This window comes from Methylorubrum salsuginis (genome assembly GCF_900114375.1).
Classification (GTDB): Bacteria; Pseudomonadota; Alphaproteobacteria; order Rhizobiales; family Beijerinckiaceae; genus Methylobacterium; species Methylobacterium salsuginis.
Genome location: NZ_FOSV01000002.1, coordinates 168,267 through 223,368 on the forward strand (window position 1 = coordinate 168,267; position 55,102 = coordinate 223,368).

At 69.6% G+C, this 55,102-nt stretch carries 54 protein-coding genes (2 of these 54 only partly in view); 30 read left to right on the forward strand and 24 right to left on the reverse strand.

Going from position 1 to position 55,102, the window contains the following annotated elements:
• The 10 genes from BM140_RS03510 to dnaE all read left to right on the forward strand — a co-directional run.
• A protein-coding gene (locus BM140_RS03510) for a biotin--[acetyl-CoA-carboxylase] ligase (RefSeq protein WP_091942034.1) crosses the window boundary here: on the forward strand, positions 1-301 show its 3' portion. The gene continues 557 nt to the left of window position 1, outside the view; 301 of the gene's 858 nt are visible here — the last part of the coding sequence; its start codon lies beyond the left edge, outside the window; its stop codon occupies positions 299-301.
• 18 nt (positions 302-319) lie between these two features.
• Complete coding sequence (locus BM140_RS03515; RefSeq protein WP_091942036.1) at positions 320-1,993, forward strand: ribonuclease J; 1,674 nt, start codon at positions 320-322, stop codon at positions 1,991-1,993.
• Between the two features lie 156 nt (positions 1,994-2,149).
• Positions 2,150-2,554, forward strand: a complete 405-nt coding sequence (mce, locus tag BM140_RS03520; RefSeq protein WP_091942038.1) for a methylmalonyl-CoA epimerase — start codon at positions 2,150-2,152, stop codon at positions 2,552-2,554.
• A gap of 79 nt (positions 2,555-2,633) precedes the next feature.
• Positions 2,634-2,966, forward strand: a complete 333-nt coding sequence (locus BM140_RS03525; protein WP_091942041.1) for a DUF1467 family protein — start codon at positions 2,634-2,636, stop codon at positions 2,964-2,966.
• A gap of 120 nt (positions 2,967-3,086) precedes the next feature.
• Positions 3,087-4,388 (forward strand): sugar MFS transporter, encoded by a 1,302-nt coding sequence (locus BM140_RS03530; RefSeq protein ID WP_207549423.1) that lies wholly within the window; start codon positions 3,087-3,089, stop codon positions 4,386-4,388.
• Between the two features lie 591 nt (positions 4,389-4,979).
• On the forward strand, positions 4,980-6,305 hold the full coding sequence (gene proS / locus BM140_RS03535; protein ID WP_091942044.1) for a proline--tRNA ligase: 1,326 nt from the start codon (positions 4,980-4,982) through the stop codon (positions 6,303-6,305).
• A gap of 10 nt (positions 6,306-6,315) precedes the next feature.
• Entirely contained in the window at positions 6,316-7,647 is a 1,332-nt protein-coding gene (locus BM140_RS03540) for a lipoprotein-releasing ABC transporter permease subunit (protein ID WP_091942046.1), read from the forward strand.
• A gap of 10 nt (positions 7,648-7,657) precedes the next feature.
• Positions 7,658-8,368, forward strand: a complete 711-nt coding sequence (locus BM140_RS03545) for an ABC transporter ATP-binding protein (protein ID WP_091942048.1) — start codon at positions 7,658-7,660, stop codon at positions 8,366-8,368.
• A gap of 343 nt (positions 8,369-8,711) precedes the next feature.
• Positions 8,712-9,413, forward strand: a complete 702-nt coding sequence (locus BM140_RS03550; RefSeq protein WP_165616384.1) for a sulfotransferase family 2 domain-containing protein — start codon at positions 8,712-8,714, stop codon at positions 9,411-9,413.
• A 196-nt stretch (positions 9,414-9,609) separates the two neighbouring features.
• Entirely contained in the window at positions 9,610-13,131 is a 3,522-nt protein-coding gene (gene dnaE / locus BM140_RS03555) for a DNA polymerase III subunit alpha (RefSeq protein ID WP_091942051.1), read from the forward strand.
• A 125-nt stretch (positions 13,132-13,256) separates the two neighbouring features.
• Here the strand turns inward: dnaE and hmpA are convergent, their stop codons facing one another.
• Complete coding sequence (gene hmpA / locus BM140_RS03560) at positions 13,257-14,495, reverse strand: NO-inducible flavohemoprotein (RefSeq protein WP_091942053.1); 1,239 nt, start codon at positions 14,493-14,495, stop codon at positions 13,257-13,259.
• Positions 14,496-14,591: 96 nt separating this feature from the next.
• On the opposite strand from hmpA, the gene BM140_RS03565 reads away from it, so the two are divergent.
• Together BM140_RS03565 and BM140_RS03570 are read left to right on the forward strand one after the other, a co-directional pair.
• On the forward strand, positions 14,592-15,053 hold the full coding sequence (locus tag BM140_RS03565; protein WP_091942055.1) for an Rrf2 family transcriptional regulator: 462 nt from the start codon (positions 14,592-14,594) through the stop codon (positions 15,051-15,053).
• Positions 15,054-15,269: 216 nt separating this feature from the next.
• On the forward strand, positions 15,270-16,055 hold the full coding sequence (locus BM140_RS03570) for a lytic murein transglycosylase (RefSeq protein WP_091942057.1): 786 nt from the start codon (positions 15,270-15,272) through the stop codon (positions 16,053-16,055).
• A gap of 1 nt (position 16,056) precedes the next feature.
• On the opposite strand, the gene BM140_RS03575 is transcribed toward BM140_RS03570, so the two are convergent.
• Together BM140_RS03575 and BM140_RS03585 are read right to left on the reverse strand one after the other, a co-directional pair.
• Positions 16,057-16,746, reverse strand: a complete 690-nt coding sequence (locus BM140_RS03575) for a gamma-glutamylcyclotransferase (protein ID WP_244535269.1) — start codon at positions 16,744-16,746, stop codon at positions 16,057-16,059.
• Positions 16,747-16,995: 249 nt separating this feature from the next.
• Complete coding sequence (locus BM140_RS03585; RefSeq protein ID WP_091942061.1) at positions 16,996-17,409, reverse strand: hypothetical protein; 414 nt, start codon at positions 17,407-17,409, stop codon at positions 16,996-16,998.
• Between the two features lie 160 nt (positions 17,410-17,569).
• On the opposite strand from BM140_RS03585, the gene recO reads away from it, so the two are divergent.
• Together recO and parC are read left to right on the forward strand one after the other, a co-directional pair.
• On the forward strand, positions 17,570-18,310 hold the full coding sequence (gene recO / locus BM140_RS03590; protein WP_091942063.1) for a DNA repair protein RecO: 741 nt from the start codon (positions 17,570-17,572) through the stop codon (positions 18,308-18,310).
• Between the two features lie 121 nt (positions 18,311-18,431).
• Positions 18,432-20,678 carry a DNA topoisomerase IV subunit A gene (gene parC, locus BM140_RS03595; RefSeq protein WP_091942065.1) on the forward strand — a complete coding sequence of 749 codons (2,247 nt, stop codon included), beginning with the start codon at positions 18,432-18,434 and terminating at the stop codon, positions 20,676-20,678.
• A gap of 13 nt (positions 20,679-20,691) precedes the next feature.
• On the opposite strand, the gene BM140_RS03600 is transcribed toward parC, so the two are convergent.
• The 4 genes from BM140_RS03600 to BM140_RS03615 are packed head-to-tail and all read right to left on the reverse strand — an operon-like array spanning position 20,692 to position 23,324.
• Complete coding sequence (locus tag BM140_RS03600) at positions 20,692-21,285, reverse strand: nucleotidyltransferase family protein (protein WP_091942067.1); 594 nt, start codon at positions 21,283-21,285, stop codon at positions 20,692-20,694.
• Positions 21,278-22,285 carry a molybdopterin-binding protein gene (locus BM140_RS03605; protein ID WP_091942069.1) on the reverse strand — a complete coding sequence of 336 codons (1,008 nt, stop codon included), beginning with the start codon at positions 22,283-22,285 and terminating at the stop codon, positions 21,278-21,280. Before BM140_RS03605 ends, BM140_RS03600 begins: the two co-directional genes overlap by 8 nt.
• A gap of 3 nt (positions 22,286-22,288) precedes the next feature.
• The gene (locus tag BM140_RS03610; RefSeq protein WP_091942071.1) at positions 22,289-22,993 is read right to left on the reverse strand and encodes an XdhC family protein; all 705 of its coding nucleotides are present in this window, start codon (positions 22,991-22,993) and stop codon (positions 22,289-22,291) included.
• Positions 22,994-23,000: 7 nt separating this feature from the next.
• Positions 23,001-23,324 (reverse strand): XdhC family protein, encoded by a 324-nt coding sequence (locus tag BM140_RS03615; protein ID WP_091942073.1) that lies wholly within the window; start codon positions 23,322-23,324, stop codon positions 23,001-23,003.
• 128 nt (positions 23,325-23,452) lie between these two features.
• On the opposite strand from BM140_RS03615, the gene BM140_RS03620 reads away from it, so the two are divergent.
• Positions 23,453-24,604, forward strand: a complete 1,152-nt coding sequence (locus tag BM140_RS03620; RefSeq protein ID WP_091942075.1) for a branched-chain amino acid ABC transporter substrate-binding protein — start codon at positions 23,453-23,455, stop codon at positions 24,602-24,604.
• 322 nt (positions 24,605-24,926) lie between these two features.
• On the forward strand, positions 24,927-25,208 hold the full coding sequence (gene infA / locus BM140_RS03625; protein WP_056239380.1) for a translation initiation factor IF-1: 282 nt from the start codon (positions 24,927-24,929) through the stop codon (positions 25,206-25,208).
• Positions 25,209-25,246: 38 nt separating this feature from the next.
• Here infA and BM140_RS03630 read toward each other — a convergent pair whose 3' ends face one another.
• Positions 25,247-25,420: a DUF2256 domain-containing protein gene (locus BM140_RS03630; protein WP_207549424.1), complete on the reverse strand. Its 174-nt coding sequence runs from the start codon at positions 25,418-25,420 to the stop codon at positions 25,247-25,249.
• A 360-nt stretch (positions 25,421-25,780) separates the two neighbouring features.
• Between BM140_RS03630 and BM140_RS03635 the strand changes: the two genes are divergently transcribed.
• Positions 25,781-26,767, forward strand: a complete 987-nt coding sequence (locus BM140_RS03635) for a catalase family peroxidase (RefSeq protein ID WP_425287039.1) — start codon at positions 25,781-25,783, stop codon at positions 26,765-26,767.
• 219 nt (positions 26,768-26,986) lie between these two features.
• Here BM140_RS03635 and BM140_RS03640 read toward each other — a convergent pair whose 3' ends face one another.
• Complete coding sequence (locus BM140_RS03640) at positions 26,987-28,003, reverse strand: D-cysteine desulfhydrase family protein (RefSeq protein ID WP_091942079.1); 1,017 nt, start codon at positions 28,001-28,003, stop codon at positions 26,987-26,989.
• 6 nt (positions 28,004-28,009) lie between these two features.
• Positions 28,010-29,857, reverse strand: coding sequence for an ABC transporter transmembrane domain-containing protein (locus BM140_RS03645; RefSeq protein WP_091942081.1), 1,848 nt, complete (start codon positions 29,855-29,857; stop codon positions 28,010-28,012).
• A gap of 283 nt (positions 29,858-30,140) precedes the next feature.
• Here BM140_RS03645 and rpmE point away from each other — a divergent pair, with 283 nt between their 5' ends.
• Positions 30,141-30,395, forward strand: coding sequence for a 50S ribosomal protein L31 (gene rpmE, locus BM140_RS03650; RefSeq protein ID WP_091942084.1), 255 nt, complete (start codon positions 30,141-30,143; stop codon positions 30,393-30,395).
• A 140-nt stretch (positions 30,396-30,535) separates the two neighbouring features.
• Here the strand turns inward: rpmE and rcdA are convergent, their stop codons facing one another.
• Positions 30,536-31,069: a protease adaptor protein RcdA gene (rcdA, locus tag BM140_RS03655; RefSeq protein ID WP_091942086.1), complete on the reverse strand. Its 534-nt coding sequence runs from the start codon at positions 31,067-31,069 to the stop codon at positions 30,536-30,538.
• A 797-nt stretch (positions 31,070-31,866) separates the two neighbouring features.
• Here rcdA and rpmH point away from each other — a divergent pair.
• The 5 genes from rpmH to BM140_RS03680 all read left to right on the forward strand — a co-directional run bounded on the left by rpmH (position 31,867) and on the right by BM140_RS03680 (position 35,578).
• A complete protein-coding gene (gene rpmH, locus BM140_RS03660; RefSeq protein ID WP_012253788.1) occupies positions 31,867-32,001 on the forward strand; it encodes a 50S ribosomal protein L34 in 135 nt (44 codons plus the stop codon).
• Positions 32,002-32,075: 74 nt separating this feature from the next.
• Positions 32,076-32,579 (forward strand): ribonuclease P protein component, encoded by a 504-nt coding sequence (gene rnpA, locus BM140_RS03665; protein WP_091942088.1) that lies wholly within the window; start codon positions 32,076-32,078, stop codon positions 32,577-32,579.
• On the forward strand, positions 32,572-34,413 hold the full coding sequence (yidC, locus tag BM140_RS03670; RefSeq protein ID WP_091942090.1) for a membrane protein insertase YidC: 1,842 nt from the start codon (positions 32,572-32,574) through the stop codon (positions 34,411-34,413). Before rnpA ends, yidC begins: the two co-directional genes overlap by 8 nt.
• A 137-nt stretch (positions 34,414-34,550) precedes the next feature.
• Entirely contained in the window at positions 34,551-35,210 is a 660-nt protein-coding gene (gene yihA, locus BM140_RS03675; RefSeq protein ID WP_091942092.1) for a ribosome biogenesis GTP-binding protein YihA/YsxC, read from the forward strand.
• Positions 35,207-35,578, forward strand: coding sequence for a DUF423 domain-containing protein (locus tag BM140_RS03680; RefSeq protein WP_091942094.1), 372 nt, complete (start codon positions 35,207-35,209; stop codon positions 35,576-35,578). The genes yihA and BM140_RS03680 overlap by 4 nt, the downstream gene beginning before the upstream one ends.
• A gap of 7 nt (positions 35,579-35,585) precedes the next feature.
• On the opposite strand, the gene BM140_RS03685 is transcribed toward BM140_RS03680, so the two are convergent.
• The 3 genes from BM140_RS03685 to BM140_RS03695 form a co-directional block, all read right to left on the reverse strand.
• On the reverse strand, positions 35,586-36,203 hold the full coding sequence (locus BM140_RS03685) for a carboxymuconolactone decarboxylase family protein (RefSeq protein ID WP_091942096.1): 618 nt from the start codon (positions 36,201-36,203) through the stop codon (positions 35,586-35,588).
• A 10-nt stretch (positions 36,204-36,213) separates the two neighbouring features.
• Entirely contained in the window at positions 36,214-37,644 is a 1,431-nt protein-coding gene (locus tag BM140_RS03690; protein ID WP_091942098.1) for a short-chain fatty acid transporter, read from the reverse strand.
• Positions 37,645-37,732: 88 nt separating this feature from the next.
• Positions 37,733-38,407 carry a metallophosphoesterase family protein gene (locus BM140_RS03695; RefSeq protein ID WP_091942100.1) on the reverse strand — a complete coding sequence of 225 codons (675 nt, stop codon included), beginning with the start codon at positions 38,405-38,407 and terminating at the stop codon, positions 37,733-37,735.
• A gap of 210 nt (positions 38,408-38,617) precedes the next feature.
• On the opposite strand from BM140_RS03695, the gene BM140_RS03700 reads away from it, so the two are divergent.
• Positions 38,618-39,022, forward strand: coding sequence for a hypothetical protein (locus BM140_RS03700; protein ID WP_091942102.1), 405 nt, complete (start codon positions 38,618-38,620; stop codon positions 39,020-39,022).
• Positions 39,023-39,073: 51 nt separating this feature from the next.
• Here the strand turns inward: BM140_RS03700 and BM140_RS03705 are convergent, their stop codons facing one another.
• From BM140_RS03705 to clpB, 3 genes are all read right to left on the reverse strand, one after another.
• Positions 39,074-39,616 carry a GNAT family N-acetyltransferase gene (locus tag BM140_RS03705; protein ID WP_091942104.1) on the reverse strand — a complete coding sequence of 181 codons (543 nt, stop codon included), beginning with the start codon at positions 39,614-39,616 and terminating at the stop codon, positions 39,074-39,076.
• Positions 39,604-39,927, reverse strand: coding sequence for a type II toxin-antitoxin system TacA family antitoxin (locus BM140_RS03710; RefSeq protein ID WP_091942106.1), 324 nt, complete (start codon positions 39,925-39,927; stop codon positions 39,604-39,606). Before BM140_RS03710 ends, BM140_RS03705 begins: the two co-directional genes overlap by 13 nt.
• A gap of 107 nt (positions 39,928-40,034) precedes the next feature.
• Complete coding sequence (clpB, locus tag BM140_RS03715; protein ID WP_091942108.1) at positions 40,035-42,659, reverse strand: ATP-dependent chaperone ClpB; 2,625 nt, start codon at positions 42,657-42,659, stop codon at positions 40,035-40,037.
• 213 nt (positions 42,660-42,872) lie between these two features.
• Here clpB and BM140_RS03720 point away from each other — a divergent pair, with 213 nt between their 5' ends.
• Complete coding sequence (locus BM140_RS03720) at positions 42,873-43,652, forward strand: MOSC domain-containing protein (protein WP_091942110.1); 780 nt, start codon at positions 42,873-42,875, stop codon at positions 43,650-43,652.
• Positions 43,653-43,656: 4 nt separating this feature from the next.
• Here BM140_RS03720 and BM140_RS03725 read toward each other — a convergent pair whose 3' ends face one another.
• Positions 43,657-43,884, reverse strand: a complete 228-nt coding sequence (locus BM140_RS03725; RefSeq protein ID WP_091942112.1) for a hypothetical protein — start codon at positions 43,882-43,884, stop codon at positions 43,657-43,659.
• 228 nt (positions 43,885-44,112) lie between these two features.
• On the opposite strand from BM140_RS03725, the gene argB reads away from it, so the two are divergent.
• From argB to BM140_RS03740, 3 genes are all read left to right on the forward strand, one after another.
• A complete protein-coding gene (gene argB, locus BM140_RS03730; RefSeq protein ID WP_091942114.1) occupies positions 44,113-45,009 on the forward strand; it encodes an acetylglutamate kinase in 897 nt (298 codons plus the stop codon).
• A gap of 98 nt (positions 45,010-45,107) precedes the next feature.
• Positions 45,108-45,848 carry a pyrimidine 5'-nucleotidase gene (locus BM140_RS03735; RefSeq protein WP_091942686.1) on the forward strand — a complete coding sequence of 247 codons (741 nt, stop codon included), beginning with the start codon at positions 45,108-45,110 and terminating at the stop codon, positions 45,846-45,848.
• Entirely contained in the window at positions 45,845-46,285 is a 441-nt protein-coding gene (locus BM140_RS03740) for a metallopeptidase family protein (RefSeq protein WP_091942116.1), read from the forward strand. The genes BM140_RS03735 and BM140_RS03740 overlap by 4 nt, the downstream gene beginning before the upstream one ends.
• 85 nt (positions 46,286-46,370) lie before the next feature.
• Here BM140_RS03740 and BM140_RS03745 read toward each other — a convergent pair whose 3' ends face one another.
• From BM140_RS03745 to BM140_RS03760, 4 genes are all read right to left on the reverse strand, one after another.
• The gene (locus BM140_RS03745) at positions 46,371-46,589 is read right to left on the reverse strand and encodes a hypothetical protein (RefSeq protein WP_091942118.1); all 219 of its coding nucleotides are present in this window, start codon (positions 46,587-46,589) and stop codon (positions 46,371-46,373) included.
• Positions 46,590-47,055: 466 nt separating this feature from the next.
• Complete coding sequence (gene recA / locus BM140_RS03750) at positions 47,056-48,135, reverse strand: recombinase RecA (protein ID WP_425287041.1); 1,080 nt, start codon at positions 48,133-48,135, stop codon at positions 47,056-47,058.
• Between the two features lie 317 nt (positions 48,136-48,452).
• Positions 48,453-51,131: an alanine--tRNA ligase gene (alaS, locus tag BM140_RS03755; RefSeq protein WP_091942122.1), complete on the reverse strand. Its 2,679-nt coding sequence runs from the start codon at positions 51,129-51,131 to the stop codon at positions 48,453-48,455.
• 90 nt (positions 51,132-51,221) lie between these two features.
• Positions 51,222-51,956, reverse strand: coding sequence for a helix-turn-helix transcriptional regulator (locus BM140_RS03760; RefSeq protein ID WP_091942123.1), 735 nt, complete (start codon positions 51,954-51,956; stop codon positions 51,222-51,224).
• Positions 51,957-52,031: 75 nt separating this feature from the next.
• Between BM140_RS03760 and BM140_RS03765 the strand changes: the two genes are divergently transcribed.
• The gene (locus tag BM140_RS03765) at positions 52,032-52,631 is read left to right on the forward strand and encodes a glutathione S-transferase family protein (protein WP_091942125.1); all 600 of its coding nucleotides are present in this window, start codon (positions 52,032-52,034) and stop codon (positions 52,629-52,631) included.
• 62 nt (positions 52,632-52,693) lie between these two features.
• On the opposite strand, the gene BM140_RS03770 is transcribed toward BM140_RS03765, so the two are convergent.
• Positions 52,694-54,220 carry a porin gene (locus tag BM140_RS03770; protein WP_091942127.1) on the reverse strand — a complete coding sequence of 509 codons (1,527 nt, stop codon included), beginning with the start codon at positions 54,218-54,220 and terminating at the stop codon, positions 52,694-52,696.
• Positions 54,221-54,521: 301 nt separating this feature from the next.
• On the opposite strand from BM140_RS03770, the gene BM140_RS03775 reads away from it, so the two are divergent.
• Positions 54,522-54,863: a DUF1491 family protein gene (locus BM140_RS03775; protein ID WP_091942688.1), complete on the forward strand. Its 342-nt coding sequence runs from the start codon at positions 54,522-54,524 to the stop codon at positions 54,861-54,863.
• 127 nt (positions 54,864-54,990) lie between these two features.
• Here BM140_RS03775 and BM140_RS03780 read toward each other — a convergent pair whose 3' ends face one another.
• Positions 54,991-55,102, reverse strand: partial view of a hypothetical protein gene (locus BM140_RS03780; RefSeq protein WP_091942128.1) — the end only. The gene runs 875 nt beyond the window's last position; 112 of the gene's 987 nt are visible here — the last part of the coding sequence; the start codon falls outside the window, past its right edge — the gene reads right to left on this strand; it ends in the stop codon at positions 54,991-54,993.

Below are 55,102 nucleotides of genomic sequence, written 5' to 3' on the forward strand. Positions count from 1 at the left end.
CCTTCGCCCCGCGCATGCGGTCGATGCGCCCATTCTGCTCGAATCCCTGACGGAACGATTTGTCGAAGCGGCCCGGATCTGGAACAAGGGGCGCGGATTCCAAAACATCCGGCAGCTCTGGCTGGAGCGCGCGGCGGGGGTCGGGGCCCCCGTGTCGGTGCGAACCGCGGAGACGGTGCTGTCGGGCACGTTTGACACGATCGACGAGGGGGGGCGGCTCGTGATCCTCGCCCCGGACGGAACACGACGAACCGTGACGGCGGGCGAGGTGCATTTCGGACGTGCCGCGACGGCGGCTTGAAACTGGATAGACGACAAGATGACGACACGGCAGGACGAGCTCGTCTTCGTGCCGCTCGGCGGCGTGGGCGAGATCGGCATGAATGCGGGCCTCTACGGGATCGGTCCCGAGAAGCAGCGCAAATGGATCATGGTCGATTGCGGCATGGGCTTCGCCGGTGAGGAGGGGCTGCCGGGCATCGACCTGATGTTCCCGGATCTCGCCTTCATCGAGGAGCGCAAGAAGGATCTCCTCGGAATCTTCATCACCCACGCGCACGAGGACCATATCGGCGCGATCTCCGAGCTGTGGCCGCGCCTCAAGGCGCCGGTCTACGCCACGCGCTTCGCCAAGCAGCTTTTGGAGACGCGCCGCCTCTCGGAGCCCGGCGCCCCGAAGGTGGACCTGCGCGAGATCAAGCCGGGCAAGCGGGTGACCGTCGGCCCGTTCGAGATCGAGTTCGTGCCGGTGGCCCACTCGATCCCGGAATCGAACGCGGTGGCGATCCGCACCGCGTTCGGCCTCGTGGTCCATACCGGCGACTGGAAGCTCGACGACACGCCGGTGGCCGGCGACACCACCTCGCCGGAAGCCTTCACGGCGCTCGGCGACGAGGGCATCCTGGCGCTGGTCTGCGACTCGACCAACGTGCTCCGCGAGGGCCGTAGCCCGAGCGAGTCCGAGGTGTCGGCGACCCTCCGACGCATCATCCAGGAATCGCCCCACCGCGTCGCGGTGACGACCTTCGCCTCGAACGTCGCCCGCATCCGCGCCGTGGCCGAGGCCGCCCAGGCCTGCGGCCGCGAGGTGATCGCGGTCGGCCGCGCCATGGACCGGGTCATCGATGTCGCCCGCGAATGCGGCTACCTCGACGGCCTGCCAGACTTCCGCGGCGCCGAATCCTTCGGCCACATCCCGCGGGACAAGCTGGTCTGCCTGCTCACCGGCTCCCAGGGCGAGCCGCGGGCGGCCATGTCGCGGGTCTCGCGCGACGACCATCCGGCGATCTCGCTCACCGCGGGCGACCGGGTGATCTTCTCGTCGCGCGCGATTCCGGGCAACGAGCGCGATGTCGGCGCCATCATCAACGACCTGATCGAGTCCGGCATCGAGGTCATCACCGACCGCACCGAACTCGTCCACGTCTCCGGCCATCCCCGCCGCGAGGAGATGGTGGCGATGTATGGCTGGACCCGGCCGAAGGCCGTCGTGCCGGTCCACGGCGAGGCGCTGCATCTCGACGAGCATGCCCGCTTCGCCCGGAGCCAGGGCGTCGAGACCGTGGTGAAGGCCCGCAACGGCGCCGTGGTGCGCCTCGCACCGGGCAAGCCCGAGGTGGTCGAGCATGTGCGCGCCGGCCGGCTCTACAAGGACGGCAACGTCCTGATCGACCACAAGGATCGGGCGATCCCCGAGCGGCGCAAGCTGTCCCAGACCGGCATCGTCTCGGTCGCCATCGCCATCGACGAGCGCGGCATGGTGGTCGGCGAGCCGGCGGTGGACATCATGGGCCTGCCCAATCGCGGGCGCAGCGGCGAGCCCCTGCTCGACACCGTGGTGGACATCGTCCACCGCACGCTGGGCAACCTGCCGCGCGGCAAGATGAAGGACTCGGAAGCGGTCGAGAACGCGGTCGACCGCGCCATCCGCTCCGCCGTCAACGAGGCCTGGGGCAAGAAGCCCGCCTGCCACGTGCAGGTGGTCGAGGTGTGACAGTCTCGTGCGGCGCGCTAGATTGCGCCGCATCGTGGTTGCGAGCGTGGGCAGAACGATCCGGGTCGCGACCTCTGCGGAGATGTCGTGCTCTGGATTGCTGACGCCTCGCCTCGCAAGGACGGTTTCAGGTTCGGGCAGGGAGAATTCGAAAAAATGATCGGACGGCTCAATCACGTCGCCATCGCGGTGAAGGACCTCGACGCGGCGACCGCGGTCTACCGCGACACGCTCGGCGCCAAGGTGACGGAGCCGCTGCCCCAGCCGGAGCACGGCGTCACCGTCGTCTTCGTGGAACTGCCCAACAGCAAGGTCGAGCTGATGTCGCCCTTAGGCGAGAACTCGACGATCCAGGGCTTCGTCGACAAGAACCCGGCCGGCGGCATCCACCACGTCTGCTACGAGGTGGACGACATCATCGCCGCCCGCGACCAGATGAAGGCGGCCGGCGCCCGCGTGCTCGGCACGGGCGAGCCGAAGATCGGCGCGCACGGTAAGCCGGTCATCTTCCTGCACCCGAAGGACTTTTTGGGGACGCTCGTCGAGCTGGAGCAGGTCTGAAGGCCAGCCCCAAAACCCTCCCCCGCAGAAGGGGGAGGGCAATGCGTCAGCGCCCTCGGCGCTTGAAAGTTTTGCTTCCATGACCCCCCTCCGCACCCTCGCCGCCTCGACTCCGCTGACCCTCCTCACGGTGGCCGCGCTCGTCGCCGTGCTGGTGGCGGTGGCGGTGAAGGGGTTCGCGCTGACGATCTTCGGGGCGCTCGCGCTCTACTTCGTGCTGTGGTGGACCTTCCTGTTCGCGATCCTGCCGCTCGGCAACGCCGCCGAGGCCGATCCGCAGCGGCTGGTGCCGGGCCAGGATCCCGGCGCGCCGGCAGCGCCGCGGCTGCGGGAAAAAGCGCTGCTGACGACGCTGCTCGCCGGCACCGCCTTCATCGCCGCTATCCTGATCTTCCCACTCGCGAGGCTGTGAACGGGCCGCCCGTCGCGGCGTTCGCCCCGGCCCGCGCGCCGCGTTGACAGGCGCCGGAGCCCGCCCACACCTTGCTTTCGTGCCGTCGGCGCAGACCGACAGCCGACAGGGAGAGACGCCATGGCCGCGATGATGGCAGGGCCGCGCCCGCCCGCCGACGGCGAGGGCGGCGGCAACACGTGGCTGCTGCCGTTCATGCTGGCGCTGTTCTTCGCCTGGGGGCTCGCCACCGTCCTCGTCGATATCGTCACGCCCAAGCTCAAGAGCCTGTTCGCGCTGAGCTACACCGAGGCGACGCTCACCCAGTTCTGCTTCTTCGCCGCCTATGCCCTCATCTCGTTGCCGGCGGGTGCGATGGTGACCCGGATCGGCGCCATGCGCGGCCTCGTCGTCGGCCTCGTGGTGATGGCGGCGGGCTGCCTGCTCTTCGCGCCGGCCGCGCGCAGCGGGCTGTTTCCGATGTTCCTGCTGGCCCTGTTCGTGATGGCCTCGGGGATTGCCGTATTGCAGGTGGCGGCCAACCCCCTGGTGGCGCGGCTCGGCGATCCGGCCCAGGCGTCGAGCCGGCTGACCCTGGCTCAGACCTTCAACGCGCTCGGCACCACCATCGGCCCGATCGTCGGCGCCTGGACGATCCTGGCCCACACCGTCGCGCCGACCGGCACCGATCCGGCCGCCCTCGCCGCCGCCCGCCAGGCCGAGGCCGATGTGGTGCGCACGCCCTTCCTCGTCATCGCCGCCGGGCTCTGTGCGCTCGCGATCCTGTTCTGGTTCCTGCGCCGCCGGGTGCGGGAGGAGCGCAGCGCCGAGACCGCCGGCCCGGCCGGACTCGGGCTCGATCTGTTGCGGCAGCCGCGCCTCGCGCTGGGGGCGGCGGCGATCTTCCTCTATGTCGGCGCGGAGGTCGCCATCGGCACGCTGATGGTGAGCTGGCTGGAGCAGCCGCGGGTGCTCGGCGCCAGCCCCGAGCAGGCGGGCCACCTGCTCAGCTTCTACTGGGGCGGGGCGCTCGCCGGGCGGATCGTCGGCTCGTTCGTGCTGCGGCGGGTCCGGCCGGGGGCGGCGCTCGGCACGGTGGCGCTGACGGCGGCCGGGCTCGCCGTTCTGGCGGCCTCCAGCACGGGCCCGCTCGCGGGCTGGGCGCTGATCGCGGTCGGGCTCGCCAACGCGATCCAGTTCCCGACGATCTTCGCGCTGGCGATCGAGGGGTTGGGCGAGCGCACGGCGCAGGGGGCCGGCATCGTCTGCGTGGCGATCGTCGGCGGTGCCATCGTGCCGGTGGCGACCGGGGCGCTGGCCGACGGCTTCGGCCTCGCCGTGGCGCTCACCGCACCGGCCCTCTGCTATCTCTGTATCGCCGGCTTCGCCCTGGCCCATGCCCGCGACGCGCTGGGCCGACCGACCGCGCTTCCGGCCGAATAGAGAAAGCGTTCGAGGGGCTTCCGAAAAACAAAAAGCAAGGCACGAGGCCTTGCTTTGAAACAATCGAGTGTTTTGCAGCCTAGCATTATCTCGCGCATTTCTTGCGGCGCGGCGGCTGCTTGTTCCTCCCGAGACTCGGACCGTTCGCCGCCTCTGTGGGGCGGCGACCATCGCGGCGCTGCTTATAGGAAGAAGATTTCCCTTTGTCATCAGGCCGGAGACGGTTCGCGGCGCTTTTTTGCCGAGGTTGCGGCAAACTGCCTTCCGACGGGTCGAAACGGGCGGTGCGCACGCTGTTTCCCGCCCTCACGGCCGCCGTTCCGGGACGCGAAGCGAACCCGGACCCGCAGGGGCCGCCGGAGGCCTGCGATCCACGACGGGCCGCACGGCATCGTTTCCGCGTCGCATCGCGGGCGGATTCCGGGTTCCGCTGCGCGGCCCCGGAATGACGGCGTGCTGAAGGGAGACAGCCATCCCCCGCCCGGCCTGTGCTTCGTCACCGCTTGTATTTTGTGGGCGCAATGTGTTGTGTGCCTCGCGCGCCGGCCCGTCTTCCTGCCGCCGGTCGCGCCAGCCGTTCAAGGTCGAAAGATGCGTCTCTCCCGCTACTTCCTGCCGATCCTGCGCGAGACGCCCAAGGAAGCCGAGATCGTCTCGCATCGCCTGATGCTGCGCGCCGGCATGATCCGCCAGGAGGCCGCGGGCATCTATGCGTGGCTGCCGCTGGGCCTGCGGGTGCTCGACAAGGTCTGCAAGGTGATCCGCACCGAGCAGGACCGCGCGGGCGCCGTCGAGATCCTGATGCCGACGATCCAGGCCGCCGACCTGTGGCGCGAATCCGGCCGCTACGAGGCCTACGGCAAGGAGATGCTGCGCCTGAAGGACCGCCACGAGCGCGATCTGCTCTACGGGCCGACCGCCGAGGAGGTCGTCACCGAAATCTTCCGCGCCAGCGCCCGCTCCTACAAGGACGTGCCCAAGAACCTCTATCAGATCTCGTGGAAGTTCCGTGACGAGGTGCGCCCGCGCTTCGGCACCATGCGCTCGCGCGAGTTCCTGATGAAGGACGGCTACTCGTTCGATCTCGATCAGGCCGGGGCGCGCCACTCCTACAACAAGGTGTTCGTCTCCTATCTCCGCACCTTTGAGACGCTCGGCCTGCGGGCGATCCCGATGCGCGCCGATACCGGCCCGATCGGCGGCGACCTCAGCCACGAATTCATCATCCTGGCCCAGACCGGCGAGAGCGAAGTCTTCTGCGATCGCGCCTACTTGGATATGCCGGTGCCGCCGCCGTCGGTCGATTTCGACGACGTGGCCGGCCTTCAGGGCGTGGTCGATGCCTGGACCTCGCATTACGCCGCCACCGACGAGATGCACGACACGGCGGCCTTCGCCGAGGTGCCGGAGGCGTCTCGCCTCTCCGCCCGCGGCATCGAGGTCGGCCACATCTTCTATTTCGGCACCAAGTACTCGACGCCGATGAAGGCCGTCGTCACCGGCCCCGACGGGCAGGAGCGACCGGTGCATATGGGCTCCTACGGCATCGGCCCGAGCCGGCTGGTGGCCGCCACCATCGAGGCGAGCCACGACGAGGCCGGCATCATCTGGCCGGACGCCATCGCCCCGTTCGACGTGGCCCTGATCAACCTCAAGGTTGGCGACACCGCCTGCGACACGGCCTGCGCCGAGATCCAGGCCGCGCTCGAGACCGCGGGTCTCTCGGTGCTCTACGACGACCGCGACGACCGGCCCGGCGCCAAGTTCGCCACCGCCGACCTGATCGGCCTGCCCTGGCAGGTCATCGTCGGGCCGAAGGGGCTGGCGGACGGCAAGATCGAGCTGAAGCGCCGTGCCACCGGCGAGCGCGAGACGCTCGACCCGGTCGATCTGCCGGCCCGGCTGCGGCGCGTCTGAGGCGATCGCGATGGCGCTGGCGCTCGGCAGTCTGACGGACGGCGCGAAGGGCGCTCTGAAAGGGGCTTGGGCCCGCCTGCGCAGCGCGCGGGCGAGCGCCTCGACGCGGCCCTTCGCGGGCTTCGAATGGCTGATCGCCGGCCGCTATCTCCGCGCCCGGCGCCGGGGCGGCGGCGTCTCGGTGGTGGCCCTGTTCTCGGTGCTCGGCATCGCGGTCGGCGTCGCCACCCTCATCATCGTGCTCTCGGTGATGAACGGCTTCCGCACCGAGCTGCGCTCCAAGATCGTCGGGCTCAACGGCCACGTCTTCGCCGCGCCGATCGACAAGCTGTTCACCGATTACGTCGATCTCTCCGAGCGCCTGGAGAAGGTGGCGGGCGTGCGCGCCGTGGTGCCGATGGTGCAGGGGCAGGCCTTCGCCTCCTCGCCCTATGGCGGGTCCGGCGTGCTGGTGCGCGGCGTGCGCGAGGCGGATCTCGCCAAGATCCCCGCCGTCTCCTCGGCCATCAAGAGCGGCTCGCTCGAAGGGTTCGACGACGGCACCGGGCTGGCACTGGGCAAACGGCTCGCCGATTCCCTCGGACTCCAGGCCGGCGATCAGGTCACGCTCCAGACCCCGAAGGGGGCGAGCACGCCGTTCGGCACCGCGCCGCGCTCCAAGAGCTACACCGTGAAGGCGATCTTCGAGATCGGGGTCACCGATTTCGACACCACCATGGCCTTCATGCCGCTGACCGAGGCCCAGGCCTTCTTCAACCGCGACGGCGACGTCAGCCTGATCGAGATCTATCTCGACGACGCCGACACGGTGGGCGAGATGCGCGAGCCCCTGGAGATGGCGGCGGAGCGCCCGGTCCTCCTGACCGACTGGCGCCAGACCAACCGCACCTTCTTCGGCGCCCTGGAGGTGGAGCGGAACGTGATGTTCCTCATCCTCAACCTCATCGTCATCGTGGCGACGCTCAACATCGTCTCGGGCCTGATCCTGCTGGTGCGCGACAAGTCCTCGGACATCGCGATCCTGCGCACCATGGGGGCGACGCCGGGGACGATCATGCGGGTGTTCCTGATCAACGGGGCGCTGATCGGCATCGTCGGCACGGTGATCGGGCTGATCGGCGGGGTGCTGTTCACCCTCAACATCAAGCCGATCCAGCGCACCCTGTTTCCCGGCGCCTGGGACCCGACGGTGCGCTTCCTCGCCGAGATTCCGGCCGAGATGAACACCACCGAAGTGACCATCATCGTCGTCACCTCGATCCTCTTGTCGCTCGCCGCGACCCTCTATCCCTCCTGGCGCGCCGCCCGGCTCGATCCGGTGCAGGCCCTGCGCTACGGCTGACGGAATCTCCATGACACAGTCGCAAGCCGGCGCCGCGCAGCCGGTGCCGGCCCTGTTCTTCTCGGGCGTCGAGCGCCGCTACCCGCAAGGGGAGGGGGCGCTGGAAATCCTGCGCGGCACCGATCTGGCCATCTGGCCGGGCGAACTCGTCGCGCTCGTGGCCCCCTCCGGCGCCGGCAAGTCGACGCTGCTCCATCTCGCCGGCCTCTTGGAGCGGCCCGACGGCGGCGAGGTCTATATCGGCGGCCAGCCCACCGCCGCGATGTCCGACGGCGAGCGCACCCGGCTGCGGCGCGAGGAGATGGGCTTCGTCTACCAGTTCCACCACCTGCTGCCGGAATTCTCGGCGCTGGAGAACGTGGTGCTGCCCCAGCTCATCCGCGGCCTCGGCCGCAAGGAAGCCGAGGCGCGGGCCGCCGAGCTCCTGAGCTTCCTCGGCCTCAAGGAGCGCCTGCCGCACCGTCCGGCCGAACTGTCGGGCGGCGAGCAGCAGCGCGTCGCCATCGCCCGCGCGGTGGCCAACGGGCCCCGCCTGCTTCTGGCCGACGAACCCACCGGCAACCTCGACCCGCAGACCTCGGGCCGGGTGTTCAGCATCCTGCTTCAGCTCGTGCGCGCCTCCGGCCTCGCCGCCCTCATCGCCACCCACAACATGGACCTCGCCGCCCGGATGGACCGGCGGGTGACCATCCGCGACGGGATGATCGAGCAGCTGGGGTAGGGGCGATCCGCGAAGGAAGAGCCGCTCGCAGGCTCTGACGCGACCCTGCCGATCCCCATCCGTACGCCCCGAGGCGGGCCGGTGCGCAACCGCAACACGGCCGCCCGGGGTGGGGCCGCTCATGGCCTCGAATGGGCCTGACTACGCCGGTCGCTCAACTAACCTGAGGTCTGCCGAGTGAATTCCGGAGCTTCAGGGGTTGCCAGCCGGTTCCGATCTCGTGATGGCTTCGAACAGCAACACGATCACCGCTCCGTCGCGCTTCGCACCCGCGAGACGCATCGGACGAAGGCGTATCCTTCGGTACTGGCCGTCCCTGCCCCGACGAGTTCGTCCCGCGCCCATGCCGATCGTTCGCATCAACGGCCACCTGCTCTATTACTGCCACGTGCCCAAGGCGGTCGGGTCCGCCGTCGAGGCCTATCTGCGGGCGCAGTTCGGGCCCCTCGCCTTCGCCGACGAGCAGTTCTACGAGCTGAGCCCGCCCGACCGCTGGACCCGCAGCTCGCCGCAGCATGTCGATGTCGAGAGCTTCGAGCGACTCTTCCCGGCGGACTTCTTCGACGACGTCTTCGCGGTGGTGCGCGATCCGCTTCCGCGCCTCGTCTCGGCCTACAAGTTCCAGAAGCTGGTCGAGGGGCTGATCCCGCCCGAGGCGAGCTTCGACGCGTGGGTGCTCGGCCTGGACCGGGCCATGATCGGGCGGCGCTTCGCCTTCGACAACCACCTGCTGCCGATGCACCGGCTGGTGCCGGAGGGCACCCGCATCTTCCGCATGGAGAGCGGCCTCGGCGCGGTGATCGATTATCTCCGTGGCCGTGCCGCCACGACCGGCGCCTTCGTCAACCGTTCATTCACTCTATCGCCGCCCCGCGCCGTTTCGGGCTTTACAAAGAACAAAACAAGAACAAAACTCGCTCCATCACCAGGGAGCGACCACATGGCCAAGCGCGGGTTCCTCACCAACCTCGTCGAGTTCACCGCCTTCGGCATGCTCTTCGGCGCGGTCGCGCTGTGGGCGGTAGCCTTGGCGCCGATTCACTAACCGTTCGCATCCGGGCGCCGTTTGTTCCCGCGCCCGGCGGGTTGCGCACAGGAAAGCGGTCCGGACGCGCGTGATCCGGTCCGGCCGCGGCTTTGCGGTCGCGAAGCGGTGGATATCCGGTTCGGTGCGATCCTTGAGTGACAGACTCGGAAGGCATTGATCGGCGATCTTGAGCAGGCTCCGAACAGGGTCCCTCATGTCGCGCACGCTGAAGGAGGTCGGCTTCGTCCACCTCCACGTCCACTCGTCCTACTCGCTGCTCGAAGGCGGCGTGAAGGTCGCCGACATCGTCAAAGCCGCCGCCGCCGACCGGCAGCCGGCGCTGGCGCTCACCGACACCAACAACCTGTTCGGCGCGCTCGAATTCTCGGAGAAGGCCGCGGGCACCGGCATCCAGCCGATCGCCGGCTTGCAGCTGACCGTCTGCTTCGAGGCGCCCGATCCGATGGCGCGGATGCCGCAGGCGGCGTGTGCCAACATCGTGCTGCTGGCCCAGGACGAGACCGGCTACGGCAACCTGCTGCGGCTGGCGAGCCGGGCCTATTTCGACGGGCCGCTGGGAGCCGCCCCCAACGTCGCGGTCTCCGCGTTGGAGGGCAATGTCGAGGGGCTGATCGGCCTGACCGGCGGCCTGACCGGTCCGCTCGACACCTGTCTCCGGTCCGGCCGAGCCGATCAGGCGGCGCGGCGCCTGGAGGCGCTGAAGGCGGCGTTCGGCGAGGAGCGGCTCTATGTCGAGGTCCAGCGCCACGGGCTCGACGACGAGCGGGCGGTCGAGCGCGAGCTCTTGCGGCTCGCCGACCGCCATGGCCTCGGGCTGGTGGCGACGAACGAGCCGTTTTTCGCCAAGCCTGACGATTACGGCGCCCACGACGCCCTGCTCGCCATCGCGGACGGTCGCCTCGTCTCCGACGAGCGCCGCCGCCGGCTGACTCCGCGCCACGCCTTCACCACCCGCGCGCAGATGCTGGAGCTGTTCCGGGATTTGCCGGACGCGCTCGCCGCCACCGTCGAGATCGCCATGCGCTGCGCCGTCCGGGCGCGCACCCGTAAACCCATCCTGCCGAACTTCTCCGTCGTGGCCGCGGGCGAGGCCGCGCCCATGGCCGAGGTGCTGGCGGAAGCCGCCGAGGCGCCGGTGCAGGAGGTGGCCGCCGACGAGCCGACCGAGCTGTGCCGTCAGGCCGAAGCGGGCCTGGAACTGCGCCTGCAACAGCACGGCACCGCGCCGGGCTTCACGGAGGACGATTACCGCAAGCGCCTGAAGTTCGAGCTCGACGTCATCGTCAAGATGAAGTTCCCGGGCTACTTCCTCATCGTCTCGGACTTCATCAAGTGGGCCAAGGACCACGACATCCCGGTGGGTCCGGGCCGCGGCTCGGGCGCGGGCTCGCTGGTGGCGTGGTCGCTCCTCATCACCGATCTCGATCCGCTGCGCTTCGGCCTGCTGTTCGAGCGCTTCCTCAACCCCGAGCGCGTCTCGATGCCGGATTTCGACATCGACTTCTGCGTGGAGGGCCGCGAGCGGGTGATCCGCTACGTGCAGCAGCGCTACGGCGAGCGGCAGGTCGGGCAGATCATCACCTTCGGTACGCTGCTGGCCCGCGGCGTGCTGCGCGACGTCGGCCGCGTGCTGGAGATGCCCTACGGGCAGGTCGACAAGCTGACCAAGCTCGTGCCGCAGAACCCGGCCAACCCGGTGACGCTGGTCCAGGCGATCGAGGGCGAGCCGAAGCTCCAGCAGGCGATCGAGGAAGAGCCGATCGTCGCCCGGCTGATGGAGATCTCGAAGAAGCTGGAGGGCCTGCACCGCCACGCCTCGACCCACGCCGCCGGCGTGGTGATCGGTGATCGCCCGCTGGAAGAGCTGGTGCCGCTCTACCGAGACCCGAAGACCGGGATGCGGGTGACCCAGTTCAACATGAAGTGGGTCGAGCAGGCCGGCCTCGTGAAGTTCGATTTCTTGGGACTTAAAACGCTTACGATGCTCAGGTGCTGCACCGACTTGCTCCTGCAGCGGGGCATCGAAGTCGATCTGGCAAAAATCCCCTTCGACGACGAGGCGACCTACAAGCCCATGGGCCGGGGCGAGACGGTCGGCGTGTTCCAGGTGGAATCCGCCGGCATGCGCAAGGCGCTCTGCGAGATGCAGGCCGACCGCTTGGAGGACATCATCGCCCTGGTGGCCCTCTACCGGCCGGGCCCGATGGCCAACATCCCGGTATATTGCGAGCGCAAGCTCGGGCGCGATGCCGGCAACGAGGCGAGCTGGTATCCGCACCCGATGCTGGAGCCGATCCTGCGGGAGACCTTCGGCATCATCGTCTACCAAGAGCAGGTGATGGAGGTCGCCAAGGTCCTGGCCGGCTACTCGCTCGGCGAGGCCGACATGCTCCGGCGCGCCATGGGCAAGAAGATCAAGGCGGAGATGGACGCCCAGCGCGACCGCTTCGTGAAGGGCTGCGAGGCGAGCGGCATCGCCCAAGCCAAGGCCAACGAGATCTTCGACCTCTTGGCCAAGTTCGCCGATTACGGCTTCAACAAGTCCCACGCGGCGGCCTACGCGCTGGTGACCTATCATACGGCCTATCTGAAGGCGAACCATCCGGTCGAGTTCCTGGCCGCGGCCATGACGCTCGACATCGACAACACCGACAAGCTCGCCGAATTCCGCCAGGACGCGCAGCGCCTCAAGATCACCGTCGAGCCGCCGTCCGTGAATACCTCCGGCGTCGTGTTCGACGTGAAGGAGGGTCGCATCCTCTACGCGCTCGCCGCCATCAAGGGCGTCGGCCGTTCAGCGGTCGAGTCCATCGTGGCTGCGCGCGGCGACAAGCCGTTCAAGGATCTGGCCTGCTTCGCCCGGCGCCTCAACCCGCGCCACGTCAACAAGCGCACGCTGGAGAACCTGATCGCGGCCGGTGCGCTCGATTGCATCGAGCCGGACCGGGCCCGCGCCTGGGCCGCCGTCGAGCCGATGATGAAGATGGCGCAAGGGGCGGCCGAGGCCGAGACTTCGGGCATCGTCGACATGTTCGGCGGCGTCGCCTCGGCCGACGTGTCCTTGCGCATCCCGCCGCACGAGTTCTGGACGCTCACCGACAAGCTGAAGCGCGAATGCGACGCCATCGGCTTCTTCCTCTCGGGCCATCCGCTCGACGAGTACGGTCAGATCCTCGAGAAGCTCAGGGTGCAGTCCTGGGCGGATTTCGGCCGGGCGGTGCGGGCGGGCTCGGCCAATGTGGGCCGGGTCGCGGCCTCGGTGCTCGACCGTTCGGAGCGGCGCACCAAGAGCGGCAACAAGCTCGGCATCGTCACGCTCTCGGACCAGACCGGCCATTTCGAGGCGATCATCTTCTCCGAGGGGCTCAACCAGTACCGCGACATCCTCGAACCCGGCCGCCCGCTGGTGCTGACGTTGCAGGCCAACCTCGAAGGCGAGGACGTGCGCGCCCGCATCACCACCGCCGAGCCGCTGGATCAGGCCGCCGCCCGCCACCAGAAGGGCATGCGCATCTACCTGCGCGACGACCGCCCGATCGGCTCGGTGCACAAGCAGCTGTCGCTGCGCGGCGAGGGCGAGGTCTCGCTGATCCTGATCCTCGACGGCGGTGACCGCGAGGTCGAGGTCAAGCTGCCGGGCCGCTATCAGGCGACCCCGCAGGTCGCGGGCGCGCTCCGGGCCGTGCCGGGCGTGGTCCAAGTGGAGATGAACTGAAATTCCGGGTTCCCAAAGGACCAAGTCCTTTGGCGGGGTCTCGGGGCAGAGCCCCGAGGTTGGCTTCGCCGACCAGGGCTTTGCCCTGGACCCACGAAAGGACTCGTCCTTTCGAAACCTGGGACTCAGGCCGCTTGGCGCTCGTCCTCGACCAGTTCGTCGGCGGGGCCGAAGAACTCGAAGCGGATGCGCTCGGCCGGGACGCCCCGGCGGTGCAGGCCGTTCACCAGGGACGCCAGGAACGGCTTGGGGCCGCACAGGTAGTAGGTCGCCGCTGGCGGCACCGTCTGCACCAGCCAGTCGGCGGTGATGAGGCCCTGCGCGTCGTAGTGTTCACCCAGCCGGTCGCTGGCCTCGGGGGCGGCGTAGACTGTGTGGAGGTGCCGGTTGTCCGATCCGGCGACCAGCCCCCGGACATGCTGGCGCATCGCGTGGACCCGGCCGTTCAGGGCGCCGTGGACGAACCACGTCTCCCGCTCCGGCGTCTCGGCGACGAGGGTCTCCAGCATGCTCACCATCGGGGTCAGCCCGACGCCGCCGCTGACGAGCACGACCGGCGCCAGAGTCCCCCGGTCGAGGAAGAAATCGCCCGCGGGCGGGGCCACTTTCAACACCGTGCCGGGCCCGGCTTGCCGGTGCAGCCAATGCGAGACGATGCCCGCCGGCGTGCCCGGCCGTTCCTCGCGCTTGACGGTGATGCGGTAGGCGCGGTCGTTCGGCGCGCAGGAGATCGAGTAGTTCCGCTTCAGCACGCCGTGGCCGGGCAACTCGAACAGGAAGCCGAGATACTGGCCGGGTTCGTGGCGGGCGATGGGGCCGCCGTCGGCCGGGACCAGCACGAAGGAGCGGATCGTCTCGCTCTCGTCCGTGACGCTCTCGACCCTGAGGTCGCGCCAGCCGTTCCAGCCGCCGGGCCGCGCCGCGAGATCGCGGTAGATCGCCGCCTCGCGGCCGATCAGCAACTCGGCCAGGAACCAATAGGCCTCGCCCCAGGCGGCGCAGATCTCCGGCGTCGCCGCCGCGCCGAGCACGTCGCCGATGGCGCCCAGCAGCGCGTCGGCCACGTGCGGATAATGCTCGGGCAGGATGTTGAGCGCCACATGCTTCTGGGCGATGCGCTCGACCGCGCCGCCGAGGACCCCGAGGTTGTCGATGTTGCGCGCATAGGCCAGGACGGCCTGGGCGAGCGCCTTGGGCTGCGAGCCCGTCTCACCGTGATGCGACTGGTTGAAGAGATCGCGCATCTCCGCGTTCTCGAACAACCGCTCGTACATGCGGCGGGTGATGGCGAGGCCGTGCGCCTCGAGGGCGGGAACGGTGGCCTTGATGAGGGCGATGGTGGGAGCGGATAGCGGAGTCGGCATGGGCTGCTCTCAAAGATGCATATCGCATGAACCTTTTACGGCCGCGCTGGAAAAGGTGCAACGAAAATCCACCTTATCGGCGGAAAGAGAGTGTTCATGCGTCTGACCCGCTACACCGACTACGCCCTGCGCACCCTGATCTATGTCGGCCTGCACGAGCCCCGGCAGAGCTCCATCGCCGAGATCGCCCGCGCCTACGGCATCTCCGAGAGCCACCTGACCAAGGTGGTGCATCAACTCGGTCGCCTCGGGCTGATCCGCACCATTCGGGGGCGGGGCGGGGGCTTGCGGCTGGCCCAGCCGGCGGCGGAGATCGTCGTCGGCGCCGTGGTGCGCCAGACCGAGGACGACCTCGCCCTGGTCGAGTGCTTTGCCGGGGGCGCCTGCGCGATCACGCCCGCCTGCCGCCTGCGCCGGGCGCTGGGCGAGGCGCTCGCCGCCTTCCTCGCGGTGCTCGACGGCTACACCCTGGCCGACCTGCTCGGCGGCGCGGAGCGCCGGGAGATGGCCGCCCTGCTCGGGCTTCCGGAGCCGGCGCCGGAGGCGCTCGACGTTTAAGGGTTCCGAAAGGCTGCTGCCGGAGCGTGGCGGAAAACCGCGATTCGGCCTTACGGGCGCCACAGCTCAGTGATCCTCCGGTGCCCGGTTCTCGGCAAACCAGCGTATGACGGCCTCGACTTCGGCGCGAAGCGATGGCCCTCCCGCGATGGAGCGGCCGAGCTTTCGAAATTGGCCGCGGCGCTCAAGAGGGCGCCGCCTGGAGGATTGACGGTGATGACCAGACGCGGGTTCAGGATGCTCGTGGCGGCCGGGCTGACGGCTCTCGCCGGCGGGGCGCAGGCCGCGCAATGCGGCAACACCGCCGCCGGGTTCGAGGCCTGGAAGGATCAGTTCGCCGCCGAGGCCCGCGGCCGGGCGAGCGCGGCGAGCCTGCAGGCGCTCCAGGGCACCACCTATTCCACGGCGACGATCTCGGCCGACCGCGGCCAGAAGAGCTTCAAGCTCTCCCTCGACCAGTTCCTGGCCAAGCGCGGCGGCAACACCATCGTCTCGCGCGGGCGCGCCCTCAAGGCGCAGAACGCGGCGCTCTTCGCCTCCATCGAGCAGCGCTACGGCGTGCCCGCCGGCCCGCTGATCGCGATCTGGGGCATGGAGACCGGCTTCGGCGCCGTGAAGGGCAACGTCAACACGCTCTCGGCGGTGGCGACGCTGGCCTACGATTGCCGCCGCTCGGAGTTCTTCACCGACCAGCTCTACGCCGCGCTCAAGCTGGTGGATGCCGGCGTCATCACCCCGGCGACCCGCGGCGCCGCCCACGGCGAGGTCGGCCACACCCAGTTCCTGCCCAAGAACGTCCTGACCTACGGCGTCGGCGGCAGCCTCGACAGCGCCCCCGTCGCCCTGAACTCGACGGCGAACTTCCTCAAGGGCCACGGCTGGCAGCGCGGCGCGGGCTACCAGCCCGGCGAGCCGAACTTCGCGGCGATCCAGGGCTGGAACGCGGCCGGCGTCTACCAGCGCGCCATCGCGCTGCTCGGTGCCAAGATCGACGGCCAGTGAGCTAACGCGGCGGGCCGTCCGCGGCCCGCCGTTCCAGCCGCTCGGCGACGAGGTTCTGCAAGTTCCAAAGGTGCCGGTCGCGGATGCCGAGATCGGCGCAGGCCTTCGCGGTGCGAAACAGATACTCGGCGCTCGGGCCGAGATGGCCGCAGGCCGTCGCGATCAGGTCGGCCAGTGCCTCGTCCGACAGGCGGCCCGTGTAGCGCTCGCTCCTCCGGTTCGCCACGAAGGTGAGCGCCGGCAGCGGGCCCTGATCGGTCGCGACGCTGACCCAGCGGGCCTCGTAGCCCTTGCCCTTCATCTCGCGGCGCCAGACCGGCATCAGCGTCGCGTGCGGGTCCGCGTCGTCGAGCCGGAACGCGACGCCCCGGCACAGGCCGCCGCGCTCCAGCGCCAGCACGAGCCCCGGCCGCTCCGGCGTGCCGCGGAACCGGTGCTGCAACAGGCAGAACCGCCGGTGCCAGCCCCGCACCGTGCCGACGCGTTTTTCCGTAAACGCGAATTCCGGGCTCCACAGCAGCGAGCCGTAGGCGAACACCCACAACCCGCCCTCGGGTGAGAGGCGGCGGCCCAGCATCGCGGCGAGATCGGGCGCCATGTCCTCGTCGGTGAGGAGGGCCAGCGCCGACGGATCGTCCGCGATCTTCTGGGGGTGGGCGCGGGCGATGAGGTCGAGGGAGAGGGAAGGCATCGGCCCACAGCGGACCATTCCGGGACGCGCGGCGCAACCCGCGGCGGCTCAAGGCCGCCATGAGCTGGCTCATGGAAGGCCGCTGCATTGCCCTCCCCCCTCTGCGGGGGAGGGTGGCCCCCGAAGGGGGTCGGGTGAGGGGAGCGACGGTGCCGCTTGGCCGCTATTGCAGGTGAAATCTCTGGAAGCGTCGCTCCCCTCTCCCGCCCTGCATCCGCAGGGCACCCTCCCCCGCAGAGGGGGGAGGGTTCAGGCCGGCGCGCTTGCCGTATCCAACTCCGGGAACGGTTCGCTGCGATGCCCCTCGCACACATCCTCCTCGTCCCGCAGCACGCTGAGCGCGCCGTTGTCGTCGCGGACCACGATCTTGGGCCGTTCTGGCTTCCCGAAAGTCCGCCCGAACATCCGCGTCTTGACGCAGTAGAGCCGCCGCCCGCCATCCTCGAACGGGCCGGCGATCCGGCTGTGTTCGCGCCGCACCGGCAGCAGCGAAACCGAGCCGAACTCGACCTGCCCCAGGGCCAGGGCGGCGATGCGCTCGCGCAGCGTGCCGGCGGGCGCACCGGGCGAAGGCGGCGGGGCGGCGGTGGTGCAGGCGCCGAGCCACACGGCCAGCCAAGTCGCGAGCCCTGCCGCGCCCCACACCCCGCCGCCGCTGCGCATCGCCGAATCTCCTAGATGGGCCGAAGCGTAGCCGTTTCGAGCAGGGCGCGAAACAGTCCTGGCGGTGCAATCGTTCCGCCGTCGTTCCAGGTCGCGAAGCGAACCCGGCATGATGGCGCGAGCCATCCCACGGGGTGAAAAAAACCCCTATCTTCCCCCCATGCAATGGATCGACGAGGGCCTCGTGCTGGGCCTGCGCAGGCACGGCGAGACGTCGGTCGTGCTCGAGCTGATGACGCCGGAGCGCGGGCGCCATCTCGGCCTCGTCCATGGCGGGCGCTCGCGGCGGATGCAGCCGGTGCTCCAGCCGGGCAACCTCGTGCGCGCGACGTGGCGGGCGCGGCTCGACGGGGCGCTCGGCGCCTACACTGTCGAGCCGCTGCGCTCGGAGGCCTCGCGGCTGATGGGCTCGGGGCTGGCGCTCTACGGGATCGGCCATCTCTGCGCGCTGCTGCGGCTGCTGCCGGAGCGCGATCCCCATCCCGATCTCTACGAGGCCGCCCGCATCCTGATCGAGCACCTCGATTCCCCCGAGATCGCCCCGGCCCTGATGGTGCGGTTCGAACTCGCGGTGCTGGCCGGCCTCGGCTTCGGGCTCGACCTCGCGCACTGCGCGGCCACAGGCGCCAACGACGCCCTGATCTACGTCTCCCCGAAGAGCGGGCGCGCGGTCAGCGCCTCGGCGGGCGAGCCGTACCGCGACCGGCTGCTGGCGCTCCCGCCCTTCCTGCGCGACCGCGACCAGCCCGGCAGCGGCTGGCGCACGCCGGATGCCCACGACGTTCGGGAGGGGTTTACCTTGACGGGGTATTTCCTCGATCAGCACGTCTGGCGCCCCCGCGCGCTGGCGCCGCCGGAGGAGCGGGCACGATTCGTCGCACACGGCACTGGCCAGGGGTGACGACGTTCGTGCTATGTTCCTTCGATTCCCTTTGAACCGCGACGCGCCCGGCGAAAGCCCGCCGCCGTCGCGGGGCCTGACGACGACGCGTCGTCCGGCCCGGTTTGTCTTGGAGTGAACGATGGGCCAGCCCGTCCTGCCGCCGCCGGGCGACGGCATCGAGAGCGTCGAGCTGAAGACGGCGCTGGAAGAGCGCTACTACGCCTACGCGCTCTCTACGATCATGCAGCGCGCGCTGCCCGATGCCCGCGACGGCCTCAAGCCCGTGCATCGGCGCATCCTGCACGGCATGAACCTGCTGCGGCTCAACCCCACGGCGGCTTTTAAAAAGTGCGCAAAAATCGTTGGCGACGTGATGGGCGACTTCCATCCCCACGGCGACCAGGCGATCTACGATGCGCTGGTGCGCCTCAGCCAGGACTTCGCCCAGCGCTATCCGCTGGTCGACGGCCAGGGCAATTTCGGCAATATCGACGGCGACGGCCCCGCCGCCTACCGCTACACCGAGGCGCGCCTCACCGAGGTCGCCCGCCTGCTGCTCGACGGGATCGACGAGGAGACGGTCGATTTCCGGCCCTCCTACAACGGCGAGAAGGACGAGCCCGTCGTCCTGCCCGCGGCCTTCCCGAATCTGCTCGCCAACGGCTCGCAGGGCATCGCGGTCGGCATGGCGACCTCGATCCCGCCGCACAACGCGGCCGAGCTCTGCGACGCGGCGCTCTACCTGATCCAGAACCGCGAGGCGTCCTCGGAGCAGCTCTGCACCTTCGTCCAGGGGCCGGACTTCCCCACCGGCGGCATCCTGATCGACACGCCGGAGACCATCCGCGAGGCCTACCGCACCGGCCGCGGCGGTTTCCGCGTCCGCGCCCGATGGGCCAAGGAGGATCTGGGCCGGGGCACGTGGAACATCGTCGTCACCGAGATTCCCTACGGCGTGCCGAAGGCCCGGCTGATCGAGAAGCTGGCCGACCTCCTCCAGGAGAAGAAGCTGCCGCTCCTCGCCGACGTGCGCGACGAATCGGCCGAGGATGTCCGCGTCGTGCTGGAGCCGCGCTCGCGCTCGGTCGATCCGGTGATGCTGATGGAATCTTTGTTCCGGCTCTCGGAGCTGGAGGCGCGGGTTCCGCTCAACCTCAACGTGCTCGTCGGCGGCGTCGTCCCCCGCGTCATCGGGCTCGCCGAGTGCCTGCGCGAATGGGTCGATCACCGCCGCGTCGTGCTGCAGCGCCGCTCGACCTACCGCCTCGGCCAGATCGACCGGCGCCTCGAAATCCTGGGCGGCCTGCTCATCGTCTATCTCGATCTCGACGAGGTGATCCGTATCATCCGCGAGGAGGACGAGCCGAAGGCGGCGCTGATGGCCCGGTTCGAACTCACCGAGGTCCAGGCCAACGCCATCCTGGACACACGCCTGCGTTCGCTCCGTAAGCTCGAAGAGATGGAGCTGAAGCGCGAGTTCGACGCGCTGACCGCCGAGAAGGCCGGCATCGAGGCGCTGCTCGGCTCCGAGAAACTGCAATGGACCGAGATCACCAAGCAGATCCGCGCGGTGAAGAAGACGTTTGGGCCGGACACCAAGCTGGGCAAGCGCCGCACCACCCTCGAAAACCCGCCGGACACCGCCGGCATCGATTTCACCGCCGCCATGGTCGAGCGCGAGCCGATCACCGTGATCCTGTCCGAGAAGGGCTGGATTCGCGCGCTGAAGGGCCACGTCGCCGACCTGTCGGGCGTCGCCTTCAAGGGCGACGACACGCTCAAGGTGTCGTTCCTCAGCGAGACGACGCAAAAGCTCCTGCTGCTGGCCTCGAACGGCAAGGTCTTCACTATCGAGGCCTCGAAGCTGCCCGGCGGGCGCGGCTTCGGCGATCCGGTGCGGCTGATGGTCGATCTCGACGACGGCACCGAGATCGTCGCCGCGCTCCCCTACAAGCCGGACAGCAAGCTGCTGCTCGCCTCGTCCGACGGGCGCGGCTTCATCGCCCCCTCCGACGCGCTGGTGGCCAACACCCGCAAGGGCAAGGCGATCCTCGGCCTCGACGAGGGCGCGAGCGCGGTCCTGCTGGTGCCGGCGGAGGGCGACCACGTCGCGGTCTGCTCCTCGGACAAGCTGATGCTGGTCTTCCCGGCCTCGGAACTGACCGAGCTCGCCCGCGGCAAGGGCGTGCGCCTGCAACGCTGCCGCATGAGCCGGCTCACCGATGCCTGCGTGTTCGGGCTCGGCGAGGGCCTGCCCTGGCGCGACGGCTCGGGCCAAGCCAAGCTCGCCAACGCCGCCATGCTGGAGAAATGGATCGGCCACCGCGCCGAGGCCGGACAGCTGATGAGCCGGAGCTTTCCGAAGTTCGAGCGGTTCGGGAAGTAGTCGTCGCCGGCTGCTAACCCTCGGTGTCGAGCCCGTCCGGCCGATCGACATCGAAGCCGGTCGCGGCGTCGCCCGGGACTTCCAGCACGTCGGCCCGCCGATTGAGGATCGGGCCGGCGCCGCGGTCGCCGGAGAGCGCGTTCAGATCGTCCTTCAGCAAGTTCAAATCGAGTAGAACCGGGTTGCCGCGGCGGTGATCTCGAACCGGGACCACGGCACTCGGCCTCGGATCGGCGCTCCGGTAGGCCGCGATCAGCCCGTCGAGATGGGCCGCGCCGATCCGCGGCATGTCGCCGAGCAGCACCAGGGCGGCGTCGGTTTCCGGCGGCAGGGCGGTGAGCCCGGCCTTCAGCGAGGTCGAGAGCCCGGCCGCGAAATCGGGGTTTTGGACCAGGGTCAGATCGAGCCCGGACAGCGCGGCCCGCACCGCTTCGGCATGGGCGCCCAGCACAACCACCACCGGCCGCGCCATGGAGGCGAGCGCGGCCTCCGCGGCGTGGCGCACCATCGCTTTGCCGGCAAATTCAGCCAGCATCTTCGGCTGAGGCCCGAACCGGGTTCCGAGCCCGGCGGCGAGGATCACCGCCGCGATGCCCGCTTCAGGCATCCTCGCCGGCCCTCGGCTGGCCGCGTTGAGAAATCTCGCTGAGCAGCCCGCCCACCCCCATCCGCACGATGTCGGCCCGGGTCACGGGGAGCCCCGCGAGCAGCCGGTGCAGCACGAAATCGAAGCCGTTCTCCTTCGGCGAACGGGCGCAGCCCGGCGCGCCGATGACCGGTATCGGGCCGAGGCGCCCCAGCAGCAGTAGGTTGCCCGGATCGACCGGCATGCCGAACTGCTCGACCCGGCCCCCCGCCGCCTCCAGCCCCGCCGGGATGACGTCCCGCCGGTCGGCGATGGCCGAGGCGCCGAACACCACGGCCAGTTCGCATCCCTCCGCCGCCATGCGGGCGAGCGCGTCGGCGACCGCGCGGCCGGTATGCGGGACGCGGGTCTCGGCGACGATCCCGGCGCCGGCCGGTGCGAGCCGATCCGCCAGCACCCGCAGGGTCTTGGCCACGGTCGCGGGCTTGAGGCCGGGCAGCAGCGTCGAGACCACGCCGACCCGCGTCAGGCGATAGGGCGCGAGCCGCAGCGGCGGCTGCGGCGCGGCGGCGAGCGCCCGCTCCAGGCTGGCGCCGGCCACCGCGTAGGGGATGATCTTGATCGTCGCGACCATCTCCCCCGCCGCCACCGGGCGGAAGGCCGGCAGGGTCGCGACCGTGATCGCCTCGTCCACGAGGTTGACGGCGTCGATGCCGGCGGGATCGACCCGCAGGACGCCCGCCGCCGCCGCCACGAGATTGCAGCGGCCGGTGAACGCTCGCTCGGGCGCCAAGCCCTCGCCCGCCAGATGCAGCGCCAGCCGCGCGGCGGCCTCGTCCTCGCCGACATCGCCCGGATCGAGCCGCACGGCGATAATCTCACCGTGGCCGGCTTCGGCGAGAGCCCGCGCTTCCTCCGCCGGGATCGGCCGTCCCTTGCGCAGGGTGGCGCCCTCCGCCCGCACGGTATGGGCCGCGATCAGGCCCGCGCTGTCGCGCGTGGCGACGGGTCCGAAGCGCATGGATCAGGCTCCCGCCCGCGCGGCGATCCGCGCGCGCCGCAGGGTCGCGACGACCTGGGCCAGGATGGCGAGCGCGATCTCGGCTGGCGAGACGGCACCGATATCGAGCCCGATCGGGGCGTGGATGCGGGCGATGTCCTCCTCGTCGAAGCCGGCCTGCCGAAGCCGCTCGACCCGGCGCGCATGGGTCTTGCGCGAGCCGAGCGCGCCGACATAGGCGCACTCGGCCTTCAGCGCCGCGATCAGCGCCGGATCGTCGATCTTGGGATCGTGGGTGAGCGCCAGGAGCGCGGTGTAGGCGTCGAGGCCGAGCGTCTCCAGGGCCGCGTCGGGCCACTCGGCGACGAGCCGCACGTTCGGAAACCGCTCCGGCGTGGCGAAGGCGGTGCGCGGGTCGATCACGGTGAGGTCGAGGCCGAGCTGGCCCGCCATCGGGGCGAGCGCCTGGGTGATGTGGACCGCGCCGACCGCGACGAGCCGCACGGGCGGGGCGTGGACGGCGACGAAGAGCGGGCGGGCGTCCGCATCCGCGATCAGGCCGCTGCGCCCGCTGGCGAGTTTTTCGCGCAGGACGGACGCCAGCGGGTCGGCGTCGATCTCGGTGCCCCGCACGAGGCGCTGGCGGCCGTCGGACGGATCGGTGACGACGAGGGCCGGGCGGCGGGCGGCACGCTCGGCATTGAGGGCGGTCAGCGTGTCGAGGCGCATCGTTCCCTCAATCGACCCGTTCGACGAAGACGCGGATGCGCCCGCCGCAGGAGAGCCCGGCCCGCCACGCGGTCTCGTCGGCCACGCCGAATTCCAGGGTGCGGGGCCGCCCGTCGCCGATCACGTCGAGGGCCTCGGTGATGACCTCGCCCTCGACGCAGCCGCCGGAGACCGAGCCGAGGAAGCGGCCGCCTTCGTCGATCAGAAGGTGGCTGCCGACCGGGCGCGGGGCCGAACCCCAGGTCTCGATCACGGTGGCGAGCGCCACGATGCGTCCCTCGCGCCGCCAGGCCTCGGCGGCGCGCAGGATGTCGTCCTCGGTGGAAAGCATGGTGGTGTCCCGGATCGGCGGAATCGCTCGCCCCCCGGCGTCCCGTATCCCAGAGGTAGGCGCCCGCGCTGGTTCCGCAATGCGGCCGAAGCCGCCGCTTGCGCGGGAGACGGCGGGCTTTATCAAGGATGCCTCGCCATTCGGAAGGAGAGGCCGCTGTGAGGGGACGGATCGCGCGCTCGGCCCTCGCCCTGCTGGCCCTCGGCGGCGTCGCGCAGGCCGCCGAGCCCCTGCGGATCGGGCTCGCCCTGCCGCTCTCCGGGGCGGATGCCGGCTTCGGCCAGGGGGCCCGGCTCGGGGCCGAGCAGGCCGTGGCCGAGATCAACCGCGCGGGCGGCGTTCTCGGCCAGAAGATCCAGCTCGTGGTGCAGGACGATGCCGGCGACCCCAAACAGGCGGTGGCCGCAGCGCGCAAGCTCGCGAGTGGCGGCGTGCGCTTCGTCGTCGGCCACCTCCATTCGGGGGCGGCGGCCGCGGCGAGCCCGGTCTACGAAGAGGCCGGCATCGTCGCGGTCACGCCCGGCGCGACCTGGGCGCCGCTGACCCGCCGGGGCGCCGGCCTGCTGTTCCGCCTCGCGGGCAGCGACGCGCAGCAGGGCGCGATCGGCGGCACGCTCCTGGCGCAACGCTTCCGCGACCGGCCGGTGGCCATCGTCCACGACAAGACCAGCTTCGGCCGCGCGCTTGCCGACGAGGCCGCCCGCGCGCTCAAGGCCGGGGGCGGCCGCGAGCGGCTGTTCGAGGGCGTCTCCCGCGACGACCGCGAGGTGGCGGGCCTCGTCGCCAAGCTCCGGGCCCTCGGGATCGAGGCGGTCTATTTCGGGGGCCTCCAGGCGCCCGCCGCCCTGCTGGTCAAGGCGATGCGCGAGGCGGGCCTGACCACGCAGCTGATCGGCAGCGACGGGCTCCTCGACAAGGAGTTTCCGGTGACCGCCGGGGCGGCGGCGGAAGGGACCCTGATGACGCTGGCGCCCAGCCCGCCGCGGCTGCCGGATGTCCGCGGCGCCGCCCGTGCGCCGCGCACGCCCGAAGCCGAGATGTTCGCCGCGCCCGCCTACGCGGCGTTCGAGGCGATCCGCCAGGGGGCCGAGGGCGCGCGCTCGACCGACCCGGCCAGGGTCGCGGCCCATCTCCATGGCGGGGCGCCCCTGCGCACGCTTCTCGGTGAGATCGCGTTCGACGCCCGCGGCGACCTCGCCCGGCCGCCCTTCGCGGTGGCGACGTGGCGCAAGCTCGCCGACGGCCGGATCGACTACGCGGGCACCGAGACCCCGCCGTAGACCGCAAGATCGGCCGATCCAGAGCTTTCCCTTGACGATAAGCCCGCGTGCGGCGCCGCATATTCTTGCGCAAATCCCCTCCGGCGCTTAAGTCGCGGGGCTGGTGCCCTTCGCGAAACGCCCGCCGTCTCGGCTCGTCCCGGGGCGATGGCTCGGCCGATCGGGAGTTTCGCGAGCGGCACCTGACGCCCGGCCCGCGCCTCGCGCACCCCGAGTTCGGACGACTCGGCGGATCGGACCCGCAGGCCAGAGCGTTCTGCACGATGCATTTTTCAGATTGGCCGGTGCGCCCCGTGCAGGCGGCCCGGCCGGAGACCCGTGTATGGCAAAAGAAGAACTGATGCAGTTCGACGGCTTGGTCGTCGAGATCCTGCCGGATGCGCGCTACCGCGTGCAGCTCGACCAAGGCCACGAAATCGTGGCCTACACCGCCGGCAAGATGAAGAAGAACCGCATCAAGACCCTGGCCGGCGACCGCGTCACCGTCGAGATGTCGCCCTACGATCTGGAGAAGGGCCGTCTGGTGTTCCGCCACAAGGACGAGCGCGGCCCGACCGGCCCCCGCCCGCCCCAGCGCGGCGGCCAGCAGTTCCGTCGTCGCTGACGCGACGGCTCGCTTCGGTTCTCACGGCGCGGCCGGCCTCAACGGTCGGACGCGGACGCGGCGGGCTTGCGCTTCGCCTCCGCCCGGCAGCGGTCGGAGCAGTAGCGCACCTCGTCCCAGACGCGTTCCCACTTCTTGCGCCACGCGAACGGCCTTCCGCATTGGGCGCAGATTTTCTGCGGGAGATCGCCCTTCCGGCGCATGGGGGGCATGGCTTCAAGTTTCTCCCGATTCCGTGCGTCGAGTAACGATCGTCTCGCCGTCCATGGGGTCTCCGGTGGTTCGCCGATCCCTGGCGAGGGTGCCTGACAACGCGCTCGCGCTCCTTCCGCACCCGGATCGGACCGCCCTCGCGCACGATCGCATCGGCTCCGCCTCGCCGTGACGGCGCAGGGTCGCCGGACTCGTCGTTGCGAGCGTCGGCGCAATCCTGTCTTCTGCCGGAGCGTGGCGCGCAGGCCCGCGGCACTTTGGACTTTTTCCAAATCCGGTCGTCCTCCCTGTCGTCGATGGGCTAGAAAACCGTCCCGTCGGCGTCGGCGATCACGGCGCCCTTCCCGGAGACCCCACCGTTGAACGCGATGAAGCATAGCCGCACCGCGGCGCTCGGCCTCGCCGTCCTCCTCGCGGCGCCCGCGGCGCACGCACAGGACCCCGGCACCCCCGAGCAGATCGTCGACACCATGAACAAGCTCTGGGGCAAGCACCCGGGCTTCCGCGCCAACCATGCCAAGGGCATCGTGCTGGAGGGCAGCTTCACCCCGGCGCCGGGTGCGGCCAAGCTCAGCAAGGCCGCCCTCTTCGCCGGCCCGGCGATCCCGGTCACGGTGCGATTCTCCGATGCCACCGGCCTGCCGACGCTGCCCGATGGGGTGAAGGATGCGCGGCCCTACGGCCTGTCGGCGAAGTTCAAGCTCGCCGACGGCACGGAGGTCGACACGGTGCTCAACACCCTGCCGACCTTCCCCGTGGCGACCGGCGAGGCGTTCCGCGATCTCCTCGTGGCGGTGTCGCAATCGGGGCCGGACGTGCCCTCGCCGAAGCCGATCGACACATTCATCGCCGCGCATCCGAGCGTGCCCGCGGCGCTCGGCGGTCTGACGACGCCGAAGAGCTACGCGACGCAGGCCTATAACGGCGTCAACGCGTTCGTCTTCGTCGATGGGGCGGGCAAGCGGCAGGCGTTCCGCTGGCGGGTCGAGCCGGTGGCCGGCACCGATGTCTTCGGCGGCGACGAGGCGGCCCAGCAACCGCCGAACTTCCTGCGGGACGAGATCGTCGCGCGGGTGGGTCAGGCGCCGGTGGCGTTCCGCTTCCTGGCCCAGCTCGCCGAGCCGGGCGATCCGACCAACGACGCGACCAAGCCCTGGCCGAAGGAGCGCAAGATGGTCGAGATGGGCACGCTGACGCTCACCAAGGCGGTGCCGGACAGCGCCGCGGCCGAGAAGGCGCTCTTGTTCATGCCCAACAACCTCACCGACGGCCTGGAGGTCTCGGACGACCCGCTGATCGATACCCGCGTCCAGTCCTACGCGGTGTCCTTCGGCCGGCGGCAGTAAGAGTGCCTCACAAAACTCCCGTTCACGGCCGGTCCTCTCTCCAGGCGCGACGGCGCCGCGGGAGTTTTGTGAGAGACACTAAGCCCCGCTTCCCCGCGACGCCCGCCCACCTCCGGTATCCCCTCCGGGGTCGATGGTGCGGCGGGCGTTTCGTGAGACGCGGCAAGGGGAGGGGGCCGCCGGCCCGAGGCCGGCTGCATGGCGGGCGGCCGCGAAGTCCTACCCCTCCGCGAACGCACCCCGATAGGCGAACAATCCCGGCACCCCACCGGTCATCACGAACAGCACCGCCGCCCCCGCCGGATATCCGCCCGCGCGCACGTCGTGCAGCAGCCCGGCGAACGCCTTGCCGCTATAGACCGGATCGAGCAGCAATCCTTCGGTGCGCGCCATCAGCCGCACGGCCTCGCGCATGCCCTCCGTCGGAAGGCCGTAGCCCGGGCCGCGATGGGCGCCGTCGATCCGGATGCCGTCCTCGGGGAAGGTCAGGGCCGGATCGAGCAGCGCCACGGTGTCGCGCGCCCGCTCGAAGGTCGCGGCCTGCGCGGCCTCCTGCGGCGCGAGCACGGTGTAGGAGAGAACGAGCCGCGGATCGCGACCGAGGGCAAGAAGCCCGGCGGCGAGGCCGGCATGGGTGCCCGCGCTGCCGTTCGGGACGACGACGCGGGCGAAGTCGAGCCCGAGAAAGGCCGATTGCTCGGCGATCTCGGCGGCGCAGGCCACGTAGCCGAGGCAGCCCAGCGGGCTCGACCCGCCGGAGGGGAAGACGAAGACGCGCCGCCCCTCCCGGCGCAGGACCTGCGCCCGTGCCTCCGCTTCGGCCAGCGAATCGGCCTCGCCCGGCAGGAGATGGACGCGGGCGCCGAACAGTTCGTGCAGCAGGCGGTTGCCGTTGCCGGTGTAGTCGGCATCCTCGCGCGGGACGCTGCGGGTGAGGAACAGCTCGCAGGCGAGGCCGAGGCGGGCGGCGGCCGCGGCGGTGAGGCGGGCGTGGTTCGATTGCAGGGCGCCGACGGTGATGACCGTGTCGGCCCGCTCGGCCAGGGCTTGGCCGAGCAGGAACTCGAGCTTGCGCAGCTTGTTGCCGCCCCCGCCGACCGGGCCGACATCGTCGCGCTTCACGAACAGGCGCACGCCGTTCAGCTCGGACCCGAGATGAGTCGAGAGCCGGTCGAGGGAGCGGATCGGGGTCGGGCCGTCGGTCAACGCCGCGCGGGGAAAGCGGGTGAGGTCCAAAGCGGCCTACTCCGCGGCGACCTTCGGGCCGGGATCGCGGGCCCGCGCGCTCTCGTCGAAGGCGTCGGTGAATTGCAGGCTCGCGAGCTGGGCGTAGAGGCGGCCTTCCGCCAGCAGGCTCTCGTGCGTCCCCTCCTCGACGATGCGGCCGCCATCGAACACGAGGATGCGGTTCGCGGCCCGGATCGTCGCCAGCCGATGGGCGATGACCAGCGTCGTGCGCCCCTGCATCAGCCGGTCGAGGGCGGTCTGCACCGCGCGCTCGCTCTCGGCGTCGAGGGCCGAGGTCGCCTCGTCGAGGAGCAGCACGGGAGCGTCCTTGAGGATCGCGCGGGCGATGGCGACGCGCTGGCGCTGGCCGCCCGACAGCGTGGTGCCGCGCTCGCCCAGCAGCGTCGCGTAGCCCTGCGGCAGGGCGCGGATGAACCCGTCCGCATTCGCGAGGCGCGCCGCCTCCTCGACCTGCGCGTCGGTGGCGTCCGGTCGCCCGTAGCGGATGTTCTCCGAGACCGTGCCGGAAAAGACCACCGGGTCCTGCGGCACCAGGGAGAGGCGGGCGCGCAGCTGATCGAGATCGGCCTGGGGCAGGCTCACGCCGTCGAGGCGCACCGCGCCCTCGTCCGGATCGTAGAAGCGCAGCAGCAATTGCAGCACCGTGGTCTTGCCCGCCCCCGAGGGGCCGACCAGCGCCACCCGCTCGCCCGGCGCCACCGCGAAGGAGACGCCGTCGAGGGCCGCATGTTCGGGCCGGGTCGGGTAGCGGAAGCGCACGGCCTCGAAACTGAGCGCGCCGCGAGCCGGGCTCGGCAGGGCCACCGGATTCGCCGGGGATTGGATCACCGGCTCGGTGGCCAAGATCTCGCCGAGCCGCTCGGCGGCGCCCGCCGCCTGGGCGAGCTCGCCGTAGACTTCCGAGAGCTGGCCGAGCGCGCTCGCGCCGAACACCGCGTAGAGCACGAATTGCGAGAGCTGGCCGGCGGTGGTCGTGCCCGCGAGCACGCCCTTGGCGCCGTACCACATCACGCCGACGACCGAGGCCGAGATCAGGAAGATCGCCACGCCGGTCAGCAGGGCGCGGGCCGTGATCGAGGCCCGTGCCGCCCCGTAGGCGTTCTCGGACGCCGCGGCGAAGCGCTCGGCGGTGGTGCGGCCCATGCCGAAGGCCTGCATCGTGCGGATCGCGCCCACGGCCTCCGCGGCGTAGGCCGAGGCGTCGGCGAGACGGTCCTGTGCCGCCCGCGAGCGGCGACGCACGCCGCGGCCCGAGACGATCAGCGGGAAGACGATGAGGGGAATCGCCGCCAGCACGAGGATCGACAGGCCGGGGCTCGTCCACACCATCATCACGACGGCGCCGACGAACAGGAACAGGTTGCGCAACAGGATCGAGATCGAGACGCCGAACACCGCCTTGACCTGGGTCGCGTCCGCCGTGAGCCGCGAGACGATCTCGCCGGATTGCGACTTGTCGAAGAAGGTCGGGTCGAGGCTCGTCAGCCGTGCGAACACGGCCGAGCGCAGGTCGGCGACCACGCGCTCGCCCAGAGTCACGACGGAATAGTAGCGGCCCGCGCTCGACACCGCGAGCACCGCGACGACGCCGAGCAACGCCACGAAGTAGGAGTTGATGAAGGCCTGCCCCTCCGGCGAGAAGCCGTGATCGATCACCCGCCGGATTGCCACCGGCACCACCAGCGTGGCGCCGGATGCGGCGATCAGCGAGATCAGCGCCGCCAGGATGCGGCCGCGGTAGCGGGCGGCGAACGGGACAAGGGGCCTCAGCGCGCCGAGCGGCGCCTTCCCCCGATTGGTCGCGTCCGCGGCTCCGGACATCCCCTCACGCGCGCGGGCCATCGTTCCTCGTCATCGTTTCTTCGTCTTCATGTCCTGGCGCCCTCGCATACCGCGACGGCTCCGATTGTTCTCGCTCGAGCGCCGGCGCCGCTTTGCGGGGCGCTCTTCGCGCCCGGTGAAACGGAACGATCCGTCGGATCGTCACCCGGCGTGTCCTGCCGTCTCTTGTCCGGCCCCGGACGCTGAGGTATAGGCGCGCCCTCAACCGAATGCGCGCGATCTTTTGCCCTAGGCCGGTTTCACGGCGGCGTGGCCGGTCGGGTTGCTACCTCAGGAATGCGTCATGGCAAAGAATGCGGCCGATAAGGCCAAGGGGACCGAGCACCCCGACTACCACTTCATCAAGGTCGTGATGACCGACGGCACCGAGTACCGGACCCGCTCCACCTACGGCAAGGAAGGCGACGTCCTCAACCTCGACATCGATCCGACGACGCACCCGGCCTGGACCGGCGGCGAGCAGAAGATGCTCGATCGCGGCGGCCGCGTGTCGCGCTTCAACACCCGCTTCGCCGGCCTCGGCTTCGCCAAGAAGTGATTCTCTCGCAGTCGGGCCCAGGCCCGATTCGCTGAAACGGCGCCGCTTGCGGCGCCGTTTTCGTTTGTGATCGACGCAAGAAGCCGCCCGACGTGCGTCGCGTCGAGCGATGGCCCCGGATGGGGCGTCGAGGATCGGGCCTACCGGGCGCCGAACGCCGCCTGCAGGCGGCCGACCTGGGCCATCACCGGGCTCTCCATGGGCATCGGCGCCGGGCGATCCTCGCTGATGAGCTGGTCGAGATGCAGGATGCGGGCGTGCAGCCGGCGCGAACGGGTCACGAGATCCTGCAGCCGCAGCGGCAGCGCGGAAAAGGTCCCGCCCGCTTCGGGGAGCGCCCGCTCCGGCTCGTTGAGCTTGACCCGGGTCTTCTCTTCCTGCGCCTGCATCAGGGTCAGCTCGCCCTCGGACACCGCCCGCTGCACCAGGAGCCAGGACGCGATCTGCATCAGGCGCGTCGTCAGCCGCATGCTCTCGCTGGCATAGGCGAGGGTCGCGTCGCGGGAAATCAGGCGCGATTCGGCTCGTCCCTCGCCATCGAGATAGGCCGCCGTCTCCTCGACCAGCAGCATCCCCTCGCGGAACAGGGTCCGGAAGCCTTCCGACGCCACGTAGGACTCGCCGAAGCTCACCCAATGGCGCTCGTCCCGGAACGTCACGTCGAACTCGGTCATCCTGCCTCCTGTGCCGCTTTGCGCTCGGGTCGTCCCGGAACGGGACGGGTTCGGTGCGGCTGCGGCTATGGTGGCAAGTGTAGCGCCGATCGCGGCCCGGGAGGGGCTTCACGATCTTTTAAGGTTAATGGTGCCGGAGCGGAGCGCGGGGCGGACGCACCCGTGTGGCGGCGAAAAAAAAGCCGCTCCGAGGAGCGGCTTGTCGCGAGTCTACAGGGAGGCATCAAACAGAGTGGACAGAAGACCCACTCAGGATCCAGACAATCTGGATGTGTCCCTTCGTACCTTGGAAAGGTTAACGCGCGGTTAAGCCGCTCCGATGCCCCACGTCGGGATCACCGCTCGCGGGCCGCATGCAGGAGGAGCGGCCGTATGGCCGGGCGCGAGGAGCGCGCCGCGCAGTGGGCCTCGGCCCTGCCGAGGCGTCTCAGACCGAGCGGCACTGAACCGGACCGATGGTCCGGTTCCGTGCGTCCGGCGGACGCCCGCCGCCCCGCCGTCGCGAGGGAAATCGGCGATGCGTCGGGATCGTCGCCGATGGGTGTAACGCCGATTGGTATAACGGAGCGAAAAGCCAGAGCCGCGGATGCGGCTGCCGGCGCCTGAGGCCAACCAATGATCCGTGCTTGCGCGGATCATTGACTTGAGACCTCCCCTCCGCCATAAGCCGCGCCATTGCGAAGCGGCGCCCCGTCCGGGCGCCCTTCGCGTTTGCAGATCCCATTTCGAGGCTCGAGGCCGGTTCGCGCGCTGATAAAGTGCCGCCGGGCCGTCCCCTCGGCCGCCGGAGACCCGCCATGAAGAGAACCTACCAGCCCAGCAAGCTCGTCCGGAAGCGCCGTCACGGCTTCCGCGCCCGCATGGCGACCGCCGGCGGCCGCAAGGTCATCGCCGCCCGCCGCGCGCACGGCCGCAAGCGCCTGTCCGCCTGATCGCGAACATCGGCGCCGCCCCGATCGGTGGTGCCGCATCGCCGTCCCGTCACGGGACCGGCCACGGAGCGCCCGTGTCGACGATCCGCCGACTCCGGCGGCGCCCGGACTTCCTGGCCGCGGCCGGGGGCCGGCGCTTCCACACCGAGCGCATGAGCGCCCAGGGGCGTCTGCGCGAGCCGGACGAGGAGCGCGACGGCGCACCGGCCGAGGGCCTGTTCCTCGGCTTCACCATCACCAAGCGCGTGGGCCATGCGACCGAACGCAACCGGATTCGCCGCCGCCTGCGCAGCGCGCTCGCCCTCGCGGCCGACGGCGCGCCCGAGATCGGGGCCGACGTGGTCGTGATCGCCCGCCGCCCGGCGATCGACGCGCCCTTCGAGAGCCTCGTCGAGGATCTGCGCCGGGCGCTCCGGAGCGTGACGCGCCAACCCGGTCCGAAATCCCAATCGTCCGATCGGCCGAACCCGGCCCGCGGCCCCCGCCGCGGCCGGGATCGGCCTGCCGGCAAGTCTTCTTCGCTCAAGCCTTCCCCCTCTCCCGTATCGATGGCGCCTGACGGATCGACCGATGGGTAACGACAAGACGAACATGTTCGTCGCGATCGCCTTGTCTCTGGTGGTCCTGCTCGGCTGGCACTACTTCGTGACCAGCCCGGCGACCGAGAGGCAGCGGCAGGCGGCGGCGCAGAGCCAGACCGCCCAGCCGGGCGGAACCTCGCCCGCCGACGGCGTGCCGGGCCCGAGCCCCCAGCAGGGCGGTCCCTCCGCCCCCGTGCCTGGCACGCTGCCGACGCCGGCCGCCGGCCCGGTCTCGCGGGAGGACGCGCTCGCCCGCTCGGCGCGGGTTCGCATCGACACGCCCGCGCTCTACGGCTCGATCGCGCTGAAGGGCGCGCGCATCGACGACGTGAGCCTGAAGAACTACCACGAGACCGTCAGCGACGAGAGCCCGCGCATCGTCCTGCTCTCGCCCACCGGCAGCCCGAATCCCTATTACGCCGAGTTCGGCTGGGTCGGGCAGAATGCCGGGCCGCTGCCCAACGCCGACACGCTGTGGACCGCCGAGGGCGACCTGCTCGCGCCCGGCAAGCCGGTGACGCTCAGCTGGGACAACGGCCAGGGCCTCGTCTTCAAGCGCATCGTCGCCGTCGACGACAAGTTCATGTTCACGGTCCGCGACGAGGTCGAGAACAAGTCGGGCAACGCGGTCACGCTCTATCCCTACAGCCTCGTCTCGCGCTGGGGTAAACCGCACACCCAGGGCTACTACGTCCTCCACGAAGGCCTGATCGGCTGGCTCGGCGACGACCGCCTGCAGGAATTCAGCTACGACGCCATCGCCAAGGAGCCGGCCTATGGCGGCGCCAACACCCGCGGCAAGGCGTGGTCGAACGTGACCGGCGGCTGGGTCGGCATCACCGACAAGTACTGGGCCGCCGCCGCGATCCCGGAGCAGGACAAGCCCTTCACCGGCGCCTTCACCGAGCGCACCGACGGGGCCACCAAGGTCTTCCAGACCAGCGTGCGGGGCGACGCTGTCGCGGTCGCACCAGGTGCGTCTTCGGCCTCGACCCAGCGCCTGTTCGCGGGCGCCAAGGAGGTCAACCAGATCAACGAGTACAAGCGCGACCTGAACATCCGCGAGTTCGACTCGATGATCGACTGGGGCTGGTTCTGGTTCCTGACCAAGCCGATGTTCCGCGCGCTAGACCTGTTCTTCCATCTCACCGGCAATTTCGGCGTCTCGATCCTGCTCGTGACCCTGATCCTGAAGATCTTCTTCCTGCCGATCGCCAACCGTTCCTACGTCTCCATGGCCAAGATGAAGGCCGTGCAGCCCGAGATGGCCTCCATCCGGGAGCGGTACAAAGACGACAAGATGAAGCAGCAACAGGCGATGATGGAGCTGTACAAGAAGGAGAAGATCAATCCGGTCGCCGGCTGCTGGCCGGTGCTGATCCAGATCCCGGTCTTCTTCGCGCTGTACAAGGTGCTGTTCATCACCATCGAGATGCGGCACGCGCCGTTCTTCGGCTGGATTCAGGATCTCGCCGCGCCCGATCCGACCAGCATCGTCAACCTGTTCGGTCTGTTGCCGTTCGCAGCGCCCGACTTCGTCCATCTCGGCGTGTGGCCGCTGATCATGGGTGTAACGATGTTCATCCAGATGAAGATGAACCCCGCGCCGCCGGACCCGGTCCAGGCGCAGGTCTTCACCTTCATGCCGATCATCTTTACCTTCATGCTCGGCTCGTTCCCGGCCGGCCTGGTGATCTATTGGGCCTGGAACAACACCCTCTCGGTGATCCAGCAATACGTCATCATGCGCCGCAACGGCGTGAAGGTGGAGTTATGGGACAACCTGAAGGGCACGTTCAAACGCAACAAGAACGCGCCGGCCAAGAGCTGATGTAGGATCCTCTCCTCCCCCTTGTGGGGAGGAGCCGGAGGTGGGGGTGGTTCAGGATGAGGCGCCCCGGTGCCTCCGAATCACCCCACCCCTAACCCGTCCCCGCAAAGGGGAGGGGAGCGAGCGGCCCCAGACCCATGACAGACGCCGCAACCGACGAACCGACTCCCGAACTGCTGGAAGCCGGCCGCCTGCTCTTTGCAGGAAGCGCCGACTTCACCTGGGCCGCCCCCGAACTCGGGGCGCTGCCGCCGATGGAGGGCGTCGAGATCGCCTTTGCCGGGCGCTCCAACGTCGGCAAGTCGAGCCTCGTCAACGCGCTCACCGGGCGCAACACCCTGGCGCGCACCTCGCACACGCCCGGCCGCACGCAGCAGCTCAACTTCTTCCGCATCGGCGAGCGCCTCACCCTCGTCGACATGCCGGGCTACGGCTACGCCCAGGTCGAGAAGGCCAAGGTCGAGGCCTGGACCCGGCTGATCCACGCCTATCTCAAGGGTCGCTCGAACCTCGCACGGGTCTACGTGCTGATCGATTCGCGCCACGGCCTGAAGGAGATCGACACCGCGCTGCTCGACGGGCTCGACAAGGCGGCGGTGTCCTACCAGATCGTCCTGACTAAGGGCGACGCCCTCAAGAAATCCGAGATGGACAAGCGCATCGCCGGCATCCACGCCGCGCTCGCCCGGCGCCCGGCGGCTTATCCGGAGGTGCTGCTGACCTCCAGCCGCGATGATCGCGGCGTGCCGGAGCTGCGCGCCAGCATCGCCCGCCTGCTGCAGGAGCGCGGCGCGTGACCGGCCTCGACCGCGCTCTCGCCGCGCTGGCGGCGCTGGCCGGTCTGCTCGGCGTCGCCGGCAGTGCGGCGGCGGCGCATACCAGCGGCGGCGAGACGCTGAAGACGGCCTCCCAATTCCTGCTGTTCCACGCCCCGGCGATCCTGGCTCTGGTGGGCTTCGGCGCCGCCGGCCTGACCCGCGGCGCGCTCACCCGCGCGGCGGCGGGGGCGCTGGTGCTCGGGGTCGCCCTGTTTTCAGGGGATCTCGCGATGCGGGCGCTCATGGGTCAGCCGCTGTTCCCGATGGCCGCGCCGACCGGCGGGGTCGTCCTGATGGCGGGCTGGCTGTTGGCTGCTGTGGCGGCGCTGGTCCCGCAGCGCCGCTGAGAGTTCCCTACGGGATCAGGTTCGCCAGCGGCGGCTTCGCCCCGTTCGGCAGGGCCGTGCGGGCCATGTTCAAGGTCATGGCGAGCAGCGTGTAATAGCCGTTGATGCCGGCCAGATCGATGGCGCCCTGCTCGCCGAACTTGGCGACCACGCGCCCGTAGGTCGTGTCGCTGACGGCCTTGTTGCGGTGAAGCTCGGTCGAGAAGGCGTAGACCAGCGTCTCCTCCTCGCCCATGGCGTCGGGGCGGCGCCCCTCCCGCACCGCCGCGACGATGGCCGGATCGAGCCCAGCCTTCAGCGCGATCGGCTCATGGATGTGCCATTCGAGCTGCTGGCTCCATTCCCGCGCGGTGAGCAGGATGGTGAACTCGCTGAGCTTCAGCGGGATCACGCTGTTGTAGCGCAGGTAGAGCCCCATGTTGCTCGCGTTGAGCATCAGCTGCGGGCTGCGCAGCAACGGCACGAACGGCCCGAACACCGGGACCTTGCGCGCCGCCAGGAAGTCCTCCGAGGCCTTGCGCTGGGCCTCGGTCTGCTGGGCGGCCGGGATGTCCGGCATCCGGTCCTGGGCCATCGCCCCGGTGTTTGCGAGGACGAAGGCCAAGCCGATCAGAGCGTTGCGCATGATGGTGTCCTCAGCCCGGGATGACCGGCGGGTGATAGTCCAGCGTGAAGGCCAGCGCCCAGAGCAGGAACAGCACCACCGGCAGGTGGATGACGAGTTGCAGGAAGCTGAAGCCGACGATGTCGCGGGCCTTCAGGCCCAGGATGCCGAGCAGCGGCAGCATGAAGAACGGGTTGATCAGGTTCGGGAGCGCCTCGGCCGCGTTGTAGACCTGCACCGCCCAGCCGAGATGCACCTTCAGCTCGTTGGCCGCCTGCATCACGTAGGGCGCCTCCAACAGCCACTTGCCGCCGCCCGATGGGATGAAGAAGCCCAGCAGCGCCGAGTAGACGCCCATGGCCAGCGGGAACGAGCCTTGCGTGTTCAGCGCCACGAAGGCGTGGGCGATCACGTCCGACAGGCTGTGGCCGGCGGCGTTCTTGGCGCCCGTCAGGATCGCCGCGATGGCGGCGTAGAACGGGAACTGGATCAGGATGCCGGCGGTCGCCGGCACGGCTTTGCCCAAAGCCACGAGGAAGCGCTTCGGGCGCCAGTGCAGCACGAAGCCGGTCATCAGGAACAGGAAATTGTAGGTGTTGAGGCTGGAGATCGCGACCATCCAGTCCTGGCGCTGGAACTCCTGGATCAGCCAGCCCGCAGCCAGCAGGCCGATCAACACCGTCAGGATCGGGGCGTGCTCCAGCCACTCGCCGGGCTGTTTCGGGGGCTCGACGCCCTGCTCCTCCTTCGCGACATCGACGCCGAGATCCTGGGCCGTCACGGCGGTCTCGGGGCCCGGCGCGGAGGCGAGGGCGATCACCGCCGACAGGAACACGAGGATCGTGGCGATCAGGATCGACTGCCACAGGAAGATCGTCTCGCTGAACGGGATCACGCCGGTGATCTGCAGCAGCCCCGGCGGCAGGCTTTTCGGGTTGGCCTGAAGCTGTGCGGCGGATGAGGACAGGCCCATCGCCCAGGTGGCGCCGAGGCCGAGATAGGCGGCCGCGCCGGCGGCGCGGTAATCCATCCTCAGATCGGTGCGGCGGGCGAGCGCGCGGGCGAGCAGGCCGCCGAAGATCAGGCTGAGGCCCCAGGACAGGAGCGAGGACAGCATGGTGGCGAGCGCCACGTAGCCGATGGCGCCGCGGCCGGTCTTGGGCACCAACGCCATCCGCTCGATCAGCGCCTGCACCGGCGCGGAGGTCGCCACCACGTAGCCGCCGATGGTGACGAACACCATCTGCATGGTGAAGGGGATCAGGCTCCAGAAGCCGTCGCCGAAGCTTTTGGTCACCGCCTGCACCGGCGCACCGTTGATCAGCGCGGCGCCCGCCACGATCACCACCGCGATCGCCACGAACACGAAGGCGTCGGGGAACCACTTCTCGGCCCAATCGGTGAAGCGCAGCGCGAGGCGTGCGAGCGCGCTGTCCTCCCGGCGTCGGCTGTCCGGATTCATGGTCGTCCCGTCCCGCTATCCCGGCGCTCGAGGCGCCTTTCGCCCGGTATGCAGCGGAAGCGGGGGCGGCCTCAAGGGCGCGCAGGTTTCATCCGGCCGGAACGCTCAAGATATCCTCAGGCGGGCCCTGCCGGCCCGAAAACACGCCCGCGCTCAGGGCGTTGCCGTAGACCGCGCCGGTGTCGAGATTGGTGCGGAAGCGCTTCAACTCCGGCCCGCCGCGGGTCTGCGGCGTGTGGCCATGGACGACGTGGCGGCCGAAATCGTGCTCGGCGGAGAGGAACGGCTCGCGCATCCACAGATGCACCTCGCGGTCGGGGTCGGGCACCTCGGCGTCGGGCCGGAAGCCGGCATGGACGTACCAGCGCTGCGCATCCGAATGCAGCGTCGGCAGCCCCTCGATCCAGTCGAGCACGTCGCCGGGGATCTCTTCGGGCCCCGCCGCATCGAACGCGGCGAGCGTCGCCGTCCCCCCGTTGGCGAGCCAGTGATCGAGGGCGCCGGGCTCGTGCAGCGTCTTCAGGAGCATCGCCTCGTGGTTGCCCATCAGGCAGACCACGTCGTCGGGTTCGCGCCATTGCAGCTTTCGCAGCGTCTCGATCACCCGCGCGCTGTCGGGGCCCCGGTCGATGTAATCGCCGAGGAACACCAGTTTTCGCGGCCGGCCCGCCGCGTGGGCGTCGATGCGATCGAGAAGCGCGTCGAGCAGGTCGGCGCAGCCGTGGATATCGCCGATGGCGTAGGTGAGCGTCTCGGCGGTCATGCGGCCGTTGTCGGCGGGATCATTTGACGATGCAAGGCGGCAACTTGGAGCGCGTTCGGTTTTCGCAATGGCATTCTGCATCCAAAGAAATCACGCCAACGTGATCGAAGTTTCATGGATTAAAATCGGAATTTGATTTCGAACCCTAACCATCGCGTGTATTCACCCGCCGCCATCGCGCCCGAGCGGCGGATGGGGAGGAATGAGACGATGCGTGGCCTGTCCTTGATCGGTGCGGCGTTCCTGTGTTTCGTCGCCCCCGCCGCCGGCTGGGCGCAGCAGATTCAGACGGTCCAGCGTGTCGCCCCCTCGGGGCGGCCGCAACAGGTCCAGTTCATCGCCCGTATGGAGCCGGATTGCCGCTCGCTTCCCATGGACAATCTCGCGATTCTCGAAGGCCCGGCTCATGGACGGATCAGCATGGAACGCGGGGTCGATTTTCCCAACTTTTCGCCCAACAATCCGCGCTCTCGGTGCAACACCCGCAAGGTCCCAGGCAACAAACTCGTCTATCAGTCTGCGCCCGGCTTCGTCGGTGAGGACGGGTTCGTTCTCGAAGTGATCGGGAAGTACGGCAACGCAATGCGGACACGCTACCAAATCGCGGTTCGCTAACACAACGGGTACTCAGGGTACGTCTCCTGGCACCGTTGCTGTGGGGATACGTCACCCACCATGCTCGTCGAGGGCCGCCGTCACGGTCTCAATCGGCAGGAACAGCGTGCGACTGTCCTGCGGATACTCGATGAACTCGGCGCATTTCAGATAGAAACGCCGCGCGGCGTCGTCCTTGGCGTGGACTATCACGGCGCCGATGCCGATGCTCCGCGACGCGAGGGCGATGCGGCGCAAGGCGTCGGACAGTAGGTCGGCCCCGAGCCCGCGTCCGGCATGATCGCGGCTGACCGCCAGTCGTCCGATCACCGAGACCGGGATCGTGTCGGGCGCGTTGCGCCGTACCTTTCCCGGCGCGGCGGAGCGCTCGACGGCTCCGGCCGAGATGCAGAAATAGGCGACGACCCTGTTGCCGTCGCAGACGACGTAGGTGCGGGAGAACCGGCTCTCGTTCTTCAGGGCCCGGTGCCGAAGCCACTCGTCGAGCGCCGGCTCACCGCAAGCGAAGGCGGACAGGTCGTGCTCGGCCGTCAGGGGAACGGGAGCGGAAAGGACCGGCTCAGGCTGCTCCGGTTCGCCGCCTACGTCCGCCATGCCGGCGCGCGGCGCATCAGCGCCCTCAACTTCGGCCCCGGCGCAGGCGGGTTGTCGAGCGCGTGCATGAAGGCGTCGTAGCCATCGGGATCGAGCCGGAAGAGCCGCCGATCCAGCAGCACGTCGATGGCCTGCCGCCGCGCCGTCTCGACCATGAACTCGGTCCGCGTCTTGCCAAGGAGCGCCGCCGCATCGTCGATGAGCCGGCGGGTGTCGGCCTCGATGCGCAGGTTGACGCTTCCCTTCGCCTCCGTGGGCGGAAGCCGCTCGGCCAGCGCAGTCTCGGACGATGAAGCGGGTGCCTTCGCCATGGCGCAACCTTCGCACAGCGTATGGACAGTGTCCATACAAACGCGAAGGGCCGGGATGGGCTCCGAAGCCATCCCGGCCCTTCACTGAGCTGAGCCCCGGCGAAGGATCAGTTCAACAACACCCCCGCCGGCCGGCGCTCGGCGGTGACGTCGCCGATCATCAAGCCCGACGGGCCGACCCGCACCGGCACCGTCTCGCCGTCGTGGATCGTGCCCGAGAGCAGGGCCTCGGCGAGCGGGTCCTGCACGTTCTTCTGGATCACCCGCTTGAGCGGGCGCGCCCCGTAGGCCGGGTCGTAGCCCTTGTCGGCGAGCCAGGTGCGGGCCTCCTCGTCGAGGTCGAGGGCGATCTTGCGATCCTCCAAGAGCTTGGCGAGGCGCCCGAGCTGGATGTCGACGATCGCCCCCATCTCCGAGCGCGCGAGGCGGTGGAACAGGATGATCTCATCGACCCGGTTGAGGAATTCCGGCCGGAAGTGCCCCCGCACCACGCCCATCACCTCGTCGCGCACCGCATCGGTGTCCTGGCCGGCCGGCTGGTTCACCAGATATTCGGCACCCAGGTTCGAGGTCATGATCAGCAGCGTGTTGCGGAAATCGACCGTGCGGCCCTGCCCGTCGGTCAGGCGCCCGTCGTCGAGCACCTGAAGCAGGACGTTGAACACGTCCGGATGCGCCTTCTCGACCTCGTCGAACAGCACGACCTGATAGGGCCGGCGCCGCACGGCCTCGGTCAGCGCACCGCCCTCCTCGTAGCCGACATAGCCCGGAGGCGCGCCGATGAGGCGGGCGACCGCGTGCTTCTCCATGTACTCGGACATGTCGATGCGGACCAACGCCGTGTCGTCATCGAACAGGAAGCCGGCCAATGCCTTGGTCAGCTCGGTCTTGCCGACGCCGGTCGGCCCGAGGAACATGAACGAGCCGATCGGCCGGTTCGGGTCCTGAAGGCCGGCTCGCGCCCGGCGCACCGCGGTCGAGACCGCCTCCACCGCCTCGCGCTGGCCGACGACGCGTTTGGCCAGCGTCTCCTCCATCGCCAGCAGCTTCTCGCGCTCGCCCTCCAGCATCTTGTCGACGGGCACGCCGGTCCAGCGCGAGACGACACCCGCGATATGGGCCGGCGTCACCGCCTCCTCGACCATGCCGTCACGGGAGGTGGCCCCCTCACCCGCGGCCTCGATCTCGGCCAGCCGCTTCTCCAGGCCGGGGATGACGCCGTAGGCGAGTTCGCCCGCACGCTGGTACTGGCCCTGGCGCTGCGCTGCGGCGAGGTCGTTGCGGGCCTCGTCGAGCTTCTTCTTCAGCTCGGCGGCGGCGCCGAGCTTGTCCTTCTCGGCCTTCCAGCGGGCGGTGATCGAGGCGGACTGCTCCTCCAAATTGGCCAGTTCCCCTTCCAGCCGCACGAGGCGGTCTCGGGAGGCGGAATCGCTCTCCTTCTTCAGCGCCTCGGCCTCGATCTTCAGGCGCACGATCTCGCGGTCGATCGAGTCGAGCTCTTCCGGCTTTGAGTCGACCTGCATGCGCAGGCGCGAGCCAGCCTCGTCGACGAGGTCGATCGCCTTGTCGGGCAGGAAGCGGTCGGTGATGTAGCGGTTCGACAACGTCGCCGCCGCCACCAGGGCCGAATCCTGGATGCGGACGCCGTGGTGCTGCTCGTACTTCTCCTTGATGCCGCGCAGGATCGACACGGTGTCCTCGACGGTCGGCTCGGACACGAAGACGGGCTGGAAGCGCCGGGCGAGCGCCGCGTCCTTCTCGACATGCTTGCGGTACTCGTCGAGCGTGGTCGCGCCGACGCAGTGCAACTCGCCGCGGGCGAGCGCGGGCTTCAGGAGGTTGGAGGCGTCCATGGCGCCGTCGGCCTTTCCGGCCCCGACCAGCGTGTGCATCTCGTCGATGAACAGGATGATCCGCCCCTCCGCCGCGGTCACCTCGGACAGCACCCCTTTGAGCCGCTCCTCGAACTCGCCGCGATACTTCGCGCCGGCGATCAGCGCGCCCATGTCGAGCGCCAGAAGGCTCTTCTCCTTCAGGCTCTCGGGCACGTCGCCGTTGACGATGCGCAGGGCCAGTCCCTCGACGATGGCGGTCTTGCCGACGCCGGGCTCGCCGATCAGCACGGGATTGTTCTTGGTCCGCCGCGACAGCACCTGGATGGTGCGGCGGATCTCCTCATCGCGGCCGATCACCGGATCGAGCTTGCCCTCGCGGGCGGCTTCCGTGAGGTCGCGGGCGTATTTCTTCAGCGCGTCGTAGGCGTTCTCGGCCGAAGCGTTGTCGGCGGTGCGGCCCTTGCGCAGGGCATTGATCGCGCCGTTGAGCGAGGCCGCGGTGACGCCCGCCGCCGTCAGGATGCGGCCGGCATCCGAGTCCTTCTCGACCGCGAAGGCAAGCAGCAGCCGCTCGACGGTGACGTAGGAATCGCCGGCCTTCTCGGCGGCTTTTTCCGCCGTGTCGAACAGGCGCACGAGATCGCGCGTCGCTTGCGGCTGCGCGCTGTTGCCCGATACCTTCGGCTGCTTGGCCAGCCACTGCTCGGCCTGCGCCAGCGCGACCCGCGACTGACCGCCCGCGCGGTCGATCAGACCGGCGCAGAGGCCTTCGGAATCGTCGAGCAGGACCTTGAGGAGATGGCCGGGCGCGAGCTGCGGATTGCCCTCGCGGACGGCGAGGTTCTGCGCGGCCTGGACGAAGCCGCGGGCGCGCTCGGTGTATTTTTCGAAATTCATTCGCGTATCCTTCCCCGGATCGAATGTCTCCGCCCGCGTTGGCAGCGCGAAGAGTCCGATGCGTTGCCCCGCGGGGTCGGCCCCGCCGGAGCACCGGCGCTTTGGCAGCCGCCGGTAGGGCTGAATTGGGTGTTGCCTTTTCGTAACACAAGGGGTGAGGGCCCACCGGTGCGCATGCTTGCCGACCGCTCCAGGCGGAGCTAGCCAGAGGGCATGAGCATCGCGCCCGACATCCGCATCGCCGCCCTCTACCGCTACCCCGTCAAGGGCCTCTCGCCGGAGGCGCTGGAGAGCGCCGAGTTGGAGACGAGCGCCTACTTTCCCGGCGACCGGCTCTACGCCATCGAGAACGGCCCATCGGGCTTCAACGAAGTGGCGCCGCGCCATCTGCCCAAGGTCGCCTACCTGATGCTGATGCGCAACGAGGCGCTGGCCCGCCTGCGCACCCGCTTCGACGTGGAGACCCATCGCCTGACGATCGAGGAGAACGGCGCGGAGGCGGTCTCGGCCGATCTGAGCACGGAAGCAGGCCGGGAGGCGGTCGCCGACTTCATGAAGGGGTTCGTACCGCACGAGTTGCGCGGCGCGCCGCGGGTGCTGGCCTCGCCGCCCGGCTACCGCTTCACCGACGCCCGCGACGGCTATGTCTCCCTCGTCAACCGGGCGAGCGTGCAGGCGGTCGAGGACATGGTCGGCGCCCCCGTCGATCCGCTACGTTTCCGCGCCAACCTCTATCTCGACGGGCTGGCGCCTTGGGCGGAGAACGACCTGCTCGGCAAGGTGCTGGAGACGCCGGGCGGGGTGCGGCTGAAGCTGGCGCGGCGCACGGTGCGGTGTGCGGCGGTCAACGTCGATCCCGAGACCGGCATCCGCGATCTCGCGATCCCCTCGGCGCTGGCGAAAAGCCTCGGCCACAGCGATTGCGGCGTCTACGCCGAGGTGCTGAACGGCGGCACGGTGCGGGCGGGCGAGGCGCTGGGCTTGGTCGGCTGAGCGGTCAGCCCCGGCGGCGCTGGCCGGCGCGGACGGTGAGCCAGAGCGGCTCGGGCTCGGCGCAGGGCAGGAGCGCGGCGACCGCGTCGAGATCGACGGCGTAGGAATCGGTCAGCTTGCGCCAGACATCGGCCGAGGAGCCGGCGCCCTGGCCGAGGTGCGCGACGGCGCGGGCGATCAGGCCGGGATTCGTGAGGCTGGGACGGGGTTCCGGAAGATCGGCGTTGAGCATGGCGTGTCGCCCCCTGGTGACGGGGCCATCATCGGCGCGGCGTGGTTAACGAATTGTTGCAATCGCCCCTTAGGCGTTCACGACTTCGGGGGCTGCAACCGCTTCGTCCCGGTGGCTTCGCGCCGCGGGCGGGCTGGGCTAGAAGCCGGGCGCGAATCCGATGGAGCATGTCTCCCGCGGAGGGCGTCCTCCCGCGGGACACCAGACTGAAGGCGAACGAGCGAGCCGATGACCGATCCGCTGCCGAACGTACACGTGCGCGCCGAGATCCTGACCCAGGCGCTGCCCCACATGCAGCGCTACGATCAGGAGATCGTCGTCATCAAGTACGGCGGCCACGCCATGGGCGACCCGGCGGCGGCGGAGGACTTCGCCGAGGACATCGTGCTCTTGGAGCAGTCCGGCCTGAAGCCCATCGTCGTCCACGGCGGCGGGCCGCAGATCGGCCGGATGCTGGCGCGGCTCGGTATCGAGTCCGAGTTCAAGGGCGGCTTGCGCGTCACCGACGAGGCCACCGTCGAGGTGGTCGAGATGGTGCTCGCCGGCTCGATCAACAAGCAGATCGTCGGCTGGATCGCCGCCGAGGGCGGCCGCGCCATCGGCCTGTGCGGCAAGGACGGCAACATGGTCCGCGCCAAGCGGGCCCTGCGCACGATCAAGGATCCGAACAGCAACACCGAGCAGGCGGTCGATCTCGGTCTGGTCGGCGAGCCCGAGCATGTCGAGCGCGGCGTGCTCGACGCGGTGCTGAAGGCCGAGCTGATCCCGGTGCTGGCCCCCGTGGCCTACGGCGCCGACGGCAAGACCTACAACGTCAACGCCGACACCTTCGCCGGCGCCATCGCCGGGGCGCTCCGAGCCAAGCGGCTCCTGCTGCTCACCGACGTGCCGGGCGTGCTCGACAAGGACAAGAACCTGATCCCCGAACTCTCGGTCGAGGATTGCCGCCGCCTGATCGCCGACGGCACCATCACGGCGGGCATGATCCCGAAGGTCGAGACCTGCATCTACGCCATCGAGCAGGGCGTCGAGGCGGTGGTCATCCTCAACGGCAAGGTCGCGCACGCCGCCCTCTTGGAGCTGTTCACCGATTTCGGTGCCGGCACCCTGATCCGGCGGACCTGAGCCGTTCGTCGGAGCGCGGCGGTGTTGCGCCGCGCTCCGCTTCCTACATGATGGATGGGGGCGCCCTTCGCCCCCGTTCCGCCAGCAGGCTCCGCCTCGTGCTTCTGTCCCCAGAGACCCACCTCACCGCACCCGACGCCCCGGGCTTCGCCCATATCGACACCTGGGTGTTCGACCTCGACAACACGCTCTATCCGAGCGACGCGCGGGTCTGGCCGCAGGTGGACGAGCGCATCACCCTCTACGTGATGGGGCTCTACGGGCTCGACGGGCTCTCGGCCCGCGCCCTGCAGAAATATTTCTACCACCGCTACGGCACGACCCTGAAGGCGCTGATGATCGAGGACCGGATCGATCCGCACGCCTTCCTCGACTTCGCCCACGACATCGACCACTCGACCATCCTGCTGGATGAGGCTCTGGGCGCGGCGATCGAGCGTCTGCCGGGGCGAAAGCTGATCCTCACCAACGGTTCGCGCCGCCACGCCGAGCGGGTGGCGGAAAAGCTCGGCATCCTCGACCATTTCGAGGACGTGTTCGACATCGCGGCGGCCGACTTCGTGCCGAAGCCCGAGCGGGTCACCTACCAGCGCTTCCTCGACCGGCACGGCGTCGATCCGCGGCGGGCGGTGCTGTTCGAGGACATCGCCCGCAACCTCGTCGTGCCGCACGATCTCGGCATGGGCACGGTGCTGGTCGTGCCGCCGACGCCCGATCCGTTCCGCGAGCGGTTCGAGCAGGAAGCGGTCAAGGAGCCGCATATCGACCACATCACCAGCGATCTCGCGGCCTTCCTGCGCGGCTGCGTGCTGCCGGTCGCCGGAACCGCGACGCCGTGAGCGCGACGGCCGACTGGGCGGATCTAAGGGCGCCGAGCCTCGCCGAGATCGAGGCGCTCGCGGACGCCGCCTTCGCCGCGCTGCCGGAGGAATTCCGCCGCCTCTGCCATGGCATCCGCATCCACGTCGACGACTTCCCCGACGAGGAGACGCTGACCGAGATGGAATGCGAGTCGGAGTTCGACCTGCTCGGCCTGTTCCGCGGCGTCGGGCTGGCTCAGTCCGGCGAGGTCGCCACGGGGCAGATGCCCAACGCCGTCTGGCTCTACCGGCGCCCGCTGCTCGATTACTGGGCCGAGCACGACGAGAGCCTGGGGCACCTCGTCACGCACGTCCTCGTCCACGAGATCGGCCACCATTTCGGCCTGTCCGACGACGACATGGCCGGGATCGAGGCCGCCGCGGACGAGATCGGCGGCGATCCGGGCGAAGCCTGATCGTCCTTCCCCCTCCTTCCCGCGTCATGGAATGAGCGGAGGAGGGCAGAAGCCTTCCGAGGGGGCGATCGACCGCGGACCGGCCCTACACCATCGGGCTCACGGCGCGGCCGTGCATCGTGATCCGGTAGTAATCGGCATTGGCCGAGGAGCGCACCGCGAGACCGCGGCGGACGAGAGCGTTGAGGGTGGTGCGGCAGGGGCCGCTGTCATGGACCGGGATCCATTGGTGCGCCTCCTGGTCCGCCAGCCATTGCAAGGCCCGCATCTGTCTCTGGTTCAGCGTCGAAATCGTCTGATTCATCTCTGATCGCGCAGAAAGAGGCCCGCCGCCTGAGGCGGGCCAAGTCATTTCTGGAGGCGCTGCATCGTCTGCAGCTATTAAGACGGACGATGCGTGGAGATGTTTAATCCAAGAAAGCGGTTTTGGCAGATAAATATTGCCTTGGGACTATTCTATGCCAGTCATCTTGTTTGTTTAATCCATGTATCTGGTATGCCAGCTTTGTTCGGCTTGCGATGATGTGCGCTGGCGCAGGCCGCGCGCCGAAAAGGGCCGCTTGCGACGGACGATTTCCTCGGGCGGCGTCCCAAAGTTGCGACGGGCACGAAAAAGGGCGGGAGGTCGAACCTCCCGCCCCGCGGATCGTGCTGGCGATGTCGATGGGCCGCTGCAGGGCATCGGCGCGAAGGGGCGGCTTTCGGAAAAAGCCGACGCGCCCCAGCGATCTAAGGCATCGTCCCGGACCTCAGGCCCAGGACGCGATCCGTCAGGCCTCGCCCTCGTCGAGGTCGTCCGCCGTCGGCTTGGCGTTCTCGAGAATGCGGTCGGCGACCAGTCCCGAGTTCTGCCGGATCGACGCCTCGATCTTGTTGGCGATGTCCGGGTTGTCGCGCAGGAAGCCCTTGGCGTTCTCGCGGCCCTGGCCGAGGCGTTGGCTGTCGTAGGAGAACCACGCGCCCGACTTGTCGACGATGCCGGCCTTCACGCCGAGATCGACCAGCTCGCCGACCTTGGACACGCCCTCGCCGAACATGATGTCGAACTCGACCTGCTTGAACGGCGGTGCGACCTTGTTCTTGACGACCTTGACGCGGACTTGGTTGCCGATCGCCTCGTCGCGGTCCTTCAGGGTCGAGACGCGGCGGATGTCGAGGCGCACCGAAGCGTAGAACTTGAGCGCGTTGCCGCCCGTCGTGGTCTCGGGGCTGCCGTACATCACGCCGATCTTCATCCGGATCTGGTTGATGAAGATGACCATGCAGTTCGAGCGCGAGATCGAGCCCGTGAGCTTGCGCAGCGCCTGGCTCATCAGGCGGGCCTGGAGGCCGGGCTGGCTCTCGCCCATCTCGCCCTCGATTTCGGCCCGCGGGGTGAGGGCCGCGACCGAATCGACCACGAGCACGTCGATGGCGCCCGAGCGTACCAGCGTGTCGGTGATCTCCAGGGCCTGCTCGCCGGTATCGGGCTGCGAGATCAGGAGGTCGTCGAGATTGACGCCGAGCTTCCTCGCATAGACCGGATCGAGGGCGTGCTCGGCATCGACGAAGGCGCAGACGCCGCCCTTCTTCTGGGCCTCGGCGATGGTGTGGAGCGCCAGCGTCGTTTTTCCCGAGGATTCCGGCCCGTAGATCTCGATGACGCGGCCCCGCGGCAGGCCGCCGACGCCGAGCGCGATGTCGAGCCCGAGCGAGCCGGTGGAGACGGTCTCGACCTCCTGCACCTTGTCGGACTTGCCGAGGCGCATGATCGAGCCCTTGCCGAAGGCCCGCTCGATCTGCGTCAGCGCCGCATCGATCGCCTTCGCCTTGTCCTTGTCCGCAGCAGCCATCGTCGTGGATTCCACCATCTTCAGCGCAGGCTGGGCCATCGCGTGAGGCTCCTTATGCATGGGAGGGGCGCGAGGCTCAATGCGCCCGGGCCGATGCATTTCGTACTTGTTTTGTTCTTTTTGTGCAAGAGCGGCGTCGGCCGGCGGCGCTCATTCCCTCGGGTGTGAGCCCCTTTTCCGCGCCGACTTGGTGTCTTTCACAAAACGCCCGCTGCGCCGCCGCACCCGGAGAGGGCACCGGCAGTGAGCGGGCGCTTTGGAAAGCACTCTTGTCCCACCCGGATCGAGGCTGTCCGATCCGGTGAGGCGCGCGCTTCGGGGGAGGGGGCGGGCCGTCAGGCCGCGGCCAGCGCCTCGGCGATGGCCGCGAGCGCGGCGTCGGCGCCCTTGCCGTCGGGGCCGCCGGCCTGGGCCATGTCGCGGCGTCCGCCGCCGCCCTTGCCGCCGAGATGGCCCGCGCCCGCCCGCACGAGGCCGACCGCGTCGTAGCGCCCGATCAGGTCCTCGGTGACGCCGACGACGAGGCCGGCCTTGCCGTCCGGCGCGACGCCGACGATGGCGACGATCCCCGACCCCAGGCGGGTCTTGCCCTCGTCGGCGAGCCCTTTCAGGTCGCGCATCTCGACGCCCTCGACCACGCGGGCCATCAGCTTCACGCCGTTGACCTCGCGGGCCTCGTCGCCCCCGCCGGCAGCACCGCCCATGGCGATCTTTTTCCGCGCATCCGCCAGTTCCTTTTCCAGGCGGCGGCGCTCCTCGATCAACGTCGCGAGGCGGTCCGGCACGTCGGCGACCGGGGCCTTGATCAGGCCGGCGAGCTGGCTGAGCGTGCGGCTCTCGGCCTGCCGATGGCGGCGGGCCGCGTTTCCGGTCATTGCCTCGATGCGGCGCACGCCGGCACCGACCGCGCTCTCGCCGAGCACGGTGATCTGGCCGATCTGGCCGAGATGCGACACGTGGGTGCCGCCGCACAGCTCGATCGAGAAGTTCGGCAGGCGCCCGCCCTCGACCTCTAGCCCATCGTCGTCCACGGGCCGGCCCATGGAGACGACGCGCACCTCGTCGCCGTACTTCTCGCCGAACAGGGCACGCGCCCCGGACTCGATCGCCTCGTCCACCGCCATCAGCTTGGTCACGACCGGCGCGTTCTGGAGCAGCACCGCGTTGGCGATGTCTTCCACGCGGGTCAGCTCGGCCTCGTCGATGGGCTTGGGATGGCTGATGTCGAAGCGCAGGCGCTCGGGCGCCACGAGCGAGCCCTTCTGCGCGACATGGTCGCCCAGCACCTGCCGCAGGGCCTCGTGCAGCAGGTGGGTCGCCGAGTGGTTGGCGCGGATCGCGGCGCGGCGGGCGTGATCGACCTTCAGCTCGACCGCGGCATCGAGGGCCAGCGTGCCTTCGTCCACGGTCACGTGATGGACGAACAGGTCGCCGAGCTTCTTCTCGGTGCCGGTCACGCGCGCCTTGAGGCCGGGGCCGGCGATGCTGCCGGTGTCGCCGACCTGACCGCCGGACTCGCCGTAGAACGGCGTCTGGTTGACGACGACGAGGCCGCTCTCGCCGGCCTTGAGCGCCTCGACCTCGGCGCCCTCGCGCAGAACCGCGCCGACCACGGCTTCCGCGACTTCGGAATCGTAGCCTAAAAACTCGGTGGCGCCGGTGCGCTCCTTGATGCCGAACCAGACCGTCTCGGTCGCGGCCTCGCCCGAGCCCTGCCACGCGGCGCGCGCGGCCTGCTTCTGGCGCTGCATCGCGGCGGAGAACGCCTCCGTGTCGACGCCGATGCCGCGGGACTTGAGCGCATCCTGCGTCAGGTCGAGGGGGAAGCCGTAGGTGTCGTAGAGGGTGAAGGCGGTCTCGCCCGAGAGATTCTGCCCATCGCCGAGATCGCGGGTCTCGGCGTCGAGAATGGCGAGGCCCCGCTCCAGAGTCTTGCGGAAGCGTCCCTCCTCCAGCCGCAGGGTCTCCGAGATGAGAGCCTCGTTGCGGGTGAGTTCGGGGAAGGCCTGACCCATCTCGCGCATCAGCGCGGGCACGAGGCGATACATCACCGGCTCGCGGGCGCCGAGCAGTTCGAGATGGCGCATGGCCCGCCGCATGATCCGGCGCAGCACGTAGCCGCGGCCCTCGTTCGAGGGCAGCACGCCATCGGCGATGAGGAACGAGGTCGAGCGCAGGTGGTCGGCGATCACCCGGTAGGAGGCGCGCGTCGCGGGCTCCGGCGCCTTCGACACCGCATGCGCCACCGCATCGATCAGCGCACGGAACAGGTCGGTGTCGTAGTTGGAATGCACCCCCTGGAGGATCGCGGCCATGCGCTCAAGGCCCATGCCGGTGTCGATCGAGGGCCGCGGCAGCGGATTGCGCACGCCCGGCTCGATCTGCTCGTATTGCATGAACACGAGGTTCCAGAATTCGAGGAAGCGGTCGCCGTCCTCGTCCGGGGAGCCGGGCGGGCCGCCCTGCAGCGCCGGGCCCTGGTCGATGAAGATCTCGGAGCACGGGCCGCAGGGGCCGGTGTCACCCATCTGCCAGAAATTGTCCGAGGTGCCGATGCGGATGATCTTTTCGTCGCCGAACCCGGCGATTTTTTTCCACAGACCAGCGGCTTCGTCATCGTCGGCGTAGACCGTGACGAGCAGCTTTTCCGGCGAGAGGCCGAACTCCTTGGTGATGAGTTTCCACGCCAGCTCGATCGCGTCGGCCTTGAAATAATCGCCGAACGAGAAGTTGCCGAGCATCTCGAAGAAGGTGTGGTGCCGGGCGGTGTAGCCGACGTTGTCCAAATCGTTGTGCTTGCCGCCGGCCCGGACGCACTTTTGCGAGGAGGTCGCCTTCACGTAGGGGCGCTTCTCGACGCCCGTGAACACGTTCTTGAACTGCACCATGCCGGCGTTCGTGAACATCAGCGTCGGATCGTTCTTCGGAACGAGCGAGGACGACGGCACCACCGCGTGCCCGGCATCCCGGAAGTAGTCCAGGAAGGTCGATCGGATCTCGTTGACGCCGCTCATCGGATAGGCTCGGGAATCAAGTCGCGTCGGGAGGCCGGCTCGGGCGAGCGCGGCCGCATCCGGCCCTCATACGGGCCGATGCCGTGCGAGTCACGTCGGCACGTCCTGCGGAGATGCAAGCGACGGGGCGCACTCCGCTTCGAGTTCGGCGAGATAGCCGCGCAGCAGCGTGGCCCGCCGCGGCCGGAAGCTCGTGCCCGTCGCCGCCGCCGCGCGGATGCGGTCGATCCGGAACATCCGGTAGGCGCTGCGCAAGCCGCACCACGCCAGCAGCGTCATCTTGCTGTCGAGGTAGACGATGGAGAGCGGCAGGATGGTCCGCTCGGAGAGCGTCCCGTCCTTGTCGGAATAGTGGAGGGCGAGCGCCTCCTCGCGCCAGCATCCGCCCCGGATCGTCTCCATCAGCGTCTCCATGCCGGGCATCGTGGGAAAGCGCGCCTGGAAACGGCGGACGCGGGAGGCCGCATGGAGCAGGTGTTGCTCGGCCCGATCCGGCAGGGTCGCGGCGACCTTGGCGAGCACCGAGGCCGCCGCTTGCGCCAGCGCCGGGTCGCCCATCTGGCGCACTTCGGACAGGCCCAGCACCAGGGCCTCGATCTCGATCCGTTCGAAGGTCTGGGGCGGCAGGGCCACGTCCTCGATCAGGCGGTAGCCGTAGCCGCGCTCGCCCTCGATCCGGGCGCCGGCGGCGCGCAGCGCGTCGATGTCGCGATAGAGCGAGCGCAGCGAGACGCCGGTCTCCTCGGCGAGCCGCGCGGCCGTGACGGGCGCGGGCAAGACGCGCATGGCGTGGAGGAGGCGGAACAGACGGTCGGTGCGGGCCATCGGGCAGCTGACGGAAACTGGCAGGTGGGGTGGGCTACATCACGACGCGCCGAACGGCCAAGCAGGAGCCCTCCGATGATCACGCTCTACCACTCGCCCAACAGCCGCTCGACCCGGATCGCCGGCCTGCTGAAGGAGCTCGACGCCCTGGACCGGGTCGCCATCGAGGTCGTCACGATCCAGCGGGAGGACGGCAGCGGCGCGCGCGATCCGCGCAACCCCCACCCGGACGGGAAGGTGCCCCTCCTCGTGCACGACGGCAACCTGATCTGGGAATCGAGCGCGATCATCCAGTATCTCGCCGAGCTGTTTCCCGAGGCGGGGCTGAACGTGCCGGTCGGCGATCCGCGCCGGGGCGCCTACCTGAGCTGGCTCGCGTGGTATGCCGGCGTGGTGGAGCCGGTGCTGGTGCTGCAATTCCTCGGCATCGACCATCCGGGGATCGCCAAGACGTTTCGGACCCACGACGACCTCAAGGCCCGGCTCGCCGCGGCGCTGAGCGACCGGCCCTATCTGCTCGGCGACCGATACACCGCCGCCGACCTCCTGCTGCACTCGCCCTATGCGTGGTTCGGCAAGCCCGGCGTGCCGGAGATCGATGCCTGGGTCGAGCGCTGCATGGACCGGCCGGGCGCGCGCTTCGCGGCCGAGTTCGACGCGAAGCACGGCGCCTGAGACCAATCGGCGATGATCCTGACGCATCGCCGATTGCCCCCGCGAGGGCGGGGCGGCCGCCCTCAGTAGTTGACCTGCAACTGCGCCCGGAACAGGTCGCCCTCGGCCCGGCCGAGGCGACGCTCGTCGGCCTCGCGGCGGTTCATGCGGGCATAGGCCAGGGTGATCTCGATCGGCTTGATCGGCTGGAACTCGATGCCGACCTCGACCTCGTCGGTGTCCAGCGCCGGCGCGTTGGTGCCGACCTTCCAGCCGCCGCGATAGGTCTGCCAGCGGGCATAGGGCATGAACGGCCCGACCCAGGAATGGTCGACCTTGTACATCGCCTGGACGTAGCCGCCCTCCAGCGGCTTCGTCGTGATCGCCTGGGCGACGGGGTCGAATTCCGGGCCGCGGCCCCAGTTCCACTCGGCCTGGAGGCCGAAGGGCTGGGGATAGAGGATCGCGTGCAGGCCGACGCGGGCGTCGTCGAAGCTCGTCGCGGTGACGCCGCCCGCGCGGGTCTCAGGGTTGAACCGGTTGTGATAGGCCGAGGCGCCGACCTCGAGCACCTGATCCTTGAAGGCCGAGCCCAGGCCGTCGAGCGCGAACGGCCACGTCACCATGCCGGCGACCATCACGCCGTTGTTGCGCTCGATCCGGTTGATGGTCTGGCCGTTGTAGACGCCGAGGCCGAACGCCCCGTAATTGCCGAACAGCTTCTGGCCGCCCTTGGCCAGCCGATCCCAGATCCGCTGCACGTGCCACGGCGTGAAGTAGTAGGTGATGCCGATGTCGCGCTCGCCCGGGATGCCGCTGTTGATCGCGTCCGAGCGGTCGAGCGTCAGGCGGTTCTGCGAGGATTGCAGGTTCTCCCAGCCATAGGGCACCTTCTGCTGGCCGAAGCGCAGCTTGGAGCGCCGCTCCTCGTCGAGGAAGACGTCGGCGAAGGCGTCTCGCAGCTGCGCGAAGTGCTGGCGCGGCTCGGGGCCGGCCTGATTGTTCACGCTCACGGCGAAGTCGGGCTGGATGTAGAGGAACACCCGCTCGTGGATGTCGCCCTGGATGACGAGGCGGACACGGCGGAAGGTGAAGTTGTTGGCCTGGGTGATGCCGCCGTCGTGGACCGAGCGCAGGCGCGAGACGCCCGCCGGCGCGGTGTCGTCGCCGGACAGGAACTCGTTGACGCGCAGCTGCGTGTAGCCGCGCAGCGACAGCCGCTCGAACCAGGTCTTCGGACGCTTCGGCTTGTCCGGATCGTCCGCCAACAATTCGGGCGCGGGCGGCAGCAGGGCCCGCCACCACACGTCCGGCTCGTCCGCGACGGCGGCCTGACGGGTGTTCAGCGGCGGGTTGACCGCCGATTCCACCGGCCGGCCCGCCGCCGGCAGGGTGCCGGCATCGCTGCGCACGGCGATGCGGGCGGGCTTTGGCTTCGGGGCGGCCCCGCCCGGACGGCGTGCCTCGCGCTCGGCGGACTGCGCCCGGATCATCGCCTTCAGCTCGTCGATCTGCCGCTGCAGCTCGGCCACCGTCTGGGCCTCGGCCGGTGCGAGCGGCAGCATCAGCGCCCCCAGTCCCAGCTTCGTCGCAAGGAGATGTCGCTTCATCGCTCGGCTTTCCCAGGCCGCGCGGCATCCGACGCCACGGAGTATTCCCGTAACGGCCGCGCTTCATCCGGCGCGCCGATAGCATTCGGATAATGAGCGAGAAAGGTTTCGGAGAACAAAAACTAAGAAAATCGACGTCATAATAAGTATACATACTTTATTTCGATAATAATCCCGGAAATGTCGGAAAAATAGCGTCATAAAACCTTCATGCGGTGGCGATCGACGGAGGATGGCGTCCACCCGGGGCGCGGCGCACGCCGCCATCGACGCGGCGAGGCCAGGGGCCTATCACGGCGCCATGACGCGCCTGCGCTCCGATTTCTGGGTCTCGGCCCATCTGCGCCGCCTGAACGACGCGGGCGTCCCGGCGGTGCTGCGGCGGCGGGGTTCGGCGGAGGCGGGGGCGATCTTCGTGAAAGTGGACCGGCTCGACGGCAGCGCCGACCTGTTCGGCCCGGCCCCGCAAGCTCTCTTCGACGCCGAGGACAGCGGCGAGCGTCGCTTCAGCCGGCTGATGGCGGCCTTGCCGTCCTACGAGGTCGAGGAGCGGCTGACGCGTGAAATGCGCTTCGATTCCGATCTCTGGATCGTCGAGATCGACGACGCGCAGGACCGCCACGCGCTCCCGCTCGCCGAGTGAGGCTTATACCGAGCGGCCCGGAACCGGACCGATGGTCCTGTTCGGTGCGTTAGGCGGACGCACGCCGCCCCGCCGTTGCGGGGGCCATCGGCGATGCGTTAGAATCATCGCCGATGGGTATCGGGGCTCAGTTCGTGCGGCGCAGGCGCGAGGGGAGGGCGGGGCGCAAGGCAGCGGCGGCGCGGGGCTTGGCGGTTTCCGGGCCGTGGAAGGGTCTGTGCTCCGTCGTGCCGGCCCGT

What these genes read in the sequence shown, in the direction of transcription:
- alaS (WP_091942122.1), bottom strand. Translation starts at nt 51,131, where the DNA reads ATGAGCGGCGTCAACGAGATCCGATCGACCTTCCTGGACTACTTCCGG.
- rpmH (WP_012253788.1), top strand. Translation starts at nt 31,867, where the DNA reads ATGAAGAGAACCTACCAGCCCAGCAAGCTCGTCCGGAAGCGCCGTCAC.
- infA (WP_056239380.1), top strand. Translation starts at nt 24,927, where the DNA reads ATGGCAAAAGAAGAACTGATGCAGTTCGACGGCTTGGTCGTCGAGATC.
- BM140_RS03775 (WP_091942688.1), top strand. Translation starts at nt 54,522, where the DNA reads ATGACGCGCCTGCGCTCCGATTTCTGGGTCTCGGCCCATCTGCGCCGC.
- rcdA (WP_091942086.1), bottom strand. Translation starts at nt 31,069, where the DNA reads ATGACCGAGTTCGACGTGACGTTCCGGGACGAGCGCCATTGGGTGAGC.
- BM140_RS03620 (WP_091942075.1), top strand. Translation starts at nt 23,453, where the DNA reads ATGCCTCGCCATTCGGAAGGAGAGGCCGCTGTGAGGGGACGGATCGCG.
- BM140_RS03630 (WP_207549424.1), bottom strand. Translation starts at nt 25,420, where the DNA reads ATGCCCCCCATGCGCCGGAAGGGCGATCTCCCGCAGAAAATCTGCGCC.
- BM140_RS03545 (WP_091942048.1), top strand. Translation starts at nt 7,658, where the DNA reads ATGACACAGTCGCAAGCCGGCGCCGCGCAGCCGGTGCCGGCCCTGTTC.
- dnaE (WP_091942051.1), top strand. Translation starts at nt 9,610, where the DNA reads ATGTCGCGCACGCTGAAGGAGGTCGGCTTCGTCCACCTCCACGTCCAC.
- BM140_RS03720 (WP_091942110.1), top strand. Translation starts at nt 42,873, where the DNA reads ATGAGCATCGCGCCCGACATCCGCATCGCCGCCCTCTACCGCTACCCC.
- recO (WP_091942063.1), top strand. Translation starts at nt 17,570, where the DNA reads ATGCAATGGATCGACGAGGGCCTCGTGCTGGGCCTGCGCAGGCACGGC.
- BM140_RS03765 (WP_091942125.1), top strand. Translation starts at nt 52,032, where the DNA reads ATGATCACGCTCTACCACTCGCCCAACAGCCGCTCGACCCGGATCGCC.
- yihA (WP_091942092.1), top strand. Translation starts at nt 34,551, where the DNA reads ATGACAGACGCCGCAACCGACGAACCGACTCCCGAACTGCTGGAAGCC.
- BM140_RS03530 (WP_207549423.1), top strand. Translation starts at nt 3,087, where the DNA reads ATGGCCGCGATGATGGCAGGGCCGCGCCCGCCCGCCGACGGCGAGGGC.
- BM140_RS03725 (WP_091942112.1), bottom strand. Translation starts at nt 43,884, where the DNA reads ATGCTCAACGCCGATCTTCCGGAACCCCGTCCCAGCCTCACGAATCCC.
- BM140_RS03760 (WP_091942123.1), bottom strand. Translation starts at nt 51,956, where the DNA reads ATGGCCCGCACCGACCGTCTGTTCCGCCTCCTCCACGCCATGCGCGTC.
- hmpA (WP_091942053.1), bottom strand. Translation starts at nt 14,495, where the DNA reads ATGCCGACTCCGCTATCCGCTCCCACCATCGCCCTCATCAAGGCCACC.
- BM140_RS03700 (WP_091942102.1), top strand. Translation starts at nt 38,618, where the DNA reads ATGCGTGGCCTGTCCTTGATCGGTGCGGCGTTCCTGTGTTTCGTCGCC.
- BM140_RS03565 (WP_091942055.1), top strand. Translation starts at nt 14,592, where the DNA reads ATGCGTCTGACCCGCTACACCGACTACGCCCTGCGCACCCTGATCTAT.
- BM140_RS03710 (WP_091942106.1), bottom strand. Translation starts at nt 39,927, where the DNA reads ATGGCGAAGGCACCCGCTTCATCGTCCGAGACTGCGCTGGCCGAGCGG.
- yidC (WP_091942090.1), top strand. Translation starts at nt 32,572, where the DNA reads ATGGGTAACGACAAGACGAACATGTTCGTCGCGATCGCCTTGTCTCTG.
- BM140_RS03745 (WP_091942118.1), bottom strand. Translation starts at nt 46,589, where the DNA reads ATGAATCAGACGATTTCGACGCTGAACCAGAGACAGATGCGGGCCTTG.
- BM140_RS03575 (WP_244535269.1), bottom strand. Translation starts at nt 16,746, where the DNA reads ATGCCTTCCCTCTCCCTCGACCTCATCGCCCGCGCCCACCCCCAGAAG.
- argB (WP_091942114.1), top strand. Translation starts at nt 44,113, where the DNA reads ATGACCGATCCGCTGCCGAACGTACACGTGCGCGCCGAGATCCTGACC.
- mce (WP_091942038.1), top strand. Translation starts at nt 2,150, where the DNA reads ATGATCGGACGGCTCAATCACGTCGCCATCGCGGTGAAGGACCTCGAC.
- BM140_RS03585 (WP_091942061.1), bottom strand. Translation starts at nt 17,409, where the DNA reads ATGCGCAGCGGCGGCGGGGTGTGGGGCGCGGCAGGGCTCGCGACTTGG.
- BM140_RS03605 (WP_091942069.1), bottom strand. Translation starts at nt 22,285, where the DNA reads ATGCGCTTCGGACCCGTCGCCACGCGCGACAGCGCGGGCCTGATCGCG.
- BM140_RS03600 (WP_091942067.1), bottom strand. Translation starts at nt 21,285, where the DNA reads ATGCCTGAAGCGGGCATCGCGGCGGTGATCCTCGCCGCCGGGCTCGGA.
- BM140_RS03540 (WP_091942046.1), top strand. Translation starts at nt 6,316, where the DNA reads ATGGCGCTGGCGCTCGGCAGTCTGACGGACGGCGCGAAGGGCGCTCTG.
- BM140_RS03610 (WP_091942071.1), bottom strand. Translation starts at nt 22,993, where the DNA reads ATGCGCCTCGACACGCTGACCGCCCTCAATGCCGAGCGTGCCGCCCGC.
- clpB (WP_091942108.1), bottom strand. Translation starts at nt 42,659, where the DNA reads ATGAATTTCGAAAAATACACCGAGCGCGCCCGCGGCTTCGTCCAGGCC.
- BM140_RS03770 (WP_091942127.1), bottom strand. Translation starts at nt 54,220, where the DNA reads ATGAAGCGACATCTCCTTGCGACGAAGCTGGGACTGGGGGCGCTGATG.
- BM140_RS03695 (WP_091942100.1), bottom strand. Translation starts at nt 38,407, where the DNA reads ATGACCGCCGAGACGCTCACCTACGCCATCGGCGATATCCACGGCTGC.
- BM140_RS03570 (WP_091942057.1), top strand. Translation starts at nt 15,270, where the DNA reads ATGACCAGACGCGGGTTCAGGATGCTCGTGGCGGCCGGGCTGACGGCT.
- BM140_RS03705 (WP_091942104.1), bottom strand. Translation starts at nt 39,616, where the DNA reads ATGGCGGACGTAGGCGGCGAACCGGAGCAGCCTGAGCCGGTCCTTTCC.
- BM140_RS03615 (WP_091942073.1), bottom strand. Translation starts at nt 23,324, where the DNA reads ATGCTTTCCACCGAGGACGACATCCTGCGCGCCGCCGAGGCCTGGCGG.
- BM140_RS03525 (WP_091942041.1), top strand. Translation starts at nt 2,634, where the DNA reads ATGACCCCCCTCCGCACCCTCGCCGCCTCGACTCCGCTGACCCTCCTC.
- parC (WP_091942065.1), top strand. Translation starts at nt 18,432, where the DNA reads ATGGGCCAGCCCGTCCTGCCGCCGCCGGGCGACGGCATCGAGAGCGTC.
- BM140_RS03690 (WP_091942098.1), bottom strand. Translation starts at nt 37,644, where the DNA reads ATGAATCCGGACAGCCGACGCCGGGAGGACAGCGCGCTCGCACGCCTC.
- BM140_RS03550 (WP_165616384.1), top strand. Translation starts at nt 8,712, where the DNA reads ATGCCGATCGTTCGCATCAACGGCCACCTGCTCTATTACTGCCACGTG.
- recA (WP_425287041.1), bottom strand. Translation starts at nt 48,135, where the DNA reads ATGGTGGAATCCACGACGATGGCTGCTGCGGACAAGGACAAGGCGAAG.
- rpmE (WP_091942084.1), top strand. Translation starts at nt 30,141, where the DNA reads ATGGCAAAGAATGCGGCCGATAAGGCCAAGGGGACCGAGCACCCCGAC.
- BM140_RS03515 (WP_091942036.1), top strand. Translation starts at nt 320, where the DNA reads ATGACGACACGGCAGGACGAGCTCGTCTTCGTGCCGCTCGGCGGCGTG.
- proS (WP_091942044.1), top strand. Translation starts at nt 4,980, where the DNA reads ATGCGTCTCTCCCGCTACTTCCTGCCGATCCTGCGCGAGACGCCCAAG.
- BM140_RS03645 (WP_091942081.1), bottom strand. Translation starts at nt 29,857, where the DNA reads ATGGCCCGCGCGCGTGAGGGGATGTCCGGAGCCGCGGACGCGACCAAT.
- BM140_RS03685 (WP_091942096.1), bottom strand. Translation starts at nt 36,203, where the DNA reads ATGCGCAACGCTCTGATCGGCTTGGCCTTCGTCCTCGCAAACACCGGG.